This window comes from Staphylococcus sp. HMSC055C03 (assembly GCF_001809385.1).
Classification (GTDB): Bacteria; Bacillota; Bacilli; order Staphylococcales; family Staphylococcaceae; genus Staphylococcus; species Staphylococcus simulans.
In genome coordinates, this window is record NZ_KV797491.1 from 57,672 (window position 1) to 115,342 (window position 57,671).

Below are 57,671 nucleotides of genomic sequence, written 5' to 3' on the forward strand. Positions count from 1 at the left end.
TTGGGCAGTACCTGTTTTACCACCGATACGATACCCTTTGACTCTGAAGTTTTGCGCGTGACTTTTCTTGCTGTTAACAACTAAGTCCAATTCTTTTTTCACTTTGTTCGCGGTATCTTCCGTAATTGGTTTGCCTGCAAATTCTTTCTCACCTTTATATAGTGTATCGTTTTTAACCGGATTGTCTATACTACTTACGAACCAAGGTTTAACCATATTCCCTTTATTAAAGAATGCAGTTTGTGCTTGCAGCATTTGGATAGGAGTGACTGTTGTAGATTGTCCGAATGCTGTTGTTTTTTGTTGTAATTCATTATCCCAGGCAATACCGCCCGCTGCTTCACCATCGAACATACCGCCTGTTGGTTTACCGAAACCGAATTTCTCATACCATGATTTCATCTTGTCAGATCCAACCATATCTTGAAGCTGCATCATCAAGGTGTTGGATGAATAAGTGAAACCAAGACTCATTGGAATTTTACCCCAACCTGTATTGTTCCAGTCAGAGATTTCAGAACCCATGATATCTCGATGACCTGATTTATATTCCTTATCTGGTTTGAACTTACCTTCTTGAATCGCTGCGGCTAAACCATACGTCTTGAAGGTAGAACCCGGTTCATACGTATTTTGATATAGGTCATTCGCCCACTTCTTACCGAAGTCTTTTCCTGTTTCAGGGTTGAATGTCGGACGTTGACTGAAGGCTAAGATTTCACCTGTATGTGCATCCATAACTACCGCAAAGGCATCTTTTGGTGCGAAACGATCATCTAACTTATTCAAGGCTTCCTCTACAAAGACTTGGATGTTTGAGTCAATCGTTAAATGCACATCATCTCCACGTTGCGGAGCTACTTCTTGTTTAGAATTTGGTGCGATATAGCCCCAAATATCATGTACATAAGATAACATCCCACGCTTACCGGATAAATAGCTGTCAAAGATTTTTTCAACACCCATGGCACCTTTTAATTCTCCATTATCTGGATTCTTTTGTGCCATTCCAATTAAGTGAGAAGCAAAGTTTCCATTAGGATAGAAACGTTCTGTTTCAGGATATAACGCAACACCAGGCAATTTCATTTTTTCGATTTTGTCTTTTTGTTGGTACGTTAAGTTGCTGCCCTTACGGCCGAACTCAACTTGGAACGCTTTTTTGTTATCTAACATTTTTTCAATTTCTTTAGGTTCCATATCGATGACAGTTGCGAGCTTCTTAGCCGTTTCTTTCTTATCAACCACATGACGTGGTTTGTCTGAACCTTCATCAGCTTTCTTACTGACAACCGCTGTCAGTTTAAAGCGTTCAACGTCTTCTGCGAGGACTTTGCCATTACGGTCATAAATCTTTCCTCGTTCTGGTTGTTGTTGTGTTTGAACTAAATATTTTTCATTGGCTTTCATCACTAAGTTTTGTCCTGAAGAATGCCCTGTCAACATGACAAAGGCATACCTTAAAACCAATAGAAAAAAGAGCAGTCCGAACAAGCTGACGAGGAGGACTGCCCCTATTTTATTTTTTTTAATTTTAATTTTTCGCTTCGGCATTATTACGCACTACCTTTACATTATCGTTCTTTAAGCTCATGCCTTGTTTTTGAGCTTTATCGTAAATGCGTTCATAAGAAGAGTTCTTTTTGATTTCTGATTTTAATGCGCTGTTCTGACTTGATTGTTGTTCGATTTTATAATCTAAATCAGCAATTTTACCCTTAGTATCATAAGCATCCATTTTTAATGAAAGTATATAAATACTGATCATTGCAATCACTGCGACTAAAGATATGTATAATACCTTCTCAAATTTAGTGAGTTGTACGACAACCTTGCGCTTAACTTTCTTAGTCGGCGATGGATTGACTTCTGGGTTTTGTCTGGCGGGTTCATATTGTTCGGTATAAGGTTCATAGATTCTTTCTACAGCCATAGCAGTTTGTCACTCTCCTATCATTTTAAAATCTCTGCTACACGCAATTTCGCACTGCGAGCGCGGTTATTTTCTGCTAAATCATCATCGGTTGCTGTAATCGGTTTGCGGTTAACACGTTTTAGTTTCGGTGTATATTCCTCTGGAATAATAGGTAAACCACGGGGAACTTCAGGGCCTTTTTCATATTCTTGGAAGATTTGTTTGCATAAACGGTCTTCCAACGAATGGAAAGTAATCACTGAAATGCGTCCGTGTACTTTGACTCTTTCAATTGCTTGCTCTAATGAGTCCTCGAAAGCTTTCAATTCATCATTTACAGCAATTCTGATAGCTTGGAAGACACGCTTCGCAGGATGCCCGCCTTTACGTCTTGCTTTAGCAGGAATACCTTCTTTAATAACGTCAACCAGCTGTAAAGTTGTTTCAATGGGTTCATGTTCTCTTGTTTTTTCAATTCTTCTGGCAATCTGTTTAGAGAATTTCTCTTCACCATAACGATAGAAGATTCTGACTAAACTTTCATAAGGCCAGTCATTCACAACTTCATAAGCTGATAAAGGTTGTGTCTGGTCCATACGCATATCTAATCTAGCATCTTGGTGATAACTGAATCCTCGCTCCGGCACGTCTAACTGTGGGCTTGAAACGCCTAAGTCATAATAAATGCCGTCTACTTTGTCAATGTTCAAATCATCAAGGATTTGATTGATTTCTCTGAAATTACTGTGCACAAAAGTGACACGATCTAAGTGGTCCTTTAAGACCTCTTTCGCATTTTCAATTGCTGTCATATCTTGGTCTATCGCAATCAAATGTCCTTTGTCATTGAGTTGATTTAATAAATAAAGGGCATGGCCTGCTCCACCAAGTGTACAGTCTACATACACACCATCTTCTTTTATATTTAATTCGTCAATGGTTTCTTTTAACATGACACTTACGTGATGAAACACTTTCATTCCTCCATTTAAAAATCAAAGTCTATCAAATCTTCAGCGATATCTTCGAAACTGTCTTCAGATTCTTCATAGAAAGCGTTCCATGTAGATCTGTCCCAAATTTCGATGCGGCTAGAAACACCGATCACTGTACATTCTTTAGTTAAATTAGCGTACTCCCTTAAATTTTTAGGGATATTAATACGCCCTTGTTTATCAAGTTCCACTTCAACAGCACCTGAGAAGAACATACGCATAAACTTACGTGCGTCTCGTTTTGTCATCGGTAATGACTTCATTTTCTCCTCAATATTCTGCCATTCTTCCATAGTGTAACCGAACAAACATTTATCAAGGCCTCTGGTAATAATAAAACGTTCATTCAATTCGTATCTGAATTTAGATGGTACAATCATGCGTCCTTTTGCGTCTAATTGGTGTTCGTACTCACCCATGAACATTTATATCACCTCACCTTATTTATAATTTACCACAACTCACCACTATCCTCCACTATTTATGTGAACATATCGAAAAAAATTCATTTTTAGCATAAAAATAGCCCGTGCTCAAGACTGCGAGCACGGGCTAAACCCTTGATTCCCTAAGGTTTGATAATAATTTGATTTAAAGTGTAACGAAGTGGTGGATAGGTGGAGGGACTGAACACATCCATCCCAAAATCATTCATAATTTGTAACGCATTCCAGATTCTTTCTTGAAGACCTCCCATTGGGTGGAGGGCATCGTTAATTTCTCTAAAATGTTTCATGCTGATCGCATTTTCCCTCTCGATATTATGGAAATAACGTTTTCTAAGATAATCATACTGCGTATGATGAATTTGATTATTTTTAATCACTAAATTCTTATTATCTTCATTATCTTTTACTTCAGCTAATAACTGCTTATAGACTTCTTGCTGATTCTCTTGAAGTGCGTCTAATTGTTCTAGGAAATTATCAGATGCATGCGCTCTGATAAACTTATCTTTCTCATCATCAATACCATTGGTAATCACATCTTCAGTATTAATTTCATAGCGATTCAATAGTTTTTCAACGCGTGGTGTTAAATAAGTTATTTTCATACGTGGCAAGACAATCGGCATGTCTACATCTAAGACATCAAATGCACCTTTTAATTCTGCCCAGTATTTAATTTCACTTGGACCGCCGATAAAGCTGAGCGTATTGAACAACCACTCTTCCATAATCGGTCGTGTCACCACGTTGTTTGAAAAACGTTCAGGTTCTTGTTCTAAGATTTCAAGCAATTCCGCTTCTGTATACCCAGTTTGAGACTTACTTGTATAGAACTTACCATCTTCAAAAGTCAATAATTGACGCATGTCTTCTTCATGTAAGAATAGATGCACATTCGTGTCAGTTTGAATCATCTGACTGAACCCTGCTTCTACTGTACGTGCTTGTTGTTGTCTAAAGGCATTATCTACCGCTTCATGTTGTTTCAACATTTCTTTTAATATCGGTTGTTCAAGCTGACGCAATTTCGGATCTTGCGCATCAATGAATAGTACACCGTAATCTTTGAAGACTGTGTGTAATAACGCTTTGAAAATATCCGTCCACGTTTCATATTTTTGAATTAGAGACAACATTGTCTCATGCAGTACTTTCGTATGTTCTGTTTCTTGAAGCTGCCCCATAAATTGATCTAATGCTTCAATTAGTGCTTCCTTATCAGGCGTATAGCGTGAAACGTTACTTTCAGGCGGTGTCATAGTATGATACTTTACCTTCTGCAACATCGCTTTGTTTGGATTAAAGACATACGTGTGATTCACTTCATCAAAGTCGTGGTCCTCTCCGGCTATCCAAAAGACCGGCACTACTTCTTTTTGATATTCATCTTCTACTTGAAGACTTAAATTAACAATCGATAATATTTTATGAAAAGTATACAGCGGTCCCCCGAACAACCCTGCTTGTTGTCCACCGATGACTACTTTAGCTCCTCGACTTAATTTATCAATACTCTCTCTTTGTTGATCAGATAAATCTAAATCTGACATATATTCACCAATAATAGAAGCTAATGCTTTCTCCCTGCCGTTGCTTGGCTTGTTTAAATCTTCTTTAAAGCTTTCAGGAGACATCGCATCATATTGGTAAAATGAATTAAGCACTGAATCGCTTGATTTTAACTTTGTCAGAAACTGATCATTCTCATTGATATTTGCGGTTAAACAATCCATACACTTTTCTCCTTAACTACTGTGTTTTCTCAATCATAGTATAATGTCTATTTCTATATAACACAATTTAACGGCTTATCGTATTCAATGCGTGTAAGCGCTATTTAATATATAATATACTTAAGAAAACAAAAGGGGGAGAAATAAAATGGGCAACATAAAACACTTAGATATTAACTATAAGACGGATGAATTGTTTGAGAACTTTAGAGAAACAAGTAATCCTAACCTCGCCTTTATTGATGAATTTGCGGGTGAAATGATTGACGCAAGTTCAGAATCACCATTTTACGGCATTTTTGTCGGGGAGAAAATTGCAGCGAGAATGGCGTTATATGAAAATGGCGAAGTTGAAGAACAATACTTCCCTGACTACGATCATTACTTAGTATTATGGAAACTTGAAGTATTACCTAATTATCAATCAAGAGGACTGGGCACAGAATTAGTAAACTTTGCGAAAGAAAAACACTTACCAATTAAAGCTATCGCAAGAAACCAATCTAAAGATTTCTTTATCAGACATGGTTTCAAAGATGTCGAAGCAAAGAACCCAGAAGGTTATGATGTATTGATTTGGGAACCAGGCCACTAAGATACACAAACAACCTTGGCATTTAATAAAAATCACTATTAAAACATAAAAATACGGTCTTGCATGTGGTGATGCAAGGCCGTATTTCTATTATAAAATCGATTTGATTTCATTTAAGTTTTTAATTTCATAGTCTGGCTGAATCTGCGTTGTATTTTCTTTACCTCTATAGTTAAACCAGCATGTCGCAACACCTGCATTAATACCACCTTGGATATCAGATGTTAGCGAATCACCGATAATCAATGTACGCTCACGATCCGCATCTATACGGTCAAATACATAATCAAAGAATTCCGGCATCGGTTTTTGGAAACCTGTCACTTCTGAAATAAAAATATCATTAATCATCGATTCAAGCGGTGTTTGGGTCAGTCTGCGTAATTGCGTATCTTCAACACCATTCGTCACGATATAAAGCTTCGCATGATCTGCCATATATTGAATGGCATCTAAAGTATCAGGAAAATACTTTACCGGTGCTGTCGCAAGACCATCGCGGAACATCACATCCGCTTCATGTCCATTTACCTGCATCCCAAAACGATCAAAATAATTAATAAAACGCTCAGTCAGTACTTCTTCTTTTGTTAACTTATTCTCTTGAAACGCTTCCCAATGCGCTTGATTCACTTCTTTAAATAACGCTAAATTTTGATATGTCGGATCAAGTTGATATTCTTTGGCTAAATGAAAGAATGCTTGGTCTTCTGCATCATGAAAGTCCACAATCGTATCATCAAAATCTAACAGTATCGTTTCATACTTCATTGTTTCACCCCCATCAGTCCTCATGGTAGTTGAATTTATAATATCTTGCAATAGCACTATACGTCTATTACAATATTTAAGCGATTAACCCATCCAACATTTAATTGTGAAACTATATTTTGTTAGATATACTAAAGAATATAAACAAATATCAATCACCTATTTGGGTATGGGAGGATAAAAATATGACCTTCACCGCGACTACCTTTTTAACTTTATGGCTGCTATTCACACTTATCTTTATTATTTTTTTATTCTTTACTTTAAACGCCTTAGGTAAACAAGCTCGATACAAATTCAAATTGACTATTACATTGAGTTCTTTATTGTTAGGTCTCATTTGTTTTGTGGGTATTTTCACGGATCAATCACTCTACAAAAACATCAATACAAAGTTTTCTTTCAAAGATAAACTGTCCTTCTTAGACAAAAGAGATAAACCAAAACCTGCACCTCAACCAAAACAAGACACAAGTCAAAATCAAGATACAGAACACCACTATTCTCGTGATGAGATAAAATCTAAAGGATACGAATATGAACATGACTATTTCCCGGTCGATTTTAAACCTACAACCGCTTCAGGCAAAACGATCAAATCAAAAGCTGAAGCATTAAAAGTAGGCCAAGATATTGAACCTGGATATTACCGTATTACTCCTACCGGCAAATCGTCGTCTGGAATTATCACAATGAAAAACCCTTTTGATAAGGAAGCAGAGAGTCAATTCCTTTCAAAAACTTCTGGCCCCTCTTCATTTACAACGTATCTTGTCGAAGGTCACACGCTCGTATTGAATGAAAAAGAAAAAGCAAATCACACTGAATATATCATCGCACCAGAAAAACATAAGATGCGCACAAGTCTCACACCCGGTACTTATATCGTCGGTACCGATGTTAAACCCGGTAAGTATAAAATCAAATCAGATAACAGCGGGAACTTTATCGTGACAAGCAATAAAAAAGATGGTCCTAAATATAATGACATCTTAAAAAAGAACTTCACCAAGTCTGTTTCACTCGATAAAGGAGACATTATTTATATTAAAGGACGCCCTATAGTGAAGCTCTCACCCCAATAGCTCATTTGCCTATCGTTATTAGCTGGCGTATAATTAAGTTCGCATGTATTTAAATTACCCTTAGACTATAATCAATGGATTAAGGGTAAATACATTATAAGAGATGTATTAATGTTTAAAGGGAGTTGAATTCAATGAATCCACGTTTAAAACGCGCGTATCAGTCATACATTGAGAAGTTTGGTGAACAACCACCAAAACCTTATATGAGTACTTTAAGTGAATACGAACAAGAAGAAGTCATCAACCAACGTATCAGAACAAACACAAAATTCTCTGATGATAAGTACTATAAAAAAATACCAGTGAGATAAATTCGATCTATTAAAAAGATGTACCTTAGTTGGTGCATCTTTTTTTAAAATATACTCATATCAATTAGGAGGTATTAAGATGAAACAATTAGGATTTCGAGAAAGCTTCATTGAAGGAAGCATTCTTGCAGAACTTGATAAAAAACAGAAAAAACAATGGAAAGAATTGAGTATTGAAGATAAGCGCCACTTTATAAAGCTTTACAAGGAAATTTTTAAATTTAATAAAGAAAAGTTTTATCAAGACTTGGAACATATCTTTCAAGAAAGAGGAATTTTAGGTGAGGAAAAGACACCAGAACAAATACAACATGATAAATTGATTGATTTCTTTAGAACACAAGGTATACCTAATCCAACCGAAACAACAATAGAAGCATTTAAGTTCCAACAAATTTTCGCTAATTTCGATAACTTCTATCATGTAATGGGACAATTCACTTTCAATATAGAGAAACAAGCACAATTTAACTACTACATGTCTCAACAAAAGCAAAATTTTATACACATCGCGCAAAGAGACAAGATAATCAAACAAAATGATGAAATCATAGAATTACTTAAAAAAATTGCTGATAAATAAGAAAAAGCCCATAACCACAAGGGTTACAGGCTTTAAGAGACGTCCTGGGAGGGATTCGAACCCCCGACCGATGGCTTAGAAGGCCATTGCTCTATCCAGCTGAGCTACCAGGACATAATTTTTTAACACAAGAATTATTATATCTAATTAAAGTATTTAAATCAATACCATTCATAATAATTTCTGTTATGATTTTTCACTTTAGAAGATGTATTGCACTTATCATGACAAGTATATCACTTTTCTCAAGTAGAGAACAGTTAGGAATGCCTAAGTGTCAAGAATCTGTCAGATATACCACGGGTATGCATAGAACATTGTGAGTTAAGGAATTTAGCCCAATTAGATAAAAGATGATTGTATAGTAGAGATATCAAAGGTTGGTATTCCACTTAACCTTAAACAATACAAATATTGAGGTGACAATCATGGAAGGTTTATTCAACGCAATCCAAGCTACAATTGAAGCAGCTCAAAACGGTCAAAACTTAGAATTAGGTAAAAACATCGTAGACATCATCACAAACGGTGCTAGCATTGTAAGTAAACTCTTTGGTATCTAATATAAAGCCAAACATTCACCATATTGTTTTAGCGAGAAGATCTAATAAGGTCTTCTCTTTTTTGTGTTCGAATTTATGGATTACTTTTCTCACGACCTTAATCTAAGCACCCTCCTACTATTTTATTGTAAAATAGTTATACACTTTAACTGATGGAGGTGGCGATGTGGATCAAGAAGAAGAATTGAAACGTTTAAAAACAGAAAATGAATTACTTGTCATGAAATTAAGACTTAAAGAAAAGTATATTAAAGAATTAGAAGCTGAATTAAGACAACGCAAAAGATTGCCGATTCATTATATAAAATCACAAACACTTGCGGACCACTTTGTCACACTCAAAATTGAAACAACCGGTTTAAGCTCTGATTTTCATGATGCTTTTCAAATCGCACTCGTCGAATTTAAAAATGGTCAAATGATAAACCAATATATGAAATACTTTCGACCTACACGCTTATTAACAAGAAAAGTGATACAAATGACAGGTGTTACGAATGAGTTCTTAGAAGACAAAGATTTTATTGAAAAAGAAGATATAGAAGCCATTCGTACATTTATTGGAGATAAACAAATCGTAGCGCATGCGGCAACTTTCTCTATGAAATTCCTATTACGTTATTTCGACGACTTTAATATAGATATGCCTGAATATACTGTACTAGATACACTCCCTCTTGCGAGAAAGTTAGTGAAAGATACACCTAATCATAAATTCGACACTTTAAAGACATACTTTAACTTAGAAAACTATGAATCTGAAGATGCTTTAACCGATGCGATAGTAACAGGTCAACTTGCTTTGAAGCTAAATAAACTAAAACAATAAAGAGAGACTACATTTATGAATATCAATTTCTTACCTGCTTTGAAATCATTTGTCGCTAAAATGAACCAAGAACTGCTAGTACTCTATTTATCATCGAAGGATCAACGCACACCATTGACCGTTAAAATACTTGCAGTCTGTATCGTTGCTTATGCATTAAGTCCGATTGATTTGATTCCTGATTTCATCCCTGTTTTAGGTTATCTAGATGATATTATTATTGTGCCATTAGGTATTGCCTTGTGCTTAAAATTAATACCTGAACCTATTCTTCAAGATAATCGTCGAAAAGCATCAGAACTCAATAAAAATATCCTTTCACACAATTGGTATGCGGGTGTTTTGATTATCATCTTGTGGATAATTGTTATCAGTGTGATTGGATATTTTATTCTCAAAAACTTTTTCTGGTAATTATCATACCTTTAACAAAAATAAGCATCCATGTCCGTTTTATTAAGACATGGATGCTTATTTCAGCTTTTATCTATTATTTTCTTTTATTGTTTTGAATGATCTTGTCCGTGCAACATCCAACGTACATTATATTTATCTGTAAATGAACCCATTTTACCGCCCCAGAATTGTTCTGCTAGTGGCATATCTACATGGACAGATTCATCATCTTTTACTTTGTCATATAAAGCTTCTACACGTTTTGCATCCGCTTCATCATTAATATCATAATCAATTAATAAAGAAATACCTTCGTTGATTTGAACATCTTTACCGAACGCATCTGATGCGTATAATGTCACACCCGCAATGGTAAATTCAGAATGCATTGTTTTATTGTCCGCTTCTTCTTCACTCACACCAAAGTTTTCAGCTTGTGATGGATCAACAGCTAAACGTTGAATATCAGTTGCGCCAAAAACCTCTTCATAATATTTTAATGCCTCTTTAGTATTGTTAAACGCTAAATATGGATATAATTGAGTCATAATCAATCCCCTTTTTATTTAATGTACTGCATTCTAATCATACCTTTTATTTGTAGTTTCAAACAACAAATAAGCGGGGATATGATGATAAGTTAAAAAAAGAAACTCGAGGTGTTAAAATGATTCAACGTTTAGACGAAGTCATGTTATATGTGAATGACCAAGAAACAGCCAAAGCTTTTTGGACAGAAAAATTAGGTTTCACTGTTTCATCCGATACAGAACAACATGGTATGCGTACTATTGTACTGCGACCATCAAGTGACGCACAAACAGCCATTGTCCTCCACAACAAGCAAAAGATACAATCATTAGATTTAGGCATTAGTACAGAAACACCTTCTTTAATGTTTGCGACAGAAGATATTGAACAACTCTATCAAGATTATCAAGACAAAGACATCACAGTCGGTGATTTAGTCGACATGCCTCAAGGCAGAGTCTTCAACTTTGCGGATGATGAAAATAATTATTTCGCAGTCAAACAAATCTAATAAAAAAGATGCTGGAGAATGAAAATTTTCACCCTTCAGCATCATTATTTTTAGTTATTTTTCAATTTTAACCGTTTACTTTAAATTCAACTGTTTCAATAATGTCATGATTTCTATTTCTGAAATTCAATGTGACATTTTGACTGTCTACTAAAAGTTCAGCATAAGTTTCTTCCATCATACTTCTTGATTGTGAAATACTGCCTGGATTAATCACATGTACCCCTTCTATTTCTTCATAACGAGCAATATGTGTATGTCCATAAAAGGCTAACTGACAATTTTCTTCTTTAGCTTTTTCAGCTAGAAGTTGACGTGTCGTATTCACTCTGTATAAATGTCCATGTGTATAGAAAGCACGCAAACCTTCATCACTGATGACATTTTCATTTGGAAACTCTGGATAGAAATCACAGTTACCTTTAACGCGATGGTATAAACTTAATTCTGTATCATCATATTGGAACTCTGAATCACCTAAATGCAACGCAACATCAACTTGGTCATAGTGGTTCACCACTTCAAATAAAATACCAGACTCTGTGTGGTTGTCACTTACAATAATCCAACGTCTCAAATTTGATCACCCTTTAAATAAGCTTTTAATTTATCAATTGCTTGACGTCTATGGCTGATTTCACCTTTTTCTTGATCCGTTAATTGTGCCATTGTTTTATGCATTCTTGGTACATAGAATATCGGATCATAACCGAAACCATGTTCACCTAATTTTTCCATTGTAATTACACCGCTGACTGTGCCTTCAAATGTCACAGTTTCTTCGCCTGGTGCACTCATGCTGATGACACAAACGAATTCTGCCGTACGGTGGCGGCTGTTACCTTTTAATTTCTCTAATAACTTTTCAATATTCGCATTATCATCTTTATCTTCTCCAGCATAACGCGCTGAATAAATACCAGGTTCCCCATTTAACGCATCCACTGTTAAGCCGCTGTCGTCTGCGATGACACGTTTGCCTAACGCTTGAGCTGCTGCCTCAGATTTTAATTTTGCATTTTCTTCAAATGTTGTCCCTGTTTCTTCGACATCAAAGTCTGAAATTAATTCACTGATACCAATCACATTGTATTCAGGAAAGATGACTTTAAAGTCGTTGATTTTTCCTTTGTTGTTTGTCGCAATTACTAAATCTTCCATGTCCTTCACCTCAATATTAATCCACTTTCACATGTGTTACTTCAACATTATCTATTTTTAACCATTGTCCAATGATGTATTGGATATGTTTTGTATCCCCTGTCGCAAAGAAGCGATGTTTCGGATGCGGGGTATAATGCGCATGTTCATGACTGAACGTCAATAACGCACTGACCTCACGTGCTGTTTCTAAACCAGATGATATCACAGTTTTATTACCACCGAAATAATCATAAATCGGTTGGAAGAGTAACGGATAATGCGTACATCCTAAAATTACCGTATCAGCATCATTATTTCTATATTGTTTTAACGTCTGATGAATCACAATATTTGTTGCGACGGGATCATGATAACGCATTTGTTCCACTAAAGGTACAAAATCCGGACATGCAACTCCTGTGACTTCAACATGCGGATTAATCGCTTGTATATGTTTTGTATAAGCTTCTGATTTAATTGTCCCTTCAGTACCCAACACCATTACTTTATTATTTTGTGTCGTCATAATCGCAGTACGCGAGCCAGGTTCAATTACACCGATTACCGGAATCGGTAATAAGGCTTTCAACGTATCTAATGCGACAGCCGTTGCGGTATTACATGCGATAACCAACATTTTAATATCATATTCCATTAATTTATTCGCAAGCTGTACCGTGAAATCACATACTTGCTTGCCATCTCTTGGTCCATATGGACATCTGGCGCTATCACCAAGATAATAGATCGTTTCATTTGGCAGCTGACGTATTATTTCTTTGGCTACAGTGAGGCCGCCGACTCCTGAGTCAATTACTCCGATGGGTTTATTCATGTCTTTTTCATCCTCACACTAAAGCATTCTTAGACTATATTTTATCATAACCCTGAATTAGATTGCATGAATGGTTATTTGGTTTCACGAGACAAAATGTAGACGAAAACGCTTTAAAGATTAAAAGCTTCAGAATAATGTACCTCTCCACTCATATTCATTAGCACATTTTCCTTCAATTCCAAAATCATTAAATAAGGTTCCATCTCTTTCATTGGTCCAAAAATATGATAAGCCGCAGCCAGTTCAAACCCGAACTTCTGGTAATAAGTTGGGTCACCTAAAACTACAACTGATTGATAACCTAGTTGTCTTGCGGTTTCTAATGCTGTTTCAACCAACTTCGTTCCTACGCCTTGTCTTTGATAATTCGGCGCTACACTTAATGGTGCAAGCGCTAATGACGGCGTTTCAAACCCAATAGTAATCTTAGACATCATAATATGACCGATAATCTCCTCTTGTTCTGATAGAGCGACCAAAGAGAGTTCAGGTACATAAGCGGTACTTTTTCTTAAACGTTGGACTAATAGATGTTCCGTCTGATCACTCATCTCAACAGTATCAAAAGCTGCTTGAATCAATCGTTCTATAGCTTGTTCATCATTTGATTGTTCTGTTCTGATTTTCATCTTCGACTTCCTTTCTTCCACTAAAAAAGAGGCTAGGAGTCGCACTCCTGCCTCTTGATTTATTATCAAATTATTGTACTTGGTGGTCAGAACCAAAGAATGATTTGAACATGTAGAATGAAGTTTCTCTGTTCAACGCTGCGATTGAAGTTGTTAAAGGAATACCTTTAGGACAAGCATTCACACAGTTTTGTGAGTTACCGCATTCTTGAAGTCCGCCGCCGCCCATTAAAGCGTCTAAGCGTTCGTCTTTAGTCATTGAACCTGTTGGATGCAAGTTGAATAAACGTACTTGTGAAATTGCTTGTGCCCCTACGAATTCGTTTTTACTTGTTACGTTAGGACAAACTTCTAAACACACACCGCATGTCATACATTTAGATAATTCATACGCTGTTTGACGTTTTTTCTCAGGCATACGTGGTCCAGGACCTAAGTCATACGTACCGTCAATCGGTACCCATGCTTTCATACGTTTTAAGTTATCGAACATACGAGAACGATCAACTTGTAAGTCACGTACGATTGGGAATGTGCTCATTGGTTCTAAACGGATAGGTTGTTCTAATTGGTCTACAATCGCTGAACATGCTTGACGTGCATGACCATTGATAACCATTGAACAAGCACCGCAAACTTCCTCTAAACAGTTCATGTCCCATGTTACTGGCGCAACTTTTTCCCCTTTTGTATTATACGGATTACGTCTGATTTCCATCAAACAAGCAATCACGTTTAAATTCTCACGATAAGGAATTTCAAATTTTTCTTCATATGGCTGTGAGTCCGCAGTATCTTGTCGCTTAATGATTAAAGTTACAGTTTTAGAGCTATTTTGAGATGGTTGTTGAACCGCTTCATCTTTAACTTCTTCTGCCATTATGATTTGCTCCCTTCTTCCTTACTTGAATCTTCTTTACTAGATTTTGATTTAGATGAGTAGTCACGTTTACGTGGTGGAATTAAGCTGATATCCACATCTTCGTATTCGAATCTTGGTGGATTATCGATACCTTCGTAAAATGCTTTTGTTGTTTTTAACCACTCTTCGTCGTTACGATCAGGGAATTCTGGTTTGTAGTGTGCACCACGTGATTCATTACGGTTATATGCACCGATTGTAATCACACGAGCAAGTACTAACATATTCCATAATTGGCGTGTGAAGAATACAGCTTGGTTACTCCAAGTTTGTGTATCTTCCATGTCAATATCTTGATAACGTCTCATCAACTCAAGAATTTTTTCATCTGTTTCTAGTAAACGTTTGTTATCACGAACTACTGTTACGTTTTTCGTCATGATTTCACCAAGTTCACGGTGAAGTTTGAAGGCATTTTCTGTCCCTCTCATGTTTAATAAATCGTCAAAACGTTTTTGTTCTTTATCGATTAAGTCTTGGTAAAGACTGTCGTCTAATTCAGTATATGAATGTTCAACAGTGTCGATATATTTTACAGCGTTCGGTCCAGCTACTGTACCGCCATAAATCGCTGATAATAATGAGTTTGCACCTAAACGGTTACCGCCGTGTTGTGAGAAGTCACATTCACCTGCTGCGAATAAACCGTCAATTGTAGTCATTTGATCATAGTCTACGTATAATCCACCCATTGAATAGTGAACTGCTGGGAAGATTTTCATTGGTACTTTACGTGGGTCATCGCCTGTGAATTTTTCATAAATTTCGATGATACCGCCTAATTTAACGTCTAATTCATGCGGATCTTTGTGTGATAAATCTAGGTATACCATGTTTTCACCATTGATACCTAATTTTTGGTTCACACATACGTCGAAGATTTCACGTGTTGCGATGTCACGAGGTACTAAGTTACCGTAATCCGGATATTTCTCTTCTAAGAAATACCAAGGTTTACCGTCTTTATAAGTCCAAATACGTCCACCTTCACCACGTGCTGATTCACTCATTAAACGTAATTTGTCGTCACCAGGAATCGCTGTTGGGTGGATTTGGATAAATTCACCGTTCGCATAAACTGCACCTTGTTGATACACGATAGATGCTGCTGAACCTGTATTGATCATTGAGTTTGTAGTTTTACCGAAGATAATACCAGGACCGCCTGTTGCCATCACTACTGCATCAGAACGGAATGCATCGATTTTCGCATCTGTTAAGTTTTGTGCGACGATACCACGCGCTGCGTTGTTTTCGTCTTTCACAACACCTAAGAATTCCCAACCTTCGTATTTTGTCACAAGACCGTCTACTTCGAACTTACGAACTTGTTCATCTAATGCATATAATAACTGTTGACCAGTTGTTGCACCGGCATATGCCGTTCTGTGATGCAACGTACCGCCGAAACGACGGAAGTCAAGTAAACCTTCAGGTGTTCTGTTGAACATTACACCCATGCGGTCTAATAAGTGAATAATTTTCGGCGCTGCATCCGCCATTGCTTTAACTGGTGGTTGGTTCGCTAAGAAGTCCCCGCCATAAACTGTATCGTCAAAGTGGATCCAAGGTGAGTCGCCTTCACCTTTTGTATTAACCGCTCCGTTAATACCCCCTTGCGCACACACAGAGTGCGAACGTTTTACGGGTACTATTGAGAATAAATCAACATGTACACCTTGTTCTGCTATTTTAATTGTTGACATCAGACCGGCAAGTCCTCCACCGACAACAATAACTTTTTTCTCTGCCATATAAATGTCACTCCCTGAAAATATAACCTTTATTTACGCTATGCTATTGCTCTTATACGAACGCTAAGATTGCACTTACACCGATGTAAGAAACAATAACGAATACTACTAATGATACCCATGTAAATACGCGTTGTGATTTAGCTGATTGTAAGGCACCCCATGTTACTAGGAATGACCATAAACCGTTCGCAAAGTGGAAAATTACTGCTACTGTTAAAACAAGGTAGAAGATTAACCAGAATGGATTGCTTAAGTAGTCTTGCATCATGTTGAATCCTAGTTCTTTATGCCCTAACCACATTTCCACTTTTGTTTGATAGAAGTGGATTGCGATAAAGATAAACGCTAAAACACCTGTGATACGTTGTAATAAGAACATCCAGTTTCTGAACCATGAATAATGGCCGACGTTCTCTTTAGCCGTGAATGCAATGTGAATACCGTATAACGCATGATAAAGAATTGGTAAGTAAATTAAGAAGATTTCAAGTGCTAACAAGAATGGTAATGATTCCATAAATCCTGCTGCTTGGTTGAAAGCTCCTGCTCCTTTAGTCGCTTGGTGGTTAACTGTCAAATGCACTAATAAGAATGCACCGATCGGAATAACCCCTAGTAACGAGTGTATGCGTCTTAAATAAAATTGATTCTTAGTATAACCCAAAAGGAAGTCCCCCCTGTGAAACAAATGATATTAATTGATTTCATTTTCAGGTTTGTTGAAATGCTCCAAATGCTCACAAAATTAAGTAAAATCAATACAAATGACTCAACCACCAACGAACAGCCCTGCTGGGAGTTGTAAAACACTGCAATCAGCACGGCAGCTCAGCGCCATTTTTCTCTATGTATGGACCCCTATCTTAGCTGTATATGCTGAACCGATGACCGCTGCAATCCCTTACAATCGAGGCAATTGTATTCAATTACACATTAAGTGAGAATCGTTTTCATTTAGAAAGCGTTTACAAACGCACCTAAAAAAATAAAATCTCGTTAACGATATTGTAACATTTTTTCACAGCCTTTTGGGCATGAGAATTATTATCAATGGATTTTTTTCAATCTTAGTTTAAATTCAGCTTCAAATAGACTTAAAATTAAGCTGAAAGCGGCACCTCCTTCAGCTTTCACTTCAGAATATACCGCTTCTAACTTTTTTGTTCTTCCTTATTTAATTCTTGTAGTAAATTCTCAGCTATTTTTTTAGGAAAACCAATTTCTTGAAGCTCCGCAACCGTGGCTGCTTTCATTTTCTTCACAGAACCAAACGTTCTTAACAACTTCGTTTTACGTTTTGGTCCGATACCATCAATATTATCCAACACAGATGTCAAACCATGTTTTTGTCTTGTTTGTCTATGGAATGTAATCGCAAAACGGTGGACTTCATCTTGAATTCGTTGCAGTAAATAGAACGCTTGACTGTTCTTCTTAAGCGGAACTACTTCTGCGTTTACACCATACAACAGTTCTGACGTTCTATGCTTATCATTTTTACGTAAGCCTGCGACAGGAATATCTAATCCCAATTCATTCTCAAGTACATCAATAGCTACAGACATCTGTCCTTTACCGCCATCGACAATAATAAGATCAGGTAACGGTAAACCATCGTTCAATACACGTGTATAACGTCTACGGATCACTTCTTGCATGGATTTATAATCATCAGGGCCATCAACCGTTTTAATTTTATATTTGCGGTATCCTTTTTTATCTGGTTTACCATCAACAAAAGTAACCATCGCAGACACTGCATCAACACCTTGAATGTTAGAGTTATCAAACGCTTCAATACGAATCGGCGTTTGAATTCCCATTTGTTCTCCAAGCTCTTCAATCGCTTTGATTGTTCTAGACTCGTCTCTCGCAATCAATTCGAATTTATTTTCTAATGAAATTTCAGCGTTATGATTCGCCATCTCAACTAAATCTTTCTTTTGGCCTCTGACTGGTTGCACAATTTTTGTATCTACAACCGATTGAATCATGTTAGCATCCAAATTTTTCGGCACATGCACTTCTTTCGGTAAAAGATGTTGATTCAATTGATAGAATTGACCGATAAACGTATAGAACTCCTCTTCTTCTGTTTGTTGAAGTGGAATCATTGTTGTATCACGTTGAATCATATTCCCGTTTCTGACGAAGAAAACTTGAACACACATCCAACCTTTCGACACACTATAACCAAATACATCACGTGCTTTATTATCTGTCGACATGATGTTTTGTTTTTTCGTCAAGTTATGAATATGTTGAATCAAATCACGATACTCTTTGGCTTGTTCAAAGTCTAATTGTTCACTCGCTGCCATCATGCGATCTTCTAAGTTCTTAAGAATTGTTTTATCTTCACCATTTAAGAACTCTGTCACTTCTTGAATCATTTGCGCATATTGTTGTTCATCTACGTCATAGACACAGGGGCCTAAGCATTGACCGATGTGATAATACAAACATAATTTATCCGGCATTTTATCACATTTACGGAATGGATAAATACGGTCTAACAATTTTTTCGTTTCTACTGCTGAATATGCGTTTGGATAAGGACCAAAGTATTTACCTGTCCCTTTTTTAACAGTCCTTGTAACCAACAAACGTGGATATTTTTCTCTCGTAATTTTAATGAAAGGATAGCTCTTATCATCTTTCAATAAGATATTGTAACGAGGTTGATATTGTTTAATTAAATTCAGCTCTAACAATAACGATTCCGTTTCACTATCTGTAACGATAAATTCAAAATTACGGATTTCTCCTACTAAACGTGTCGTCTTCGCATCGTGCGCACCTGTGAAATAAGAACGTAATCGATTACGAAGACGTTTAGCTTTCCCGACATAAATGACTTGATCGTTGCGGTCTTTCATTAAATAACAGCCAGGTTCAAACGGAACCACTGATAGTTTCTGTTTAATCTTTTCTTTATAGTCTTCCAACGATTAACCTCCTTTCTCCTAAAGTTTGATAGATTTACTATGAAATTCAATTTACTATTATAACAAATACCAGCTTATACGAGCGATTGGCTTGCTTAACCAACGCATTAAATTTCCATATGAAAAAGACCAGAACACTATATTCTGGTCTCGCATTATTGTAATGATTGATTCGATATTTAACGTGAAGTTTCAACCATAATCGCCGAAACTCGGCATTATTTTAAAATTATAGGTGTTTGTTTAATACTTCAGCTAAGTTTTCTTTAGGTTGGAAACCTACAACTTTATCAACAGGTTCTCCATCTTTGAAAACGATTAGAGTTGGGATACTCATTACTTCGAATTTAGCTGCAGTGTTAGGATTTTCGTCAACATCTAATTTTAAGATGTCAGCTTTACCGTCGAAATCTTGAGCTAATTCTTCTAATACAGGTGCGATCATTTTACAAGGTCCACACCAAGTTGCCCAGAAATCTACTAATTTAACACCATTTTGAACTTGTTCGTTAAAGTCTGAATCAGTAACTTTAATTAATGCCATAAATATCGTTCCTCCTTAGGAATTTTAATGATGAACAAAGTATATCAGATACGATTTGTAATTGCATCGGCTTTGCTCATAACCACATTCTTTTTTATATTTCTTCATATTATTTTCATAATCGTATTATTTCAACGTCGCAACTGTTACACCGAAGCCACCTTCACTTGGTGTACCCGTGCGGTAAGAGGCAATATTTTTATGTCGTTTCAAATGTTGTTGCACTGCCTTCTGCAATGCTCCTGTTCCCTTCCCGTGAATAATATAAACATTCTCGTAGTTGCTGAGCATGGCTTGATCTAGGTACTGATCTAAAGCTGTTACCGCTTCATCATAACGATAACCTCTTAAGTCTAACTCCATTTTCACTGGAGAACGGTTCGAACGTGATACCATTTTCGTTTGTGGTTCTTGTGTCTTTTGTTTCTTCTCTAAGTCGGCAATCGGTAATTTCATTTTAATGATGCCCATTTGAACCACTGCTTCTTCATCATCCAAGATTTCAAGCACTTCACCTTTTTGACCATAGGTTAAGACTTTGACTTCATCGCCAGCTTTAATCTCATCCCATTTTTTCTTCTTCACATTTTGTTTAAGGTCAGTTGCTTCATATTGCTCATCTAAGTGTTTACGTTTTTCAATCAACTCGTGCTCTTTCACATCAGCGTTTTTCTCATCTCTTAACTGACGTAAATCTGAAATAATTTCTTCTGCTTCTTTTGTCGCAGCTTTAACACGTTGATTGGCTTTCGTTTTCGCTTCATCCATCAATTGTTTTTCGTAATTTTGATATTGATCATATTTCTGACTCAATTGACGGTGTAAATCTTGTGCTTCTCGTAATAATTGTTCTAATTCAATACGTTGATTATCTACACGTTTTGTATTCTTCTCTAGTGAAGCAATCATATTATTGATTTCTTGCTCATCTTGTCCAATCATCGCTTTCGCATCACGAATAATTTTGCCGTTTAAACCGAGTTTACTTGAAATTTCAAAGGCATTTGAACGTCCAGGCACACCCATTAATAATTTATACGTTGGGCTGAGCGTATTCACATCGAATTCCACACTGGCGTTCATGACACCCTCTCGGTTATAACTATAGGCTTTTAATTCAGGATAGTGTGTCGTAGCCATCACTAATGCACCGCGTTTTTGTACATTATCTAAAATACTCATTGCGAGTGCTGCCCCTTCACTTGGGTCTGTACCAGCACCAAGTTCGTCAAAGAGAATCACACTGTTGTGATCTGCATGTTTTAAAATCTCTACAATATTCTTCATATGAGAAGAGAACGTTGATAATGATTGTTCAATCGATTGTTCATCACCGATATCACAATAAACATTATCAAAGACACCAAGCTTACTGCCGTCTAATGTTGGAATTAATAAACCTGATTGTGCCATCACGATGATTAAACCTAACGTTTTCAATGTGACAGTTTTACCACCAGTATTCGGACCCGTAATAATCACAGTTTGAATGCCATCTACAAATTCAATAGTATTCGCAACAACCGTTTTTGGATCTAATAATGGATGGAATGCTTTTGGTAAATACACCTTACGTTCTTCTGTAAATTCAGGTTTCGTCCCTTTAATAGAACTGCCGTATCGTGCTTTCGCAGTTAAGAAGTCGATTTGCCCCATTACAGACTCTGCAATTAAACAAGCATCCGCTTCACCAGCAACTTCTAACGTCAACTCCGTCAAAATACGTTCGACTTCTGCTTTCTCATCATTACGGAGTCGGCTGATCTTGTTATTCATTTCTACCACAGCAGAAGGTTCAATATATAACGTTTGACCTGAAGATGATTGGTCATGAACGATACCATTGAAATCTTGACGATATTCCGCTTTTACTGGAATTACATGTCTATCATTTCTGACTGTAATAATCGAATCTGATAATTTCTTTTGGTTCGATTGACTTTTAACCACACGGTCTAAGTTTTGTTTAATGCGTTGTGACGTACTATGAATGCGACTTCTGATACTTTGAAGTTCATAGCTTGCATCATCAAATAAATCATAAGCATCACATTTTTGTTTAATTTCTTGATACAAATCCGAAAGAATCGGCAATTGAGTCATACGCTCATCTAAAATCGGATAATTGATAGCTTCCTCTTCTTCTAAGAGTTGACTGTAGAATGTTTTATATTGATTTTGAACTTGAATTAAACGCTTAATCTGGTTCAATTCACGTACGTTCAACATACTGCCGATTTTCGCACGATGAATAAGCGGTGACACTTTAGATAAACCACTCAAACTCGGTAAACGATGCTTATTATAAATTTGAGATATTTCGTCTGTTTCATCTATTTGATGAACAACAGTTTGATAATCAGAAGCTGGTGACATTGACGCTGCTTTTTCTCGTCCTAAGTCACTGACAGCTTCTTTTTCTACAAGTGCTTTGATTTTATCAAAATCAAGCACATCTAATGTCTTCTGTCTCACTGACATCCCTCTATTTCTTTAGCTTTTTATTATTTTCTATAAATGATTTGAAATCTTCTCTGCTCATAGTGTTCAACACACGTGATTTATCAATAAAAGCTTTTTGCGCTGTCGCGATACCATATTTCATCAACTCTAAGTTATCGATATGGTGTGCATCCGTATTGATGGTTACCATAATATCTTGATGATGACGTAACGCTTCTGCACTTAAATCTAAACGTAATGGATTCGCATTGATTTCTAAAATGGTGCCTGTTTCTTTCGCTATCTCGAATAATCGATCCATATTAACTTTATAGCCATCACGGCGACCGATAATACGTCCTGTTGGATGTGCAATATGACGCACATAAGGATTACGGCATGCTTGTTCTAAGCGATGCATAATTTGTTCTTGCGTTTGATTAAAGCTTTGATGAATCGATGCGATAACATAATCAAGCTGGGCTAATATCTCATCTGGATAATCTAATGTACCATCTGCTAAAATATCCATTTCAGTTCCAGAGTAAATATCAATTTCATCATATTCCTCATTCATCGCTTTAATTTCTTCATTTTGACGTAATAAACGCTCAATTTCTAAACCATGTGCTACACGTAAACTACGTGAATGATCTGTAATAACCATATATTCATAGCCTTTTTGAATATTAGCTTCAATCATTTCACGCAAACTAAAGGCACCGTCACTCATGGTTGTATGCATGTGCACATCGCCTTTAATATCATCTAAAGTCACAATATTAGATAAGTCTCGGTCAAATTCACTGCCGTCTACACGCATTGGCGGCGCAATCCATTCATGTCCGAAATGTTCATAGATAGCTGCTTCACTGTCTAATTGCAGCAAAGAACCATCTGGCTGTTCAATGCCATATTCACTGACTTTTTCACCGCGTGCTTTCGCAAGTTGACGAATACGGATATTATGATCTTTTGATCCAGTAAAATGTTGCAGTGTATGATAATATGCGCTTGGTTCAACAATTCTGAAGTCGATTTCAATTGTTTCATCTTCAAATTCAACTTCTACCGATACTTTCGTTAATCCTACTGCCACATCTTTGACTTTATGCGGCACCTTTAATAAGGCTTGTTGCACAGTCTCAGGATCATTTGTACTCATTATATAGTCTAAATCTTTACTCATTTCCTTCACTCTGCGGAAACTGCCTGCAACATGATATTGTTCTAACGCATCAATCGTCTCTAAATATTCTTCAATTTCTTGATTCAATTTAATCAATAAGTTGATAGGATAACGTTCTTTACGTGCACTTAGCGCTTTGACACCCGCTAAGATATTTTCTTCAGTCTTTTTACCGAAACCACTTAACGCACTGACTTCTTTATTTTCACAGGCACGTGCAAGCTCTTCTTTATTCGTAATGCCAAGCTCTTTATAAAGTTTATGAATCTTTTTACTGCCAAGACCTGGAATCTTCAATAATGGCACTAAACCCTCAGGCACTTCTTCTTCTAATGCTTTAAGTGTTTCAGATTCACCTACTGCTAAATATTCATTGATAACTTCGCCAACACCTTTACCGATGTTTTTAAGCTTTGTGACATCTTCAATTTCATCCATCGTACGTTCATCTGTTTCTAAACTTTGCGCTGCTTTACGATAAGCAGACACTTTGAATGTATTTTCACCTTTTAACTCCATGTAAGTGGCAATCTTCTCTAATAAACGCACAACATCTTTCTTTGTAATATGTTGACTCACTTTATTCACTCCAATTAAAAAGAGGAACTTGATGGCATTCGTATATCTGTAACAGATTGGCGAATGTGTCAGCCTCCTCTTTGTTTAGTCTTTGTATTCATTGAATTATAATGCCATCACAAATAATGACAGATATGGGGTATGAAAGAGTATCAAATTTGCGATAATCGATTGTGCAAATTGCTGCTGAATCGAAAAGCTCGGATATAAGCTGCACAAGTATAATACGAGCAAGACAATGACCACAGAGCTGATCAAGCTAAGCAGTACACCGAAACTTCGATTCAAGATAGATATAGGTTGTGTTACCATTATTTTATCAAACGCAGATAAAATAAGGTATAAAATAAACTTGCTGATTAGAAATATCATGATAAACGCGACAATATTTTCAAAGCGCAGATGAATATCATCATATTGTATAAAATAATGTGTTTGTGCTGCTTTCGTTTTAGGAAACGGAACATATAATTCTAACTGCTTCGCAATCGGTGCGTACCATAATGCCGCAAAGATAAACGCAGCGACCGTACTTATAAAATGAAGCAGACTCCACCAAAATCCTCTGCGAAACCCCATAGCGGCAATCAAAATAAAGACAAAAAAGATGAAGAAATTTAGCAGCATAGGCAGACCCTACTGTTCGTCATGCTTTAAACGATTCAACTCTTGTGTCAAACGACGGTTTTCTTCTTCTAATAACACCTTTTCATGCATAATGTTAACCGCAGTTAATACTGCTTTACGTGTGGTATCTAACCCCGCACTCTTACGACCTAATTCTTGAATTTTTTCATCTACTAGATGCGCAACATAACGTATATGCTCAGGATTATCTTCGCCGACTATTGTATAATTTTTGTTATTAATCGTAACATTGATTCTATTTTTAAATTCGCCCAATTTGATAACTCCAATCTTGCTTATTTTCACTCATTCACCACGACAACTGATGAGTGTATCTCTTATATTAATCGTAACTGATTTTCACACTGATTTGTTGAAAACCACTCTATTTATTCATCACGAACCATTATACACGAGTGCCATTTATTATGTAAGTAGTGTACGCTTTTTGCCAATGTTATGTAAACAGACTGTAATATATAACCTTTTATTGCGACAGGCACCTATAGTAAAATAAGAATACTACTACAAGTAAGGAGCATCCCTATGGCGAACGTCGTATTAAAATTAACAGAAGAACAAATTCAACAATTACTTAGCAAAATCAACGCAGACACAACGAATCTTCCCAAAGGCTCACGCGCACGCGCAAAATATCAAGGTACAACAATTCATATTTATAATTCCAACAAAGTCATGTTTCAAGGCACTCAAGCAGAAGCAGTTTCACAACAATTACTAGGTAATGCTGTCCAAACGTCTAAAGCACCCTTAAAGAAGAAGAAAACAACAATCATCAATTCCAGTGATTATCCATTTAATACATCCAACTGTATCGGCAGTGATGAAGCAGGCAGCGGCGACTATTTCGGTCCGCTTACTGTTTGTGCGGCTTATGTGTCAAAAGAACATGTTGAAGTATTAAAAACATTAGGTGTCGATGATTCTAAAAAATTATCAGATGATAAAATTGTTGAATTAGCTGAGCAATTAGTGACATTCCTTCCCCACTCACTACAAACATTAGATAACAAAAGATATAATGAACAAAAACAACTCGGCTGGTCACAAGTTAAAATGAAAGCGGTCTTGCATAATCATGCCATTGAAAACGTGGTAGACCGTATCGAAGCACAAAACTTCCCTTTAGACTATATTGTAATTGACCAATTTGCGGTACGCGGTGTTTATCAAAATTACGCACTGACAGCTATGCCTTATCCAGACAAAACTTGTTTCGAAACAAAAGGTGAATCCAAATCTTTAGCCATCGCAGCCGCAAGTATCCTTTCCCGATATGCTTTCGTGAAACATATGGAACATATGGGCAAAAAAATAAACCAAACGATTCCAAAAGGGGCAAGTCAAACAGTAGATTTATTTGCGGCTCGTTTAATTGATCAATACGGTACAGAGACATTAGACTCTATATCAAAAGCTGACTTTAAAAATAGAGACAAAGCCTTAGACCTTTATCGTAAAAAACAATTAAACAACTAATCACCTTAACAGATTGCTTACACTTTATATATAAAGAAAATGAAACAAGCTCCTTCCACACATGATCTGTGTAGAAAGAGCTTGTTTTTTATATTTCATTTTCTTCAAATGAACCGAATTAACGAATCACTGCACCTTCTGCAGTTAACGCATTCACGATTTCATCATGAACCGCTGTCACTTGTTCGTCTGTTAACGTATTTTCTGTATCTAAATAAGAGATACGGATCGCAACTGATTTCTTACCAGCTTCCATATGTTCGCCTTCATAGACATCAAAGACTTGCGCATCTTGTAAGATTTTACCGCCATGTGCTTTGATTGTGCTAATAAGTTCAGCAGCTGACACTGTTGTATCTACTTCTAATGCGATATCTCTCGTTACACCAGGATATTTAGGGATTTGTTCATAATTGATGTAACCCACAGAAACATTCATCAATTTATCGTAGTTTAATTCAAAGACATACGTACGTTGTTTCAAGTCATTTTCTTCAGCTAATTGCGGATGTAATTCACCGATAAAGCCGATGACTTCGCCATTTAATAAAACATTTGCCGTACGTCCTGGATGTAAACCATCCATTTGCGTTGCCTCGTAATCAAATGTAACATCTAATTTTTCCGCAACTGCATCTAAGACACCTTTCGCAAGATAGAAATCTGTTAATTCTTTTTTACCTTGCCATTGGTTGCTGCTATATTCACCAGTTAAAATACCACTTAAGTATTCAACCTCATCTGGTAATTCACCTTTGCCATTCGCAAAGAAGACGCGACCGATTTCATATAAGAATACATTTGTGTTTTTACGTGCCACGTTATAAGCCACCGCATCAATTAAATGTGGTAATAAACTTTGACGTAATACTGCGTGTGCTTCACTCATCGGCATTAACAATTCAATGTTTGGTTTGTCACTCACTGAGAATGCTTTACCACGTGCACGGTCTACTAATGAATACGTAATTGCTTCACTTAAACCTGCACCTTCTAATGTACGTTTTAAAATACGTGTTTTTGATTGACGGTCTGTCAATTGACCGCTTGTAACTTGTTCGAAGACTGGTAATGTTGATGGAATTTCATCATAACCATAAATACGCGCCACTTCTTCGATTAAGTCTTCTTTGATTTTGACATCTCTACGACGTGAAGGAACATAGACTGTTAAGTTACCTTCATTATTTTCAGTTTTGAAACCAAGTTGACTTAATGATTTCACAATCGCTTCAACTGTCATTTCTGAACCGATTGTATTATTAATTTTATCAACTGTAATTTCAATCGGTGTAATAAATTCGCCTAAGTCACCTGATGCGACCCGATCTGATAATACTTCACCTTGTGCGTAATGTTCTAATAAGTAACATGCACGGTCAACAGCTTGGTCTACAAATTCAGTCGCAATTCCTTTTTCGAATCGGCTTGAAGATTCACTACGTAAGTTAAGACGACGTGATGTATGACGAATGCTGACAGGATCGAAGATTGCACCTTCAACCACGACATTTTGTGTTTGTTCAGTAACTTCAGAGAAGTCTCCACCCATCACACCACCAAGCGCAATCGGTTCTTTGCCGTTTGTGATAACGATATCTGACGCTAATAATTCACGTTCTGTATCATCTAACGTTGTCATTTTTTCGCCTTCTTGAGCTTGGCGCACGACAATTTTGTCAGACCCGATATGATCTTGGTCAAACATATGAAGTGGTTGGCCGTATTCTAATAACACATAGTTTGAAATATCTACAACATTATTAATCGGACGAATACCGGCTTTCATTAATCGTGCTTGCATCCACATTGGAGATGGGCCGATTTTAACGTTTTTAACGACACGTGCACTGTAATATGGTGTTTTATCTGGATTTTCAACTGTTACTGAAATTTCTTCAGATGCTGAAGTTTCAGTCGTGTCAGGTTGTGTTTCTGGTAATGTTAACGGAGCACCATAAAGTGCTGATGTTTCATAGGCAGCACCTACCATACTTAATGCATCCGCACGGTTCGGTGTTAAGTCGAATTCCATTACTTGATCATTTAAGTATAATGCTTCTAATGCATCAGTACCTGGTTTAACTTCATTCGGGAAGTTATAAATTCCTTCTTCAAATGCTTTAGGTACCACGTTGCTTTGAACGCCGATTTCTTGAAGTGAACAAATCATACCTTCAGAAACTTCACCACGTAATTTCGCACGTTTAATTTTAACGCCGCCTGGTAAACGACCGCCAACAGTTGCGACAATCACATATTGTCCAGCATCAACGTTAGGTGCACCACAAACGATTTGTACGGGTTCTTCTTTACCGATATCCACTTTACAAATATTCAATTTATCTGCGTTCGGATGTTGTGTTTTACTTTCCACATAACCTACGACTAATTTTTTAATTTCAGCTGTGTAATCAATGATGTCATCGACTTCAATCCCTGTACGTGTGATACGTTCAGCTAATGATTGAATCGGTTCATTAACCGCAACTAAAGATTCTAACCATTCTTTTGATACAAACATTATGCTTCACCTCTATCTTCAACAGCTTTGAATTGATCTAAGAAACGGACATCATTTGTATAGAAGTAACGAATATCTTCAATACCGTATTTCAACATTGCGATACGGTCAGGACCCATACCGAATGCGAATCCAGTGTATTTAGAAGAATCGAAACCAGCCATTTCTAAAACATTCGGATGTACCATACCGGCACCTAAGATTTCAATCCAGCCTGAACCTTTACATACGTTACAGCCTTTACCGCCACATTTGAAGCAAGACACATCGACTTCTACTGAAGGTTCAGTGAATGGGAAGTAACTTGGACGCAAACGGATTTCACGTTCTTCACCGAATAATTTTTTCGCCACAAGTTCAAGCGTACCTTTCAAGTCACTCATTTTAATATTTTCTGCCACAACTAAGCCTTCAATTTGTGTGAATTGGTGACTGTGTGTCGCATCATCTGAGTCACGACGATATACTTTACCAGGACAAATAATTTTAACTGGCCCTTGGCCGTTACGTTTCTCAAGTGTACGTGCTTGTACAGGTGAGGTATGTGTACGCATTAACGTTTCTTCTGTGATATAGAATGTATCTTGCATATCACGTGCTGGGTGTGATTTCGGTAAGTTTAATGCTTCGAAGTTATAGTAATCTTGTTCTACTTCATAACCATTCACAATTTCATAACCTAAACCTAAGAATAAATCTTCAATTTCTTGAATCGTACGTGTTAATGGGTGTGCTGCGCCTTGTTTGATTTGGCGACTTGGTAAAGTCACATCAATTGTTTCTTCTTCTAATTGTTTATTTAAACGTTCTTGTTCAAGCACTTTTTTACGTTCAGCAATTGCTTGTTCAATCGCTTGGCGTACTTCATTGACTGCTTGTCCGAATTTTGGTTTTTCTTCATTTGATAAATCTTTCATTTGTTTCATTAAACCTGAAACAGAACCTTTTTTACCTAAGTATTTAACTTTAACATCTTGTAACGCTTTCTCATCTGACGCTTGTGACACATCGGCCAAAGCTTCTGATTTCAGCTGATTCATTTCTTCAGTTTGAATCATATCTGCCCCTCCTAAATAATATTGCCAATAAAAAAAGACTTCTATCCCTGAGATATGGGACGAAGTCTTCCGTGGTACCACCCAAATTTATGCATACGCATACACTTGATTTATCATAGATAACGGTGATGAACCGACTTAAATTTCTTTAAGTTGCCAAAAAGGTGAAAAAAATTATCGCATTCTGGAATAACTTTCAGTCACGGTTATTCTCCCTAAACAGTCTGCTTCTGATAATTTACGTCTTTTTATAGGCAAAGTATTAATTTATCTGTTTGAGTCATCTGCTCAAACTCTGAATCACATTTAATTATAAGTAATCCCTTCCGACCGGTCAACCTTTTAATTTATAGATTAAGATACTGCCTGCAATCGCTACATTCAGACTTTCAGCAGCCCCGTACATCGGAATTGTTAAACGTTTCGTCGTGTGACTTAATAATGCTGGATCGACACCTTGACCTTCGTTACCAAGCAATAACGCGAAAGATGATTGTGCATCCTCTTCATTAAAATTCACCGCATCTTCTAATGCAGTGCCGTATACCGGCCCATCAAATTGATTAATAAATTCCTCAATCGGCTGAGTGACAATCGGTAAATGGAAGACACTGCCTTGGCTTGAGCGTAATACTTTATCTTGATACGCGTCGGCTGTTCCTGGTGACATAACAATCAAATCCAACGCAGCTGCATCAGCTGTACGAATCAACGTACCAAGATTACCTGGATCTTGAATGCGATCAAGCAGTAATACTTGTTTAGCCTCTGCGATACGTGAAGCAACCTCTGGTTTTTCAATGACCGCAAAGATACCTTGAGGTGTCACAGTTCCTGACAAACTTTCTGCTACTTTGAAGTTTATATGGAACGCTTCTTCAGCAGCTTCAATTAATTGTGCATCAAAGCGTTCAGGTTCAACGACAAAAAGTTGTTTTACTGATAATTGGCTTTGAACCGCTTCTTCAATCAAATGTGTCCCTTCTACCAACAACAGTCCTGTTTTATCTCGTTCTTTTTTCTTCTTTAATTTATTCGCTTGTTTCACCTTCGTATTTTGCGGTGACGTAATTTGTTCCATAGTCGGTTACCTCATTTACGATTTTTCCTTATTTTATCATGTTGCTTCTCATAAACAAAAATGAGACCTACCGTTATATACGATGGGTCTCATTATTCATCAATTATTTTGAAACGACTTCTTCACCGTTGTAAGAACCACAGTTTTTACAAACGCGGTGAGATAATTTGTATTCACCACAGTTAGGGCATTCAGTCATACCTGGTACTGATAATTTAAAGTGAGTACGACGTTTATTTTTTCTAGTTTTAGATGTTCTTCTTTTTGGTACTGCCATGATTTAATCCTCCTTAAATTTCAAACACAAAAATCTTTGTTACTGTGCGATTAAGATGTTAATAACAATACTATCTATTGTACATCAACTTCTATTGCTTTTCATCATAAAATTGTTGCAATTTTTGAAGCCTTGGATCGACTTTCTTAGAAGAGATTTCTTCTGCTTGTTCACTTTCTTCTAATTCGTCTTCGTCAATAACTTCCCAACCTTGACCGCTCTGCAGCATGTCTTCTAAACTGCTGTCTTCAGCCACTGCTCGGATAGGCTTTTCTATGATGACAAGCTCTTCTGCGATATCACGTAAATCAATCATTCCGTTTGTAGCAAGATGATAATGTTCATCATCTTCTTCACTATCACTAAACTCATGACCTTCTAAATCAAATATTTCTGTTGTTTCCACATCAATCGGCACTTCAACCGGTTTTAATGTACGCGCATCTTCCATCGTGTACGCACCAGTTAAGTGGATATCAGCGACAACTTCATTTGATTTGACATCAAGTTTGCCCTTCACTCGGATATCAGATAAATCTATAAGTCCTAATTTATCAATTAAATGATTATAATTTACTGTTTGATCAAATTCAAAAGGCTGACCTTGATATTTTCTTAATTGCGTTATTGACCATTTCATATGGCTTCACCTCTAACAAGCACAAAATTTATTTTAACTTTCTAGCGTTAAGTTGTCAAGATTTTTTCTTAACATCTTGACTTTTTGATACAATAATCATAATGAATTCTGAAAGGACGGATTGCAAATGAAATGCGCTGCACTGATTACAGAGTATAACCCCTTCCATAACGGGCATGTCTACCATGCAGAACAAGCACGTCAAATCGCTGATGCAGATATCACTGTAGCTATTATGAGCGGTCAATTTGTGATGCGCGGAGAACCCGCAATCTACAACAAATTTTTACGCACACGATTGGCACTCTCTGCTTGCGACCTTGTCGTCGAGCTTCCTGCTTATGCAGCGTTATCTGCTGGAGAATACTTCGCAGAAATGGGTGTCAAAGTTGCTGACTATCTTAATTGTGATGCACTCGTGTTCGGAAGTGAATCCGGCAGCATCAAAGATTTCGAACATGTTGCCATGCAACTCAACCATATCGAAGAACATCCAGAATTTCAAACAAAGCTGCACGAAGGGAAAAGTTACCCTAGAATCATCCATGAATTATTAGATGAACCTGCTTTACTGCAGACACCTAATAATATCTTAGGTCTCTCTTATGTACAAGCTATTCAACACTATGCAGCACACATCACACCTTTGACATTACAACGACACCAAACGAACCATCATAACCAAACCATAGACAACCAAACTTTCGCAAGCGGCAGCGCAATCAGAAAGGCGCTCAAAAACAATGATGCAAGCTTTGAAACAGTAGTTCCATCATCAGTTAAACACTTGTATACATCACCGCAATTAACGTTAGATGAAGTGTTCCCTTATCTGAAATTTACATTATTACGCGCCTCTCTTGAAGAACTACGTGAGATGCATACGGTTAGTGAAGGGTTTGAGTATCGTTTAAAAGAAAAAATCCAATCTGCACACAACTTCAATCAATTGATGCAGCTGCTTAAAACTAAGCGCTATACGTATACCCGTATTCAGCGTATGTTAATGAACTGCTTGTTAAACTTTAAACAAGCAAATAAACAAAATGAAATTGACGCTGTACGCATCTTAGGTATGAATGAAAAAGGACAAGCGTACTTAAAACAATTGAAGAAAGATTTTCCAGATCGTCACTTTATTACAAACGTTAATAAAGCGACCGCAAGTCATTTTGAACCAGAAATCAAAGCAACTGAAATTTATAATGCACTGTCTGGTCAAACCGCTGATGATTTCAATACACCTGTAATTAGGGTACAGTCACAATAAGGGGGTAAATCAACATGCAAGTTTATTCAGAATCGGAAGTAAAAGAACGTTATCATATGAAAGATGCGATTACAGCGATTGAAGAAAGTTTCAATAAGCTGAACCAAATCAAAACTGCACCACGTACGGTGATTCCTACAGGTGATGGTGCAAAATCTATGTTATACATGCCTTGTGTTGACTTAGCCAAACAACTCGGCACAATCAAAATTACATCTATCACTCCAGAGAATCCAAAACAGCAACTACCTACTACACAAGCACAAATCGTGATTACTAATCTTAAAAATGGTGAAACGAAAGCGATGTTAGATGGCAGTTACCTGACTAGATTGAGAACTGGTGCACTGAGCGGTATTGCGACTAAATATATGAGCCGTGAAGATGCGACAACATTAGGTATGATTGGGACAGGTGGTATGGCTTACGAACAATTCTTAGGTAATATCGAGGTCCGCCCTATTGACACAGTCTTGCTTTACAACCGTACAACAGAAAAAGCACAAGACTTTAAAACACGTATTTTAAAAGATTATCCAGATTTAAATGTTCTAGTATTAGAAGATGTATCAAAACTGGTCAAACAAGCAGATATTATCAACTGCCAAACACCTTCCACACAGCCTGTCTTTAACGCTGAAGATGTACAACCTGGCACACATATCAACGGTATTGGCTCTTACCAACCGGATATGAAAGAACTAGATGCAAATATTTTCACGCAAGCAGAAAGTGTCGTTGTAGATGATCTTGAAGGGGCTAAAGAAGAGTCAGGAGAATTGATTGAAGCGAATGAAAATAAAACTTTCACTTTCGAAGAAATCAATGATGAACTCAAAACACTTTCACAACAAGGGACTCTATATCGTAAAAATAATGACGCCATCACTGTCTTTAAATGTGTTGGTGCAGCTTACTTTGATTTAGCTGTTGCCATCGGTGCTTATGAAAAGTTAAATCAATAACTACAAAACATTTAATATCAAATAAAAAACACGTTTCAACACCTTTTGTATGATACAAATAGACGTTGAAACGTGTTTTATTAGTTTCCGAATTTTTCTTTTAATGCTTTTTCTACAGGAGGCGGTACAAACTCAGAAATATCCGCTTTATATTGCGCTACTTCTTTAACTACACTAGAACTGATGAATGAATAGTTCGTGCTTGTCATCATATATAATGTTTCGACATCACTATTCAACTTCTTGTTCATAGATGTTAAACGTAATTCGTATTCAAAGTCGCTGACTGCACGTAATCCTCGAATGATTGTTTTTGCGCCGATTTTATCACAAAAATCTACAAGTAAACCATTGAATTGGTGCACTTGTACGTTCGGGATATTTGCGACAGATTCTTCAATTAAAGCGATGCGTTCTTCCACAGTAAAAGTCCCTGACTTATTACGGTTTTTCAATACACAGATGTGGATTTCATCAAAACGGTGTGCCACACGTTCAATAATATCCAAATGCCCATATGTAATTGGATCGAAACTACCTGGTATTACTGCTTTTGTTTCAGCCATCATGTTCTCCTTTTTCTAATAACATAGTATCCGTTAAGCCATAATGATAACGTTTAATCACTTCAAAAGAGTGCGTATCAATGTTTTCTTTATGGTTAAACTCACAAACGATGATACCACTTTTCTTCAATAAATTAAACTCTTCGATTTGTGCTAATGCTTTATCAATTAATCCTTTATCATAAGGCGGGTCTAAGAAGATTAAATCAAATTGAATGTCTCGTTTAGCTAATGCTTTCAAGGCACGGTCAGCATTATTTTTATAGACTTCTGCTTGTTTCATCAAATCTAAGCTGTTTAAGTTTGCTTTGATTACTTTGACTGCTTTAAAATTTTGATCTACAAAAATCATTTCGTCCATACCACGAGACAATGCTTCTATACCTAAAGCACCGCTTCCCGCAAACAAATCCAAACCGATACCTGATACATCATGCAAGGTATTAAAGATACTTTCTTTTACTTTATCTGTTGTCGGACGTGTATTACGCCCTTGCAGACTTTCTAGAGGTTTACTTTTATGTTGGCCTGATATCACTCTCATCTAATACTTCACTTCCCCTCTTGTTCTATAATATAATTTGGGTAATAAGGAGGCTATTCCCAAAATGAAACAATCTTTTATTGTACTCGGTGAAGGACTCACCGATTTATTTGAGTTCAAAACACTTATTCAATATAATCATGAACGCATTAATCGCATTGTGTTCTTTAACAGTCCAAGTTCAGACAAAGGTTTAAGTTCTGCAGCGATTATCATGAATCCAACTGAAGGCAATTACTTCCAAGCCATGTATATCATGTTGAATGCTTTTCCTTACCCTCATCCAGAGGATAATAAAAAATCAGCAATGATTCGCGGCTTCGCTGAAGATTATCAATTACCGTTAAACGAATTAGATGTTAAATCTTCAGACGAGTTTCATGATTTAGAACTCTATTTCAACTATTTAGTCGGTGTCTTACGCTTATATCATTGGATACCGCCATTACAATAACGTTTAATGTCATAACATAAGGGTTATATTGGTTGATACAGTAGTGTAACTATTAATTGATTTCGTATTTTTCTTTTTCATACGTTTTCTTTAAATATTTATAAGGAGAACCTTCAATGTGACGCACATACTTTAATTTCATGAGTCGGTTGACAATATGATCGGCATCATTTTCATTGATATACATGATGACATATTTGCGATTACGATTACTATTGACAATATGACCGTATTTTCTAATATGACGTTCATGCTTCATATGTTTAAGGTATATAATTAAACTGGTTCTTGGTATGATTTCTGTCATTTTGATCACTCCATTACTTTAATCTATAGTATCACGACTGAACTAAATTTGAAATAACCAAACCTCTGTATCACTAAGCATTCACGCTTCTTAGATATCACTTTTGGTTAGCTTCATAAACTACGAGGAGGAAATTTCATGGTAAAAATAAGTAGACTTATCAGAAACAGTGTAGCAGGTGCTGCCGGTATATTCAGCGGACTTATCTTTTTGTCAAAATTAAAAGGACAACCAGAACCTCAACCTATCCCAGCATTCTTTACACGTAAGCCCCATTATATCTTCGCCCATCGCGGCGGCATGGCTTTACGTCCGGAACAAACAAAACTCGCATTTGATACAGCGGCATCTTACGAAGTGGATGGCTTCGAAACAGATGTACGTGTCACAAGTGATGAACAATTGATTGTCTTTCATGATGCCACAGTCGACCGTACTACCAACGGTTCAGGCAAAGTACGTGAACATCGCTTAGATGAACTGCAAAAGCTGGATGCAGGTTATCATTTTAAAGACATCAATAAAGAGACGCCTTATCGTGACCACCCAGATGCGAAAATCCTGACATTTGATCAATTGTTAGAATTATATCCTGATATGCTCATTAATGTGGATTTAAAAGATAGTCCAGACTCTTATGAAGGTACGATTGCACCAGAACTATTATACAAATCTATCGTACGTCATAACGCACAAGATCGCGTATTAGTGACGAGTTTCTATCAGGAACAAATTGCTAGATTTTCTGAATTAGCCTTAGGAACAGTTGCGGTAGGCGCAAGCCAAGAAGAAGTCACTGTAGGTATCGTTAAATTCTTCAGCGGCTTAGGCAATATGTTTGAAGCGCAAGCCAACACTTTCCAAATGCCGACAAGTTATCATGGTGTGCCACTTACTTCAAAACGATTAATCAATTGGTTGAATTCTCGTAATATCGTTCCAGGTTATTACGATGTCAACAGTATTGATTTAATGAGTGACCTATTTAACAAAGGCACACATACTATTGTCACTGACAGACCTGACCTTGCATTCCAATATCGTCAAAACCAAGCTCAACATTAATATGACTGATCACTCAAATTATAATAATTAATAAACAAAGCAACACCCGCTACCATCGGCTTTATAGCTTATGTAGCGGGTGTTGCTTTGTGTTTTATATTAAGCGTGGATTTGGCATTGGCATGTTCCGCCTGTACTGCATCCATGCATATCTGTTCTAAAGAATGGATTCCCTACTTCAATTTTCACATTATCTGAAATAGAAGTTGCGATAATTGTGATGACTTCATCCACTAAATTTTGAAGTTCAGTTTCTTTTTGTTTATACGCCATCACAGATGGGACCATGTCATATGCTCGTTTACTTTTACGCGTTGCACGGGTCACTGTTTGATAATCTGGATGATATTTACCAAAACGCATCACTTCATCATAACGTTCTTTATATTTCATAAACGTTTGATAATGCGTTTGCGCTGCTTCATCTTCGTTCATTTCTTGACGTGCTGCTATATATTCTTGGTAAATCTCTGAGTTTAAAATCATTTCACTGACTTCATCTACACCATCTAAAACCTCAATGATTTCAGAATTAATCATATTGTCACCTTCCATCAGTCTCCAATAAATATTAATGTATAGTAGCCGTCCATGACATCTCCGCCCATTTCAGTGTATTGTGTATTCAATAAACGAGAACGGTGAATGTCTGAATTCAACCAGCTATGCAAGAGTGTCGGTACGTCATTAAAGTCATAACCAACGTTTTGTCCTACGGCTTCAAATTTTATATTACGATCATCTAGTTGTTGTTTCAAAGCACCTTCAGTAAATTCAACATTTTTTTTATTTGTACTTTCGTATAAGTTTACTGAAGCGATGTGACTCAAATCATTATTTACTTTGAACGGTTTAAGCCCCTTCAAGCTTCTGATTTGATTGGTAACTTCATAAAGCGTCATTAACTGGTTGACGTTTTGTTCGTATGGGACATCTTTATGTTGATTTTCAACGGTTTTTTCATTTGATGTTTGTGTCATTTGATATGGATTAAACATGACAAGTGCATTAGCATCAAGGAATCTTACACCAACCACTTTATTGGTTTGTTGGTCGATATACACTTGCGCATACACATCACCATATTTTATCAGCATTTGTGTTTTCATATCTTCATCAGAAAGTTCTATATCATAAGACTTACCGTTAGCTTTGATACGGGGTTCTGGATTAATACTCGTGTTTTCAAAAATACTCGAAGCATCTTCAGAGATATTGATAGGTTCAATATCCGCCTTCGTTCCTGTCGCATAGACTGATTTAATGATATTATTCTTAGCCGTCACAATATAATATTGATTCTGTGCTCTGAAGACATAGTTTTTATAGTCATTTGCGTATGCATAGACACGATCAGCTTGACCGAATTTCTTTGTCAAACCGCTGATGTCATTGTTGACCCATGTTCCAATTCCTGACTTAGGTTTTGGATTTTCAGTCTCCGGCCCTTTTTTCTGTGTTTGTTCAATTTTTGTCGACGATTTCTTGTTTGGATTTTCTAACACATCAAATTTCAGCCGTGGCGAATAAAATAAATAGATAAGAAAAGTTATGAGAAGCAAGACGCCTATAACTTTAATAATTAAATTCCTCATTCTCCGCCCACCTCAATGTTAAGTAATTATCATTGTACACGTTTCACACGCACACTCGCAAGGATAGTCTTTATGTAAAAACATCGACTGACAACAGATAACGTCATCAGTCGATGTTTTACATTTTAAAAGCCGAAAGTTGCTTTAAATAATGAAGTTGTTTCTCCACCTGGGTACATAACATATAACAAGATGTACACGATAATACCTGTGAACGCTGTAAAAATCCAAATAATCGCTGCCCAAGGTCCAACCTTGCGGTGAAGATTAAATTTGTCTTTAAACGCTGTGATGATTTGGAATAATCCCATTAATCCACCCACCGTTGATAACGCGATGTGGAAAATCAAGAAGAAATGGTAATATCCTTTTAACCATGCAGGTCCACCGAAAGCAGTGTTCCCGATAAAGAATGTTCTACTTGCATAAATGATAAAGAATGTTAATGCGAAGAATGCTGCAGTCAACATTACTTTCTTATGCGCTTCAATTTTACGTTTTTTAATCAAGTACCATCCAACAATAACTAACGCCGCACAAATTTGAATACAGCTTGTACTTATCGTCGGCAATATAGGTAGACTCATAAATCTCATCCTATCTTCAATTTATTTAAATCATATTGATTAAAGAAATTACGACTGCTAATGCAAAGAATAGCACTAAATAGTTTAGTGAGTAAACAAACATTAACGTAGCCCATTTCTTTTGATTGAAGTTCTTCTTGAAGCTTGTTAAGCCAAGATATATCCAACCTAAGTTCAGAAGTGTTGCCAATACAACGAATACCGTACCTAAATTTGTAAATAATAATGGTAAAGGTAATAATGCGACTAACCATAAAAGCATACCTACACGTGTACGGTTAAAACCTCTAACAGATGGTAACATAGGAACTTTAGCTAAAGCATATTCGTCTTGACGTTTAATAGCTAAGGCATAGAAATGAATCGGTTGCCAACAAAATACCACTAAGAATAACGCAATTGCTGTTAAGCTTAGTTGGCCTTCAATTGCTGTCCAGCCGATTAAAGGCGGTACTGCACCTGGGAAGCTCCCGATAACAGTATTCCAAGTTGTGTGGCGTTTAGACCAAATTGAATAAAATGATACGTAGCCGATAATGCCCATTAAACCAATGACACCTGATGGTATATTTAGGATAAATAATAAGATTTCTCCTAGAACCATCATTCCGAAACTTAAAATCAATAAATTTTTATTTGAAATTCTGTTATTGACTGTCGGTCTTGACTGTTTGCTTGGCATAATGCTGTCAATATCTTGGTCATAATAGTTATTGAGTGCACATGCGCCCCCCATGATGAGCGTTGAACCGATCATCATCAACAGAATTTGCGGTATAGATGATAGGAAGGAGTGATTCGTTAATACAATCGCTAGCCATGCTCCTGTGAAGGCAGGAATTAAGTTCCCTTGAACGAGCCCCATTTTAATAATTGCTTTCAGTTCTTTAAGGGTTACACGACCAGAAGCTTGCGACAAAGTATGTCCTTTATCCATAATGCCCCTCCTTAAAATATTCATATAATACAATGATATAGCAAAAAGTAATAGTTGACTAGGCTAAATAAGACAAATTTGTGACACTTTAGCGACAACACTAATTTTCAAAAAATCGTCATTTTTGTGACACATTTTCAATCCACATGCTATTAAAATTTATAGCCATTATTGATATAATGTTTATAAATATTTACAATTTATCAAATGACAAATAGGCTTGAGGCATGGAATTCGGATTCGTCTTACATACTTGTTCGTACAAATCCCTCCTTTCCTCTGCCTTTATCTATGTCAATTAATCAGTGGGGTGTTTTAAATTGTTTAAAAAACGTAACCTTAGATGGTTAGCTGTTCTCGCAACAGTTATTATGGCATGGGTTCAATTAGGTGGCGCACTTGTAACAAAAACAGGTTCAGCCGATGGTTGCGGATCATCATGGCCATTATGTCATGGTGCTTTATTACCGCAAAACTTACCTATTAGTACAATTATCGAGCTCAGTCACAGAGCAACATCTGCTTTATCATTAATCGTTGTATTATGGTTGGTCATTACAGCTTGGAAGAATATCGGGTATATCAAAGAAGTTAAACCACTGGCAATTATCAGTGTCGGTTTCTTGCTTATCCAAGCATTAGTCGGAGCTGCAGCAGTGCTTTGGCAACAAAATGATTACGTGCTTGCATTGCACTTTGGTATCTCATTAATCAGCTTCTCATCTGTTTTCGTATTGACATTAATCATCTTCGATGTAGATAAAAAATACGAAGCGAACAAAGTACACATAGATCCTAAACTTAGAATCTATACTTGGACAATGGCGATTTGTTTATATGTCGGCATTTACACAGGTGCTTTAGTACGTCATACAGATTCATCATTATCTTATGGTTCATGGCCATTACCATTCGCAGACTTGATTCCACATACAGAACAAGACTGGGTACAATTCATGCATAGATTATTAGCACTTATCGCTACAATCAGTGTGTTCCTTGCATTTAACTATGCAATCAGACACTATCACGAAAACCGTACCATCCGATACGGTTACACAGCAGCATTACTTTTAATCGTACTGCAAATTATCACAGGTGCTTTATCAATCTTCACAAGCGTGAATTTATTCATCGCTTTACTACACGCATTAATTATCACATTTGAATTCGGTTTAATCGCCTACTTCATCTTATTGATGCTGCGTACAAAACGTGTTGAAAAAGTTAAAAATAACGCTTATTAATACAAATAACCGTTGAACAGACATCACTGTTCAGCGGTTATTTTTTGTTGCTTTATCCAAACTTCTTAATCACTTTTACTATAAATAGGCTTCTCAAGAATAGAAATACCGGAAACTGAAGAGAGTATCAGCTTCCGTCATATTTTAACGATTATTCATCTTTTTCTAATTCCACTAATAAGTCGCCTGTTTGAATACCTTCACCATTTGTGACAGTAACTTGTTTTACTGTACCGTTGAATGGTGCTTGTACTGTTGTTTCCATTTTCATTGCTTCAGTAATCAAGAGTGCTTGTCCGCTTTCTACGTGATCACCCACTGCAACTTTAACTTCTGACACTGTACCAGGCATTTGTGCACCGATATGGTTAGGGTTAGCTTTGTCTGCTTTTGGTTTTACTGTCGCATTCGTTTTCACATTTTCATCTTGAATTTTAATTTGACGTGTTTGACCGTTCATGATGAAGAAGATTGTTCTGACACCTTTATCATCTGGTTCAGTAATTGCTTCTAATGTGATAATCAACGTTTTACCTTTATCGATTTCCACTTCAACTGTTTCACCCGTACGCATACCGAAGAAGAATGTCGGCGTATCTAATAATGACACATTACCGAATTGTTCTTTCGTAGCGATGTATTGTTCATAAACTTTAGGATAAATCGCATAACTGATTAAATCTTGTTCAGTGACAGGTTTTTCTTGTTTTGCTTGAAGTTCTTCACGTAACGCTTCAAAGTCGATATCTTCAAGGTATTCACCTGGACGTTCTGTTAATGGCTTTTGACCTTTCAACACAACTTTTTGAAGTTCTTTATTGAAGCCGTCTGTTGGTTGACCGATTTCACCTTTGAAGAATGAGACCACTGATTCAGGGAAGTCGAGTTTGTAACCGTCTTTTAAGACATCTTCTTCTGTTAAATCATTTTGTACCATGTATAGCGCCATATCGCCGACTACTTTTGAAGATGGTGTTACTTTAACAATATCTCCAAATAAGAAGTTTACGCGACGATACATATCTTTAACTTCATGGAATCTATTGCCTAAGCCTAAACTTTTCGCTTGTTGGTTTAAGTTTGAGTATTGACCGCCAGGCATTTCATATTGGTAAATTTCTGTGTTCGGTGATTTGAAATCACTTTCGAAGTCACTATAGTAATGACGTACTGTATCCCAATATTGACCTAAACGTTCAAGACCATTGATATCTGTACGTGCATCACGACCAAAGCCATTTAAAGCATAGTACAATGAGTTCGCACTTGGTTGACTTGTTAAACCACTCATAGATGATACTGCTGTATCAATCACGTCCACACCTGCATCTGCAGCTTGTTTATACGTTAAAATACCGTTACCGCTTGTATCATGTGTATGCAAGTGGATTGGTAAATCAACTGCAGCTTTTAATTCTCCGATTAATTCAAAAGCAGCTTTAGGTTTTAATAAACCAGCCATGTCTTTAATCGCAAGAATATGGAATCCTTCTTTTTCCAATTCCTTCGCAAGGTTCACATAGTAATCTAATGTGTAAATATTAGAGCGTTGCGGATCTAAAATATCCCCTGTATAACAAATTGTACCTTCAGAGATTTTACCCGCTTCTTGAACCGCTTCATTCGCCACTTTCATTTGGTCTAACCAGTTCAACGAGTCGAAAATACGGAAGACATCTACGCCAGCTTCAGCACTTTCTTTTACGAATTTCTTAATCACATTATCAGGATAGTTTTTATAACCTACTGCGTTTGATGCACGTAATAACATTTGGAATAAAATGTTAGGAATGGCTTTACGCATTTGTTCTAGACGTTCCCATGGATTTTCTTTCAAGAAGTTATAAGCAACGTCAAATGTCGCACCGCCCCACATTTCAAGTGAGAATGCATCTTGTAAGATTTCCGCTGTTTGTGATGCGATAGCTAACATATCTTTCGTACGCACACGTGTCGCAAGTAAGGATTGATGCGCATCACGGAATGTTGTATCTGTAATCAACACATCTTCTTGTTTTAATAACCAGTCCGCAACAGCTTTAGGACCTTGTTCATCTAAGAGTTGTTTTGTACCTCTTAATTGTTTGATTTCTGATCTTGGTACACGGTCTACATGTGGACGTTCAAAATCCGGTTTTTGACGTTTTTCAACACTTGGGAAGCCGTTGATTGTCACATTACCAATGTATTCTAATGTTTTAGTACCACGGTCTTGTGTTGGATTAATTTCAAACAACTCAGGTGTTTCTTCGATGAATTTAGTTGTATAGTCGCCTTCTTGGAATTGTTTATTGCGAATCACGTTAATTAAGAATGGAATATTCGTTTTCACACCACGAATACGCATCTCACGTAAAGATCGATCCATTTTTTCAATCGTTTGTTTAAACGTTAACGCATGTGTAGACAATTTCACTAATAATGAGTCATAGTATGGTGAAATTTCAGCACCTTGGAATCCATCACCAGCATCTAAACGTACACCGAAACCACCACTAGAACGATAAGCGATAATGTGGCCAGTATCCGGCATAAAGTCATTTGTCGGATCTTCAGTTGTGATACGACATTGAATCGCATACCCTAATGTATGAATATCATCTTGATGCGGAATACCGATTTCATCGTCAAATAACGATTCGCCATCTGCTACAAGAATTTGTGTTTTCACAATATCGATACCTGTAATCATTTCAGTGATTGTATGTTCTACTTGTACACGTGGGTTAACTTCAATAAAGAAGAATTCATCGCCAGATACTAAGAATTCAACTGTACCTGCGTTGACATAGCCCACATTGTTCATTAATTGTAATGCTGCGTCACAAATACGTTGACGTAAACCTTCATCCATACCTACTGACGGTGCAACTTCAACAACTTTTTGGTGACGACGTTGTACAGAACAATCTCTTTCATAAAGGTGAACAATATTACCGTGTTCATCACCCATGATTTGAACTTCTATATGTTTTGGTTCATTAATGTATTTTTCAATATAAACTTCACTGTTACCAAAAGATTTTTGCGCTTCAGATTTCGCACGTGTAAAGGCTTCTTCAAGTTCAGACTCCTCATTCACAATACGCATACCTTTACCGCCGCCACCGCTAGTGGCTTTAATCATCAATGGGTAACCTGCTTCTTTCGCAAAATCTGCAGCTTTATGATAATCCTCAATCGGACCATCTGTACCCGGAATAACTGGTAAACCAGCTTCAATTGCTGTGGCACGGGCTTTCACTTTATCACCAAACATATCTAAATGTTTAAGTTTAGGGCCGATAAAGATAATACCTTCTTCTTCACAGCGTTTTGCGAAGGTTTCATTTTCACTTAAGAATCCGTAACCTGGATGAATCGCATCAACATTCGCATTCTTCGCAACTTCAATAATACGTTCAATATTTAAATAACTGTCAGCAGGACCTAAATCCTCTCCGACTAAATAAGATTCATCAGCTTTGTTTCTATGTAACGAACCTTTGTCTTCATTTGAATAAATTGCGACTGTTGTAATGTCTAATTCAGTGGCTGCACGGAAAATACGAATTGCGATTTCACCGCGGTTTGCTACCATTAACTTATTAATCTTCTTCAAGTGATCAACCCCCAAAAATCAATTATTAGAATTTTCTAAACCTTTGTTGTAGATAATAGTATACCAAAACACGAACATTAATGTTAGTAGATGTATCTGTTCTGATATGTAAACTTCAAGCCAAACTATACTGTTTCAGCAACTTATAAACACGCCACCAAAGCATGTTAGACAGTGCTAGTATAGATAAGACATATAGAAGCATATCCGTATTATATCATATTTTCTTATAACACATCATAAACTTTATTTATACTTATTTCTGAAAGCAATCATTTTAGCTTAACCATTATTCTTAACATTTCTTACTCGTCAATAAAAAACGTTTGTCTTTTTAAGAATCTTTCAATCGACATAAAAAAGACTGAACGTGCTTACGCTCAGTCTTGTCATTTAATATCTTCTTGGAATATCAATATGTTTTTGTTTTGCTTTTTGTTTATCCATCTTGATTTGTTTCGCAGTAATTAATAATAAGCCTAAGGCGATACTTAAACTGATCATAGAGGAACCACCGAAACTAATAAATGGTAACGGTACCCCTGTTAATGGAATTAACGCTGAAATACCACCTAAGTTAACGAAAGTTTGACTGCCGATATAACTTGCGATACCAACACAAACAAGTTTATAGAAATAAGAACTTGTTTCAGAAGCTAATTGGAAAGCTCTATAGACAATAAAGAACAATAATCCAATCACAAATAGGCCTCCGATTAAACCAAGTTCTTCACATATGACCGCGAAGATAAAGTCTGTATGCGGTTCTGGCAGATAGCCGAGTTTTAACACACTGTTGCCGATACCTTTACCGAATAATCCCCCATTCCCAATCGCCATTAAGGAGTTTGAAATATGGTAACCTGTACCAGATTCAAAATGGAATGGATCTGTCATAATTCTAAAACGGGCAACTAAGTATGCAGGTAACCAACCTGCAATGGCGAATAGTACTAATGCAATACTGCCGCCTACCAATATGATACCGCCCCATTTTAATAGCGGTTTAATCCAAATACCTGCATAAAGCATAATGGACATAAAAATAATGATAATCAGCATCGTTTGCCCAACATCACGTTGGAATAGCACCATGATAATACATACAATGATAAATAATAACGGATTCAGTATTAATTTCGGATTCGCAAGTACGCGCTCACGCTTTTTATTAATCATGAATGGCAGATAAAGTATAATGGCGATTTTCAACAACTCTGAAGCTTGTAAGTTCATAAACCCTAAGTTAATCCAACTTTTAGAACCATTGATATTTTTACCGATTAATAACGTAAAGAATAGCAAAAGGAAAATACCTGCCATCATAATTTGTTGCACACGTGTTTGCTGTAAAAATTTAACGTTCATGAAGAACGCCATAAAAAATACAATAATAAAACTCATCACAACGTACATTAACTGTCTTGTATAAAAGTACGTACCAGACACAGGTGTACCCCCTGTTAATGTCCCTTTAGTAGCAGGAACCATACTGGCACTGTAAACCATAATCAACCCAATCAAACACAGCATTATATATGTAATCACTAACGGATAATCGATATATTTTGCATACTTTCCGACATACCGAAAGAAAGATTTTATGTTATTCATTTAAAAATCATCCAATTCTCATATTTGAAGTGTTTTCAAATATATTTAGAGTTTGTATAAGACTTTAATGTCTTAATTCTGTTTTCACTTTGACGATATCTTTATAAAACCACATTTTTAAGTCGTGTTGCAAGCATTTCTGTATGTTGAAAAGAAATAAAAAAGTGACTGTACATTCTATCAACTTCTGACAGAACTGCAGCCACTTTGTGCGGTTTAATCTGATGCTGTGAAATTAAACGTTTGTGAATGCTTCATGAAGTTTAGACAATTCTTTTTCAAGACGCAACATGATTTCTTTACCTTGTTCGATATCGATCAAGCCTAAGTTTGCTGCAAAGTCTACTTCTTTTTGTAAGCCAAACATTTGTGTATCTAAAACTTCTTCATACAAAGGACATTGCGGCAATGTTAAATTGTCCATTTGTACTTTAATTAATTGCAGAATGCGATCTGCATCTTTATTTAATTGGTCATATGCCGCGTTATTGATTGTGTTCGATTTCGTCATGACATACTCCCCCTATCATTTGTTTGTCATATTAAAAATTTTAGCCTACTCAAAACTAAATTGCAAGTAAATTTCGAATCAGTAACTCTATTCTATGTTATCATAGACTCAGATATTATAAAGGGGAGCGCATAACATGATACAAATTAAGGGTAAAGTTAAATTTCCAATTACTTTAGACAGTACAACTTGGATTTTTGACGATCGTAAAGTAAAAATCGAAGATTTAGAAGCAGGCGTCTTTGAAGGAACAAAACCTGTCGAATTCCAAAATAACCGTGAATGGAATCGCGCAATTTTGGAAGGACAAACAAATCCTCCAACCCTGAATTCTGAAATCAAGTATAAAAAGCGTGCCATGATTGAGGACACATTTGTGATTAACATGACACCTTTCTTCAAGAATGCTGAACCAAATGACGATGCCACAGCAATTCGTCTATCTAACGATGAAGATTCAATCGAAGTACCGTTAAGCTTATTACCTTACCTGTTCTTTAAATTCGCAGATAAAGGGAAACGTTTATATGATGACAACGGTGTAGACAGCTTCGTGTACATACCTGAAGAAGGGTATTCACATGAATTCAAACATGTGACGTATATCGAGGTGGTATAATTTGATAAAAGTACAGTGTATCATCTGTGATACAGAAGTACTCATGGATGAAAATACATTGGAAGCCAAACAGCTGCGCAATCATCCTATGCGCACATTTATGTGTGAAGATTGCAGAAGTCGTTTAGATGTTCCTAAACAACGTAATAACTTTTATAAAGCACAAGAAAAATTCAATATATTAACAGAAGACCATGACGATTGATTCATGGTCTTTTTTTCTTCCTAAATACTAAAAAAGAAGCCCGAATCTTTATGATTCAGACTTCTTCATTATCTTAAAGCTGTAACGATTACTCGTCTTCAGCCATTAATTGTTTAATACGTTTTGCTTCTTTTTCACGTTGAGATTTATTTAAAATTTTCTTTCTCATACGGATACTTTCAGGTGTTACCTCTAACAATTCATCGTCATCGATAAATTCTAACGCTTCTTCAAGTGTTAAGATACGTGGACGTTTCATTGTTTCAGTTTGGTCTTTCGTAGCTGAACGTACGTTGGTTTGGTTTTTAGTTTTAGTGATATTTACTGTTAAGTCATTATCACGGTTATTTTCACCAACAATCATACCTTCGTATACTTCAGTACCTGGTTCCATGAAGTTAGTACCACGGTCTTCTAAACCAATAATTGCATATTGGCTTGCTTTACCTTGGTCCATAGAAACTAATACACCATTACGACGTCCGCCAATACGACCTTTAATACGTGGACGGAATTCTTCGAATGTGTGGTTGATGATACCATAACCACTTGTCATTGACATGAACTCAGTTGTGTAACCGATCATACCACGTGCAGGCACCATGAATACTAAACGTGTTAAACCATTATCTGTAGTCACCATGTCTAACATTTCACCTTTACGTTGTCCAAGTGACTCGATAACTGAACCTACATTTTCTTGAGGTACTTCACATTGTACGCGTTCAAATGGTTCACATAAAACGCCATCGATTTCTTTAAGGATTACTTGTGGTTTAGATACTTGTAATTCAAAACCTTCACGACGCATATTTTCAATTAAGATAGATAAGTGTAATTCACCACGGCCTGCGATAACCCAAGCATCTGGTTGGTCAGTTGGTGTTACTTTTAATGATACGTCTGTTTCAAGTTGTTGATCTAAACGGTCTTGAATTTGACGTGCAGTCACATACGTACCTTCACGCCCTGCGAATGGTGAGTTATTTACACGGAAAGTCATTTCAAGTGTTGGTTCATCAATACGTAAAACAGGTAATGCTTCTTGATGGTCATGTGGTGTTACTGTTTCACCTACGTTGATATCTTCCATACCTGAAACCGCAATTAAATCCCCAGCATGTGCTTCTTCAATTTCTTCACGTTTTAAACCGAAGAAACCGAATAATTTGCTGACACGGAAGTTTTTAACACTGCCGTCTAATTTTAATAATGAAACTTGATCTCCGACTTTGATTGTACCGCGGAATACACGACCAATACCGATACGACCTACATAGTCGTTGTAATCAAGTAACGCGATTTGGAATTGTAAAGGTTCATCGCGGTTATCTACTGGTGCTGGTACATAGTCTAAGATTGTTTCATACAATGATTGCATGTTTTCATCTTGTTTATCTGGTTCTAAGCTTGCTGTACCGTTTACAGCTGATGCATATACAACTGGGAATTCTAATTGGTCATCATTTGCATCTAATTCGATAAATAAGTCTAAGACTTCATCTACAACCGCTTCTGGGCGTGCTGCAGGTTTATCGATTTTATTTACAACCACTACAGGTTTTAAATTTTGTTCTAACGCTTTTTTCAACACGAAACGTGTTTGAGGCATTGTACCTTCGTAGGCATCAACAACTAATACAACACCGTCTACCATTTTCATGATACGTTCCACTTCACCGCCGAAGTCAGCGTGACCTGGTGTGTCTAAAATATTAATTCTAGTGCCTTTATAATTAACTGCAGTATTTTTCGCTAAGATTGTAATACCACGTTCTCTTTCAATATCATTAGAATCCATTGCACGTTCATCAACATGCTCATTCTCACGGAAAATACCAGATTGTTTTAATAATTCGTCAACTAATGTTGTTTTACCATGGTCAACGTGAGCAATAATAGCAATGTTACGTACGTCTTCTCTTAAATTTGTCATACTAAATTTCCTTTCTTGAGTAAATTCCCACTTCAATTTGCAACTTTTTTATTATATCATATTATTGAGCAAAGAATAATAAGGTGGGGTTTGAATGCAGAAAAAAAAATCAAAAGCTATATTTTGGCTTTATTCTGTTCTTGCAGTCATTTTCTTAGTACTGTTCAGTTTTAGCTTAGGTGCTCAAAATTATTGGTTTATGGCGATTACAGCCATTATCCTAATTGCGATTTTCGGTGCCGGCTTTACAACTAAGAAAAAATATCGCGAAAACGATTGGTTCTGACCAATCATTACATGAATTTTTAACATAAAGGGTTCCACTCCTTGCAGTACCCTGCAGGAGAAAGAATACACATATATTTCAGTCAAAAGAAAAAAGGTTGGGTACCTAGATGCTTTTTGAACAATTGCTTGTTTAAACAGCTTCGATGGTCCCGACCTTTTATTTTTTATCGATATCTTTTGTGTAATGTCTCAAAAGTTTCTTTTTCCGGCAACATGTGTTTCGTTAAAATTTCCTCATGTATGGATTGATTGCCGACCAATACAGAGTGCGGCTGATTTAGTGAAAGTGGATTACCTAATAAATCCGTACCTTTACCGCCTACTTCATTTAAAATAATTAAAGCACCGGCATAATCCCAAGGTTGTAATCTCGGTGTTAAATATGCACCTAATTTTCCTTGCGCAACATGAATCATTTCTAAGGCTGCAGAACCATAAGCGCGACAACTTCTCGCTTCATCTACTACCTTTCTGAATATAACACCAATCACCGGCTTTGTTAACCAATTTGGATTAATTCCAATCAAACTTTTATTTAAATCCGAATTCTCAAGCGGCTTCATTGGATGTTCGTTTACAAACGCACCCTCTCCTGCTTTTGCATGATAGAGCAAATCATTCATGACATCATAAACAAATCCTGCATAAGGCTCTCCATCATTATAAATACCGATAGAAATCGCAAAATTTTCTTTTTGATGCACAAAGTTCAATGTGCCGTCAATCGGATCTATAACCCAGACAATACCTTTTTGTTCAACTTCAGACATCGGTCTGCCATGTCCTTCTTCACCAATAAATTGATGGTCTGGATAATTCTCCATAATGTTATTGTAAATAAAATCTTCCGTTGCTTTATCAACATTTGTCACCAAATCATTTGGATTGGATTTTGTTTCAATATTGATATCTTGCTGCATCATTTTACGGATATTATTACCCGCTTCAATTACAAGTCCTTTTGCAAAATCATATACTGCCATTTACGAACACCCCTTCTATCATATTATAACTAAATCATTTCAGAATTTCATTTACTCTAAATCAAGCCAAAATTATGCTACAATGTTTTCAATCATAACAACAGGAGGCTTTGTCATGTCTAACTATACTTTTTCTTCTAAAGACTTTAAAGTCTTTGAAGTGCCTGGATTAGAAGCACGAATGGCTGAAATCGAACAACACATCAGACCAAAACTACATCAGTTGGGTGAACACTTCGCTGACTTCTTATCTACCCATACAGCAGATGAATTCTTTATGCATATCGCAAAACATGCACGTCGTACAGTAAATCCGCCGAAAGATACTTGGGTCGCTTTCTCTACGAATAAACGTGGTTATAAAATGCTGCCGCATTTCCAAATCGGTTTATACGAATCACAAGTCTTTGTCATGTTCGGCGTTATGCATGAAGCTAAAAATAAAACGCATTACATTGAGGTCTTTGAAAATCACTTCAAAGATATTGAAAACTTGCCTGCAGACTACCGTATTTGTGTAGATCATGTCAAAATGGATAAACCATTGATCCAAGACCTATCGACTGAAGACTTAGAACAAGCATTGTCACGTGCAAAACAGCTTAAAAAAGGCGAATTCTTTGTTGCACGTACACTCTCACCTGATGCACCTGAGTTAAAGTCAGATCAAGCATTCCTCGATTATTTAGAAGATACGTTTGAGCAACTGTTAAAGTTTTATCCATAATAGCATAATACCGAGCATTTAACTATTCATTCAAAATTATCGTGCTGATTTAGACAAAGTTTGCCTTATACTACTTTGTTTAAATCAGCTTTTCTTTTTCACCTACATCTCGTTGCTTACAATTTTAAACGTAAAAAACAGTTTTATTAGGTTGACCTAATTTTATTTTTACTTTATTATTAAACCATTGTTAGAACATAGAGAAGTGGGGGTGACCTTTTTGACTAAAAGACAGGTCAATTATAATAACGACAGCTTAGACGAAATCAACAATACTGTCAGTTTCAATTCAAACAGCAGTATCAAGCAGAAATTCCTTTCATTCTTAGGACCGGGCTTACTGGTTGCAGTAGGTTATATGGATCCTGGTAACTGGATTACCTCCATGCAAGGCGGAGCCAAATACGGTTATATTCTGCTTTTTGTAATATTAATTTCAAGTTTGTCTGCCATGTTGCTTCAAAGTATGACAGTCAGACTCGGTATCGCATCAGGCCATGACTTAGCACAAGTCACAAAACGTTTTTTAAATAAACCTTTAGCATTTATATTCTGGATCATAGCTGAACTCGCAATTATTGCGACAGATATCGCAGAAGTTATCGGCAGTGCCATTGCGCTTGATCTATTATTCGGAATTCCATTGCTTGTCGGTGCGATCATCACAGTACTTGATGTCTTTATCTTATTATTTATTATGAAATTCGGTTTCAGAAAAATTGAAGCCATCGTCGGTACGTTAATCTTTACTGTACTCGCAATCTTCATCTTTGAAGTTTATATTGCTTCACCTGACGTTGTCAGTGTATTAAATGGTTTTATACCTAGCAGTCATATCGTTACACAACAAGGTGCCTTATATATTGCCTTAGGTATTGTTGGTGCAACGATTATGCCGCATAATCTTTATTTACACTCATCTATCGTCCAATCAAGAACATATAATCGTAAAGATGAAGCTTCTAAAGCACAAGCCATTAAATATGCGACAATTGATTCAAACATTCAATTGACTATCGCATTTGTGATTAACTGTTTATTACTTGTTCTAGGTGCTGGTTTATTCTTCGGTACAGGCAATGCAGATAATCTTGGCGGTTTCTATGACTTATATCAAGCCTTAGAACAACAACCGTTGCTTGGCGCATCTCTTGGCGGTTTAATGAGTACTTTATTCGCAGTCGCTTTACTTGCGTCAGGTCAAAACTCAACGATTACAGGTACCCTAGCCGGTCAAATCGTTATGGAAGGTTTCATCAACTTGAAATTACCAAACTGGGTAACACGATTAATCACACGTTCTATCGCAATTATTCCAGTTATCATTTGTTTAATTATCTTCCATGGTAATGAAAGTATGATGGAACAACTCTTAGTCTTTTCACAAGTATTCTTAAGTATTGCGTTGCCATTTACTTTAATCCCGCTTCAACTTGCGACTAACAACAAAGACTTGATGGGAAGATTTAAAAACAAATTATGGATTAACATAATTTCATGGTCATTAATTGTTATCCTAAGCGGATTAAACATCCATTTAATCATCCAAACATTCCAAGAACTGTAAACAAAAGCTATACAATAAAAATAAAGCAGCTGCAATCCAGTAAGTTTCCCCTTTACGGATTGCAGCTGCTTTTTAATTTTATTATTTGAAATCGTCTAAATCATGTCTGCGTGGACGTTCATGATCGTCTCTTCTACGTTGTTTAGCCAATTCACTTTCATTCGCATTTTCTTCATAATGCGCTTCGTGATTAGCTTCTGAATCAAATTTGTCATGTTCTGCTTTGTCTCTTACCTGTTTGCCTTCAGGATTGACTTTTTCATGATTGTTTGTGTTTTCATTATCACGTGTAATGTCTTCGAAATAGCCATGATTTCTGTCGTACTCTTTGTTGGCTTCACGTTTAGCTTGGCTTCTTCTAACAAATAACATAATCGCTACAATAAAGAATAAAATAGATGCGATAAAGTTTGAGAAGTATAAACCAACTAGTGCCGCGACAATTAAGATAATACCTGCAGCAATGCGGTTTTTCTTAATTAATATAAGACCCACTGCTGCGATAATTGCGACAACAATCAAACCAATCGTTGTGAAGACCATTGTTTGATGCAAGAATTCAGGTGACATACTGGAATCCCCTTGTTTTAACAGAATGTCAGCCAACATGCCATCCTTCATGAATGTACCGATTAAGAACAGCAACATGTAGAGTACTGTCAGACCTACACCGATCCATCCAATGATTCTTTCTACTTTTCTATTCATTGTAATACCCTCCTGATTAAGCGAAATTGAAGCGTCGCATTATATTCTTCGCTGACTTCATCCGCTTTTTTAAGGCCGCTTAACGGGTCTTATAAACGTAACTACCCTTAAAGCACTCAATTTATGCATAAATCAATTTAAATTTCATTTATTTCAACTATGCAATAGAAAATTTTTTGGTTTTTTACCAAGATAAAAACCGAAAGCAACGATAGTCATTGCTTTCGGTTTATCAAAATTATGATTTTTTATCTGAATCTTGTGCTTGTGTATCTTCAGTTGACTGTACGTCATCTTCTTTTGTTTCTTGCGTTGTCGGTGATTTACCTTGGTTGAATGAACGACGTTCTTCAAAGTTCATGCGTCGTTGATTCACAGCACTCGGACGATTTTTACGTGCTTCTTTCGCACGACGTTTTCTTTCTTTTTTCTCACGTTTACGTGCTGCTTTCTCTTCAGCTGTTTCACCTTTACGCGGTTCAACATCACGATATTTTACTTCTTCAGGCTCATCAGAAGGTTCTTGCATACGCGCTTGTTCACGCTCATATGCATCTTGTTCTTGTTGTTCTCTGACTTCTTCTTCTGATTTTTGTTTATATTTCGCCTGACGTGATAAGAATTCAGGTTCACTTTCATCTTCACGTTTTGTGATTGGTTCTTCAGACTGTACAGGTTCTTCTGTATCTTCTGTTTGATGTGTCTCTTGTACTCTGTCTTTTTTCGGTACATATGGTTTCACATCATCTTCTTCGTCATCATACTCATCACGTTTTTCATAAGAAGGTTCATAACGTGGTGTTCTCTCGTCTTCTGGATAGCCATGTGGACGTCTTACAGGTTCACGGTCATATCTATCATAATCATCATAACCGCCCTCATATGGTACATAACCACCGCCATAACGTGGTACAGTTTCTATTCTATCTTTACGCGCAAACATCATAATTGCGACAATGAAGAATAGTACTGGTATAACGATTGTTGCGAGTAGTAACACTAAAGGCAATGTAATGATAGATGCAACTAAGAAGAGAATTCCAGATAACACTCGGATATTCATAGAAATGAGTGCTAAGAATGAAATTAATAAACAGACAATTAAATAAACAATGACGGCCCAAATACCGTTTTGAAGCCAAATCACAAATTGTGTTGTATTTAAACTGTTATTTGCGAGCACTTGTTGTGCTAAATCATTATTGTTGATTGACTGTTCAAGATTTTGAATTGATGTATTGTTGCTGAATGACACAAGCGCAATAAACATAGTAATTACTGTTAATAACAATAATCCAATCCAGTTCAGCCAACCTAAGACTTTTTCTGCCACTCTGCTGACTGGACGTTTTATTTGTGTATATTGTGGTTCTTCAGACATCATTAACACTCCCTACTCTACTTACTAATCAAAATATTATTGTAATGACATTTTGAAATTCAAAAAATGCTCATTATAATCATTTAAAATATCTTTACCCAAATCTTTATAGACTTCAAGCCTACTTTGTGTTTCTTTTGAAGGATAAAACCTTTGATCATTTTTAATTTCTTTCGGTAAACGCTTTTTAGCCGCTTCATTCGGCGTCGCATAACCGACCCATTCAGTATTTTGCTTACTGTTTTTTGGGTCTAACAAGAAATTAATAAACTGATACGCACCTGCTTGGTTTTGTGCTGTTTTTGGGATTACCATCGTATCGAACCACAAGTTAGAGCCTTCTTTTGGGACGACATAGTCAAATTCAGGATTCTCTTGTACAATCGGTGCTGCAGTACCGCTCCATACGACTGCGATATTCGCTTCGTGTTGTTCTAACATCATCGTTACTTCATCACCGACAATCCCTTTGACTTGAGGGGCTAAATGCGCTAAATCCGCTTCCGCTTCATCTAAACGTTTCGGATTCGTTTCATTTAAGCTGTAGCCGAGTTTATTCAAACTTAAGCCCATCACTTCCCTCGCACCATCCACTAATATGATATCATTTTTAAACTTCGGATTATATAAACTTCTCCAACTTGAAAAATCATCATGTGGATAGGCGTCTTTATTATAAAGTATACCCACTGTACCGAAGAAGTAAGGTATAGAATAACGATTATGTTTATCATAATCCATATTCATGTAATTTTTATCTAAATATTTCATGTTTGGCAGCTTACTATGATCTAGAGGAACTAATAAATCATCCTTTTTCATCTTTTGAACCGTATATTCACTTGGAAATGCGACATCATAATGCGTACCGCCATTACGAATTTTTGCTTCCATCGCTTCGTTTGAATCAAACGTTTCATAAATTACTTGAATGCCAGTTTCTTTCTCAAACTTATCGATTAACTCCGGGTCGATATATTCTCCCCAGTTATACACATAAAGTTTCTTGCCTGATGCTTGATGTGCTTCACTGCCATACCATTTACTGATCCCTAAACAAATGACTCCTATCACCAGTGCACCGATAATCAATTGTAAAAATCGCTTCATCGCAGTACACCTCGTTTCAAGGACAAGCGGCGTTTTGTATAACGCTGAATCATATAGTATCCGATAATACCAATGATGATAACGCCAAAGATTAACGTTGAAATCGCATTGATTTCCATACTAATACCTTTACGTGCCATCGCATAAATTTCTACTGATAACACACTAAAACCGTTACCTGTCACAAAGAAGCTGACAGTAAAGTCGTCTAATGAGTAAGTCAATGCCATAAAGAAACCAGCCATAATCGCAGGCATCAAATTCGGAATCATGACACGATTTAAAATCTGCCATTCTGTTGCGCCTAAATCTCTCGCAGCCACAAACATATTTTGATTCATATCATAAAGTTGCGGCAACACAATAATGACTACAATCGGAATACAAAACGCAATATGCGAAATTAATACCGTCCAAAAACCGAGCCCCATTCCTGTAAAATGACCAATAGCAGTAAACATAATTAAGAATGACGCTCCGATTACTACATCAGAAGAGACCAATAACACATTATTTAATGTCATAAATGTCAATTTCAAACGTTTCTGACGTAAATGATACAGCGCAATAGCACCAAACGTACCAATTACAGTAGACACAGCTGCAACTAATAATGCCACCGCAATCGTATTGAATAAGATAGCCATTAAACGATCATCTTGAAATAAACTTTGATAATGTTCTAACGTGAAGCCTTCAAAATGAATCATATTGCCGCCTGAATTAAAGGAATATACCATTAAGAAGATAATCGGTACATATAAGCCGATGACTAATAACCAAAGATAGACTTTGCCATACCATGTCATGATCTGCGTCCTCCTTCGTTGCCTGATTTCGTGATGACTAACACGAACGCCATAAATAAGATTAAAACAATCGCAATGGTTGAACCCATGCCGTAGTTTTGAATCAC

The 57,671-nt window shown here is 36.6% G+C and carries 61 protein-coding genes and 1 tRNA gene (2 of these 62 cut by a window edge); 19 read left to right on the forward strand and 43 right to left on the reverse strand.

All coding sequences use genetic code 11. The annotated features are described in order from the left end of the window. The 5 genes from HMPREF2603_RS05615 to bshC all read right to left on the reverse strand — a co-directional run. A protein-coding gene (locus HMPREF2603_RS05615) for a penicillin-binding protein (RefSeq protein ID WP_060803927.1) crosses the window boundary here: on the reverse strand, positions 1-1,554 show its 5' portion. The gene continues 600 nt to the left of window position 1, outside the view; 1,554 of the gene's 2,154 nt are visible here — the first part of the coding sequence; the start codon lies at positions 1,552-1,554; the stop codon falls past the left edge of the window. Beyond that, positions 1,535-1,933, reverse strand: coding sequence for a cell division protein FtsL (gene ftsL, locus HMPREF2603_RS05620; RefSeq protein WP_002480590.1), 399 nt, complete (start codon positions 1,931-1,933; stop codon positions 1,535-1,537). The genes HMPREF2603_RS05615 and ftsL overlap by 20 nt, the downstream gene beginning before the upstream one ends. A gap of 20 nt (positions 1,934-1,953) precedes the next feature. Next, complete coding sequence (gene rsmH, locus HMPREF2603_RS05625; protein ID WP_023015776.1) at positions 1,954-2,889, reverse strand: 16S rRNA (cytosine(1402)-N(4))-methyltransferase RsmH; 936 nt, start codon at positions 2,887-2,889, stop codon at positions 1,954-1,956. A 14-nt stretch (positions 2,890-2,903) separates the two neighbouring features. Beyond that, positions 2,904-3,335 carry a division/cell wall cluster transcriptional repressor MraZ gene (mraZ, locus tag HMPREF2603_RS05630; RefSeq protein WP_002480588.1) on the reverse strand — a complete coding sequence of 144 codons (432 nt, stop codon included), beginning with the start codon at positions 3,333-3,335 and terminating at the stop codon, positions 2,904-2,906. Between the two features lie 143 nt (positions 3,336-3,478). Next, positions 3,479-5,092, reverse strand: coding sequence for a bacillithiol biosynthesis cysteine-adding enzyme BshC (gene bshC, locus HMPREF2603_RS05635; RefSeq protein ID WP_060803926.1), 1,614 nt, complete (start codon positions 5,090-5,092; stop codon positions 3,479-3,481). Positions 5,093-5,240: 148 nt separating this feature from the next. Between bshC and HMPREF2603_RS05640 the strand changes: the two genes are divergently transcribed. Continuing rightward, on the forward strand, positions 5,241-5,687 hold the full coding sequence (locus HMPREF2603_RS05640; protein ID WP_002480586.1) for an N-acetyltransferase: 447 nt from the start codon (positions 5,241-5,243) through the stop codon (positions 5,685-5,687). Positions 5,688-5,777: 90 nt separating this feature from the next. Here HMPREF2603_RS05640 and HMPREF2603_RS05645 read toward each other — a convergent pair whose 3' ends face one another. Then, positions 5,778-6,458 carry a YjjG family noncanonical pyrimidine nucleotidase gene (locus HMPREF2603_RS05645; RefSeq protein WP_002480585.1) on the reverse strand — a complete coding sequence of 227 codons (681 nt, stop codon included), beginning with the start codon at positions 6,456-6,458 and terminating at the stop codon, positions 5,778-5,780. Positions 6,459-6,643: 185 nt separating this feature from the next. Between HMPREF2603_RS05645 and HMPREF2603_RS05650 the strand changes: the two genes are divergently transcribed. The 3 genes from HMPREF2603_RS05650 (at position 6,644) to HMPREF2603_RS13610 (ending at position 8,440) form a co-directional block, all read left to right on the forward strand. After that, positions 6,644-7,543 (forward strand): hypothetical protein, encoded by a 900-nt coding sequence (locus tag HMPREF2603_RS05650; protein ID WP_060803925.1) that lies wholly within the window; start codon positions 6,644-6,646, stop codon positions 7,541-7,543. 134 nt (positions 7,544-7,677) lie between these two features. Beyond that, positions 7,678-7,857 carry a hypothetical protein gene (locus HMPREF2603_RS05655; RefSeq protein ID WP_002480583.1) on the forward strand — a complete coding sequence of 60 codons (180 nt, stop codon included), beginning with the start codon at positions 7,678-7,680 and terminating at the stop codon, positions 7,855-7,857. Positions 7,858-7,936: 79 nt separating this feature from the next. Further along, positions 7,937-8,440, forward strand: a complete 504-nt coding sequence (locus HMPREF2603_RS13610; RefSeq protein WP_231724097.1) for a hypothetical protein — start codon at positions 7,937-7,939, stop codon at positions 8,438-8,440. Between the two features lie 40 nt (positions 8,441-8,480). Here HMPREF2603_RS13610 and HMPREF2603_RS05665 read toward each other — a convergent pair. Then, positions 8,481-8,554 (reverse strand) — tRNA-Arg (locus HMPREF2603_RS05665). A gap of 314 nt (positions 8,555-8,868) precedes the next feature. On the opposite strand from HMPREF2603_RS05665, the gene HMPREF2603_RS05670 reads away from it, so the two are divergent. From HMPREF2603_RS05670 to HMPREF2603_RS05680, 3 genes are all read left to right on the forward strand, one after another. Beyond that, entirely contained in the window at positions 8,869-9,003 is a 135-nt protein-coding gene (locus HMPREF2603_RS05670) for a beta-class phenol-soluble modulin (RefSeq protein ID WP_002480580.1), read from the forward strand. A gap of 166 nt (positions 9,004-9,169) precedes the next feature. Further along, positions 9,170-9,832: a 3'-5' exonuclease gene (locus HMPREF2603_RS05675; protein WP_060803924.1), complete on the forward strand. Its 663-nt coding sequence runs from the start codon at positions 9,170-9,172 to the stop codon at positions 9,830-9,832. Positions 9,833-9,847: 15 nt separating this feature from the next. Continuing rightward, complete coding sequence (locus HMPREF2603_RS05680; protein ID WP_023015782.1) at positions 9,848-10,246, forward strand: YkvA family protein; 399 nt, start codon at positions 9,848-9,850, stop codon at positions 10,244-10,246. Positions 10,247-10,332: 86 nt separating this feature from the next. Here the strand turns inward: HMPREF2603_RS05680 and HMPREF2603_RS05685 are convergent, their stop codons facing one another. Then, positions 10,333-10,776, reverse strand: a complete 444-nt coding sequence (locus HMPREF2603_RS05685) for a VOC family protein (protein ID WP_023015783.1) — start codon at positions 10,774-10,776, stop codon at positions 10,333-10,335. Positions 10,777-10,895: 119 nt separating this feature from the next. On the opposite strand from HMPREF2603_RS05685, the gene HMPREF2603_RS05690 reads away from it, so the two are divergent. Next, positions 10,896-11,270 (forward strand): VOC family protein, encoded by a 375-nt coding sequence (locus HMPREF2603_RS05690; RefSeq protein ID WP_057510376.1) that lies wholly within the window; start codon positions 10,896-10,898, stop codon positions 11,268-11,270. A 67-nt stretch (positions 11,271-11,337) separates the two neighbouring features. On the opposite strand, the gene HMPREF2603_RS05695 is transcribed toward HMPREF2603_RS05690, so the two are convergent. From HMPREF2603_RS05695 to zapA, 13 genes are all read right to left on the reverse strand, one after another. Then, positions 11,338-11,847: a YfcE family phosphodiesterase gene (locus HMPREF2603_RS05695; RefSeq protein ID WP_002480575.1), complete on the reverse strand. Its 510-nt coding sequence runs from the start codon at positions 11,845-11,847 to the stop codon at positions 11,338-11,340. Then, positions 11,844-12,431: an XTP/dITP diphosphatase gene (locus tag HMPREF2603_RS05700; RefSeq protein WP_023015785.1), complete on the reverse strand. Its 588-nt coding sequence runs from the start codon at positions 12,429-12,431 to the stop codon at positions 11,844-11,846. The genes HMPREF2603_RS05695 and HMPREF2603_RS05700 overlap by 4 nt, the downstream gene beginning before the upstream one ends. 16 nt (positions 12,432-12,447) lie before the next feature. Continuing rightward, positions 12,448-13,248, reverse strand: coding sequence for a glutamate racemase (racE, locus tag HMPREF2603_RS05705; protein WP_002480573.1), 801 nt, complete (start codon positions 13,246-13,248; stop codon positions 12,448-12,450). Between the two features lie 113 nt (positions 13,249-13,361). Beyond that, complete coding sequence (locus HMPREF2603_RS05710; RefSeq protein WP_060803923.1) at positions 13,362-13,880, reverse strand: GNAT family N-acetyltransferase; 519 nt, start codon at positions 13,878-13,880, stop codon at positions 13,362-13,364. Positions 13,881-13,950: 70 nt separating this feature from the next. Next, positions 13,951-14,760, reverse strand: coding sequence for a succinate dehydrogenase iron-sulfur subunit (gene sdhB, locus HMPREF2603_RS05715; protein ID WP_060803922.1), 810 nt, complete (start codon positions 14,758-14,760; stop codon positions 13,951-13,953). Then, positions 14,760-16,556 carry a succinate dehydrogenase flavoprotein subunit gene (gene sdhA, locus HMPREF2603_RS05720; RefSeq protein WP_070501995.1) on the reverse strand — a complete coding sequence of 599 codons (1,797 nt, stop codon included), beginning with the start codon at positions 16,554-16,556 and terminating at the stop codon, positions 14,760-14,762. Before sdhA ends, sdhB begins: the two co-directional genes overlap by 1 nt. Positions 16,557-16,608: 52 nt before the next feature. Next, positions 16,609-17,223, reverse strand: a complete 615-nt coding sequence (locus tag HMPREF2603_RS05725) for a succinate dehydrogenase cytochrome b558 subunit (RefSeq protein WP_002480569.1) — start codon at positions 17,221-17,223, stop codon at positions 16,609-16,611. 487 nt (positions 17,224-17,710) lie between these two features. Then, positions 17,711-19,507 carry an excinuclease ABC subunit UvrC gene (gene uvrC / locus HMPREF2603_RS05730; RefSeq protein WP_002480568.1) on the reverse strand — a complete coding sequence of 599 codons (1,797 nt, stop codon included), beginning with the start codon at positions 19,505-19,507 and terminating at the stop codon, positions 17,711-17,713. 229 nt (positions 19,508-19,736) lie between these two features. After that, the gene (trxA, locus tag HMPREF2603_RS05735; protein ID WP_002480567.1) at positions 19,737-20,051 is read right to left on the reverse strand and encodes a thioredoxin; all 315 of its coding nucleotides are present in this window, start codon (positions 20,049-20,051) and stop codon (positions 19,737-19,739) included. Positions 20,052-20,177: 126 nt separating this feature from the next. Beyond that, positions 20,178-22,526, reverse strand: coding sequence for an endonuclease MutS2 (locus HMPREF2603_RS05740; RefSeq protein ID WP_060803921.1), 2,349 nt, complete (start codon positions 22,524-22,526; stop codon positions 20,178-20,180). A gap of 10 nt (positions 22,527-22,536) precedes the next feature. After that, complete coding sequence (gene polX, locus HMPREF2603_RS05745; RefSeq protein WP_060803954.1) at positions 22,537-24,249, reverse strand: DNA polymerase/3'-5' exonuclease PolX; 1,713 nt, start codon at positions 24,247-24,249, stop codon at positions 22,537-22,539. A gap of 117 nt (positions 24,250-24,366) precedes the next feature. Continuing rightward, positions 24,367-24,888, reverse strand: coding sequence for a CvpA family protein (locus HMPREF2603_RS05750; RefSeq protein ID WP_060803920.1), 522 nt, complete (start codon positions 24,886-24,888; stop codon positions 24,367-24,369). A 9-nt stretch (positions 24,889-24,897) separates the two neighbouring features. Next, positions 24,898-25,164 (reverse strand): cell division protein ZapA, encoded by a 267-nt coding sequence (gene zapA / locus HMPREF2603_RS05755; protein ID WP_002480563.1) that lies wholly within the window; start codon positions 25,162-25,164, stop codon positions 24,898-24,900. A 270-nt stretch (positions 25,165-25,434) separates the two neighbouring features. On the opposite strand from zapA, the gene rnhC reads away from it, so the two are divergent. Next, positions 25,435-26,388, forward strand: coding sequence for a ribonuclease HIII (rnhC, locus tag HMPREF2603_RS05760; protein ID WP_060803919.1), 954 nt, complete (start codon positions 25,435-25,437; stop codon positions 26,386-26,388). A gap of 118 nt (positions 26,389-26,506) precedes the next feature. Here rnhC and pheT read toward each other — a convergent pair whose 3' ends face one another. From pheT to HMPREF2603_RS05785, 5 genes are all read right to left on the reverse strand, one after another. Then, positions 26,507-28,912: a phenylalanine--tRNA ligase subunit beta gene (gene pheT, locus HMPREF2603_RS05765; protein WP_060803918.1), complete on the reverse strand. Its 2,406-nt coding sequence runs from the start codon at positions 28,910-28,912 to the stop codon at positions 26,507-26,509. Further along, the gene (gene pheS / locus HMPREF2603_RS05770) at positions 28,912-29,970 is read right to left on the reverse strand and encodes a phenylalanine--tRNA ligase subunit alpha (protein WP_002480560.1); all 1,059 of its coding nucleotides are present in this window, start codon (positions 29,968-29,970) and stop codon (positions 28,912-28,914) included. The genes pheT and pheS overlap by 1 nt, the downstream gene beginning before the upstream one ends. A gap of 334 nt (positions 29,971-30,304) precedes the next feature. After that, entirely contained in the window at positions 30,305-31,051 is a 747-nt protein-coding gene (locus HMPREF2603_RS05775) for a TrmH family RNA methyltransferase (RefSeq protein ID WP_060803917.1), read from the reverse strand. 103 nt (positions 31,052-31,154) lie between these two features. Further along, entirely contained in the window at positions 31,155-31,328 is a 174-nt protein-coding gene (gene rpmF, locus HMPREF2603_RS05780) for a 50S ribosomal protein L32 (protein WP_002480558.1), read from the reverse strand. A gap of 91 nt (positions 31,329-31,419) precedes the next feature. Continuing rightward, entirely contained in the window at positions 31,420-31,968 is a 549-nt protein-coding gene (locus HMPREF2603_RS05785; protein ID WP_002480557.1) for a YceD family protein, read from the reverse strand. A gap of 127 nt (positions 31,969-32,095) precedes the next feature. Between HMPREF2603_RS05785 and HMPREF2603_RS05790 the strand changes: the two genes are divergently transcribed. Together HMPREF2603_RS05790 and HMPREF2603_RS05795 are read left to right on the forward strand one after the other, a co-directional pair. Further along, complete coding sequence (locus tag HMPREF2603_RS05790) at positions 32,096-33,238, forward strand: nucleotidyltransferase (protein ID WP_060803916.1); 1,143 nt, start codon at positions 32,096-32,098, stop codon at positions 33,236-33,238. 14 nt (positions 33,239-33,252) lie between these two features. Then, positions 33,253-34,203 (forward strand): ornithine cyclodeaminase family protein, encoded by a 951-nt coding sequence (locus HMPREF2603_RS05795; RefSeq protein WP_060803915.1) that lies wholly within the window; start codon positions 33,253-33,255, stop codon positions 34,201-34,203. Between the two features lie 80 nt (positions 34,204-34,283). Here the strand turns inward: HMPREF2603_RS05795 and coaD are convergent, their stop codons facing one another. Both coaD and rsmD read right to left on the reverse strand, forming a co-directional pair. Further along, on the reverse strand, positions 34,284-34,769 hold the full coding sequence (gene coaD / locus HMPREF2603_RS05800) for a pantetheine-phosphate adenylyltransferase (RefSeq protein ID WP_002480554.1): 486 nt from the start codon (positions 34,767-34,769) through the stop codon (positions 34,284-34,286). Next, positions 34,762-35,313 (reverse strand): 16S rRNA (guanine(966)-N(2))-methyltransferase RsmD, encoded by a 552-nt coding sequence (gene rsmD / locus HMPREF2603_RS05805; RefSeq protein ID WP_002480553.1) that lies wholly within the window; start codon positions 35,311-35,313, stop codon positions 34,762-34,764. The genes coaD and rsmD overlap by 8 nt, the downstream gene beginning before the upstream one ends. Before the next feature lie 64 nt (positions 35,314-35,377). On the opposite strand from rsmD, the gene HMPREF2603_RS05810 reads away from it, so the two are divergent. After that, positions 35,378-35,767, forward strand: a complete 390-nt coding sequence (locus tag HMPREF2603_RS05810; protein ID WP_002480552.1) for a DUF7147 family protein — start codon at positions 35,378-35,380, stop codon at positions 35,765-35,767. Between the two features lie 52 nt (positions 35,768-35,819). On the opposite strand, the gene HMPREF2603_RS05815 is transcribed toward HMPREF2603_RS05810, so the two are convergent. Continuing rightward, positions 35,820-36,074, reverse strand: a complete 255-nt coding sequence (locus HMPREF2603_RS05815; RefSeq protein ID WP_002480551.1) for a DUF2129 domain-containing protein — start codon at positions 36,072-36,074, stop codon at positions 35,820-35,822. A 138-nt stretch (positions 36,075-36,212) separates the two neighbouring features. On the opposite strand from HMPREF2603_RS05815, the gene HMPREF2603_RS05820 reads away from it, so the two are divergent. Continuing rightward, a complete protein-coding gene (locus HMPREF2603_RS05820; RefSeq protein WP_060803914.1) occupies positions 36,213-37,139 on the forward strand; it encodes a glycerophosphodiester phosphodiesterase family protein in 927 nt (308 codons plus the stop codon). A gap of 99 nt (positions 37,140-37,238) precedes the next feature. Here HMPREF2603_RS05820 and HMPREF2603_RS05825 read toward each other — a convergent pair whose 3' ends face one another. The 4 genes from HMPREF2603_RS05825 to cyoE form a co-directional block, all read right to left on the reverse strand. Further along, positions 37,239-37,679, reverse strand: a complete 441-nt coding sequence (locus tag HMPREF2603_RS05825) for a YlbF/YmcA family competence regulator (RefSeq protein WP_060803953.1) — start codon at positions 37,677-37,679, stop codon at positions 37,239-37,241. A gap of 14 nt (positions 37,680-37,693) precedes the next feature. Next, positions 37,694-38,734 carry a CAP domain-containing protein gene (locus HMPREF2603_RS05830; RefSeq protein ID WP_060803913.1) on the reverse strand — a complete coding sequence of 347 codons (1,041 nt, stop codon included), beginning with the start codon at positions 38,732-38,734 and terminating at the stop codon, positions 37,694-37,696. 125 nt (positions 38,735-38,859) lie between these two features. Next, positions 38,860-39,321, reverse strand: a complete 462-nt coding sequence (locus HMPREF2603_RS05835) for a DUF420 domain-containing protein (RefSeq protein ID WP_002480547.1) — start codon at positions 39,319-39,321, stop codon at positions 38,860-38,862. 25 nt (positions 39,322-39,346) lie between these two features. Continuing rightward, positions 39,347-40,258, reverse strand: a complete 912-nt coding sequence (cyoE, locus tag HMPREF2603_RS05840) for a heme o synthase (RefSeq protein ID WP_060803912.1) — start codon at positions 40,256-40,258, stop codon at positions 39,347-39,349. 320 nt (positions 40,259-40,578) lie between these two features. On the opposite strand from cyoE, the gene HMPREF2603_RS05845 reads away from it, so the two are divergent. Beyond that, positions 40,579-41,505 carry a COX15/CtaA family protein gene (locus HMPREF2603_RS05845; RefSeq protein ID WP_057510365.1) on the forward strand — a complete coding sequence of 309 codons (927 nt, stop codon included), beginning with the start codon at positions 40,579-40,581 and terminating at the stop codon, positions 41,503-41,505. Positions 41,506-41,656: 151 nt separating this feature from the next. Here the strand turns inward: HMPREF2603_RS05845 and HMPREF2603_RS05850 are convergent, their stop codons facing one another. The 3 genes from HMPREF2603_RS05850 to HMPREF2603_RS05860 form a co-directional block, all read right to left on the reverse strand. Further along, on the reverse strand, positions 41,657-45,106 hold the full coding sequence (locus tag HMPREF2603_RS05850; RefSeq protein ID WP_002480544.1) for a pyruvate carboxylase: 3,450 nt from the start codon (positions 45,104-45,106) through the stop codon (positions 41,657-41,659). Between the two features lie 393 nt (positions 45,107-45,499). Beyond that, a complete protein-coding gene (ftsW, locus tag HMPREF2603_RS05855; RefSeq protein ID WP_002480543.1) occupies positions 45,500-46,720 on the reverse strand; it encodes a cell division peptidoglycan polymerase FtsW in 1,221 nt (406 codons plus the stop codon). Positions 46,721-46,955: 235 nt separating this feature from the next. Then, positions 46,956-47,231 carry an Fpa/YlaN family protein gene (locus HMPREF2603_RS05860; protein ID WP_002480542.1) on the reverse strand — a complete coding sequence of 92 codons (276 nt, stop codon included), beginning with the start codon at positions 47,229-47,231 and terminating at the stop codon, positions 46,956-46,958. Positions 47,232-47,367: 136 nt separating this feature from the next. On the opposite strand from HMPREF2603_RS05860, the gene HMPREF2603_RS05865 reads away from it, so the two are divergent. Both HMPREF2603_RS05865 and HMPREF2603_RS05870 read left to right on the forward strand, forming a co-directional pair. After that, positions 47,368-47,850, forward strand: a complete 483-nt coding sequence (locus HMPREF2603_RS05865) for a hypothetical protein (protein WP_002480541.1) — start codon at positions 47,368-47,370, stop codon at positions 47,848-47,850. 1 nt (position 47,851) lies between these two features. Then, the gene (locus HMPREF2603_RS05870) at positions 47,852-48,055 is read left to right on the forward strand and encodes a DUF2197 domain-containing protein (RefSeq protein ID WP_023015935.1); all 204 of its coding nucleotides are present in this window, start codon (positions 47,852-47,854) and stop codon (positions 48,053-48,055) included. An 88-nt stretch (positions 48,056-48,143) separates the two neighbouring features. On the opposite strand, the gene typA is transcribed toward HMPREF2603_RS05870, so the two are convergent. Continuing rightward, complete coding sequence (gene typA, locus HMPREF2603_RS05875; RefSeq protein WP_060803911.1) at positions 48,144-49,991, reverse strand: translational GTPase TypA; 1,848 nt, start codon at positions 49,989-49,991, stop codon at positions 48,144-48,146. 94 nt (positions 49,992-50,085) lie between these two features. On the opposite strand from typA, the gene HMPREF2603_RS05880 reads away from it, so the two are divergent. Continuing rightward, a complete protein-coding gene (locus HMPREF2603_RS05880) occupies positions 50,086-50,277 on the forward strand; it encodes a DUF5325 family protein (protein ID WP_002480538.1) in 192 nt (63 codons plus the stop codon). Between the two features lie 166 nt (positions 50,278-50,443). Here HMPREF2603_RS05880 and HMPREF2603_RS05885 read toward each other — a convergent pair whose 3' ends face one another. Beyond that, positions 50,444-51,262 carry an inositol monophosphatase family protein gene (locus HMPREF2603_RS05885; RefSeq protein WP_002480537.1) on the reverse strand — a complete coding sequence of 273 codons (819 nt, stop codon included), beginning with the start codon at positions 51,260-51,262 and terminating at the stop codon, positions 50,444-50,446. A 115-nt stretch (positions 51,263-51,377) separates the two neighbouring features. Here HMPREF2603_RS05885 and HMPREF2603_RS05890 point away from each other — a divergent pair, with 115 nt between their 5' ends. Together HMPREF2603_RS05890 and HMPREF2603_RS05895 are read left to right on the forward strand one after the other, a co-directional pair. Continuing rightward, positions 51,378-51,989, forward strand: a complete 612-nt coding sequence (locus HMPREF2603_RS05890) for a YktB family protein (RefSeq protein ID WP_002480536.1) — start codon at positions 51,378-51,380, stop codon at positions 51,987-51,989. A gap of 220 nt (positions 51,990-52,209) precedes the next feature. Next, complete coding sequence (locus HMPREF2603_RS05895; protein ID WP_002480535.1) at positions 52,210-53,556, forward strand: Nramp family divalent metal transporter; 1,347 nt, start codon at positions 52,210-52,212, stop codon at positions 53,554-53,556. 81 nt (positions 53,557-53,637) lie between these two features. Here the strand turns inward: HMPREF2603_RS05895 and HMPREF2603_RS05900 are convergent, their stop codons facing one another. The 5 genes from HMPREF2603_RS05900 to HMPREF2603_RS05920 form a co-directional block, all read right to left on the reverse strand. Continuing rightward, positions 53,638-54,264, reverse strand: a complete 627-nt coding sequence (locus HMPREF2603_RS05900; RefSeq protein WP_060803910.1) for a DUF4064 domain-containing protein — start codon at positions 54,262-54,264, stop codon at positions 53,638-53,640. A gap of 238 nt (positions 54,265-54,502) precedes the next feature. After that, entirely contained in the window at positions 54,503-55,648 is a 1,146-nt protein-coding gene (gene auxB / locus HMPREF2603_RS05905) for a lipoteichoic acid stability factor AuxB (protein WP_373879043.1), read from the reverse strand. Between the two features lie 33 nt (positions 55,649-55,681). After that, a complete protein-coding gene (locus HMPREF2603_RS05910) occupies positions 55,682-56,755 on the reverse strand; it encodes an ABC transporter substrate-binding protein (RefSeq protein WP_060803908.1) in 1,074 nt (357 codons plus the stop codon). Next, positions 56,752-57,564: an ABC transporter permease gene (locus HMPREF2603_RS05915; RefSeq protein WP_060803907.1), complete on the reverse strand. Its 813-nt coding sequence runs from the start codon at positions 57,562-57,564 to the stop codon at positions 56,752-56,754. The genes HMPREF2603_RS05910 and HMPREF2603_RS05915 overlap by 4 nt, the downstream gene beginning before the upstream one ends. Then, positions 57,561-57,671 carry the 3' end of an ABC transporter permease gene (locus HMPREF2603_RS05920; protein WP_002480530.1) on the reverse strand. Its footprint extends 696 nt past the window's final position, so only the last 111 of its 807 coding nucleotides appear in the window; the start codon falls outside the window, past its right edge; the stop codon is at positions 57,561-57,563. The genes HMPREF2603_RS05915 and HMPREF2603_RS05920 overlap by 4 nt, the downstream gene beginning before the upstream one ends.

Excerpts from the sequence above, each read along its gene's own strand:
- HMPREF2603_RS05795 (WP_060803915.1), top strand. The coding sequence starts at position 33,253 with ATGCAAGTTTATTCAGAATCGGAAGTAAAAGAACGTTATCATATGAAA.
- HMPREF2603_RS05710 (WP_060803923.1), bottom strand. The coding sequence starts at position 13,880 with ATGAAAATCAGAACAGAACAATCAAATGATGAACAAGCTATAGAACGA.
- pheT (WP_060803918.1), bottom strand. The coding sequence starts at position 28,912 with ATGTTTGTATCAAAAGAATGGTTAGAATCTTTAGTTGCGGTTAATGAA.
- mraZ (WP_002480588.1), bottom strand. The coding sequence starts at position 3,335 with ATGTTCATGGGTGAGTACGAACACCAATTAGACGCAAAAGGACGCATG.
- rnhC (WP_060803919.1), top strand. The coding sequence starts at position 25,435 with ATGGCGAACGTCGTATTAAAATTAACAGAAGAACAAATTCAACAATTA.
- HMPREF2603_RS05645 (WP_002480585.1), bottom strand. The coding sequence starts at position 6,458 with ATGAAGTATGAAACGATACTGTTAGATTTTGATGATACGATTGTGGAC.
- HMPREF2603_RS05700 (WP_023015785.1), bottom strand. The coding sequence starts at position 12,431 with ATGGAAGATTTAGTAATTGCGACAAACAACAAAGGAAAAATCAACGAC.
- HMPREF2603_RS05830 (WP_060803913.1), bottom strand. The coding sequence starts at position 38,734 with ATGAGGAATTTAATTATTAAAGTTATAGGCGTCTTGCTTCTCATAACT.
- HMPREF2603_RS05825 (WP_060803953.1), bottom strand. The coding sequence starts at position 37,679 with ATGATTAATTCTGAAATCATTGAGGTTTTAGATGGTGTAGATGAAGTC.
- trxA (WP_002480567.1), bottom strand. The coding sequence starts at position 20,051 with ATGGCATTAATTAAAGTTACTGATTCAGACTTTAACGAACAAGTTCAA.
- HMPREF2603_RS05860 (WP_002480542.1), bottom strand. The coding sequence starts at position 47,231 with ATGACGAAATCGAACACAATCAATAACGCGGCATATGACCAATTAAAT.
- HMPREF2603_RS05655 (WP_002480583.1), top strand. The coding sequence starts at position 7,678 with ATGAATCCACGTTTAAAACGCGCGTATCAGTCATACATTGAGAAGTTT.
- HMPREF2603_RS05910 (WP_060803908.1), bottom strand. The coding sequence starts at position 56,755 with ATGAAGCGATTTTTACAATTGATTATCGGTGCACTGGTGATAGGAGTC.
- sdhB (WP_060803922.1), bottom strand. The coding sequence starts at position 14,760 with ATGGCAGAAGAAGTTAAAGATGAAGCGGTTCAACAACCATCTCAAAAT.
- HMPREF2603_RS05880 (WP_002480538.1), top strand. The coding sequence starts at position 50,086 with ATGCAGAAAAAAAAATCAAAAGCTATATTTTGGCTTTATTCTGTTCTT.
- bshC (WP_060803926.1), bottom strand. The coding sequence starts at position 5,092 with ATGGATTGTTTAACCGCAAATATCAATGAGAATGATCAGTTTCTGACA.
- HMPREF2603_RS05890 (WP_002480536.1), top strand. The coding sequence starts at position 51,378 with ATGTCTAACTATACTTTTTCTTCTAAAGACTTTAAAGTCTTTGAAGTG.
- HMPREF2603_RS05835 (WP_002480547.1), bottom strand. The coding sequence starts at position 39,321 with ATGAGTCTACCTATATTGCCGACGATAAGTACAAGCTGTATTCAAATT.
- coaD (WP_002480554.1), bottom strand. The coding sequence starts at position 34,769 with ATGGCTGAAACAAAAGCAGTAATACCAGGTAGTTTCGATCCAATTACA.
- HMPREF2603_RS05885 (WP_002480537.1), bottom strand. The coding sequence starts at position 51,262 with ATGGCAGTATATGATTTTGCAAAAGGACTTGTAATTGAAGCGGGTAAT.
- HMPREF2603_RS05820 (WP_060803914.1), top strand. The coding sequence starts at position 36,213 with ATGGTAAAAATAAGTAGACTTATCAGAAACAGTGTAGCAGGTGCTGCC.
- HMPREF2603_RS13610 (WP_231724097.1), top strand. The coding sequence starts at position 7,937 with ATGAAACAATTAGGATTTCGAGAAAGCTTCATTGAAGGAAGCATTCTT.
- HMPREF2603_RS05640 (WP_002480586.1), top strand. The coding sequence starts at position 5,241 with ATGGGCAACATAAAACACTTAGATATTAACTATAAGACGGATGAATTG.
- ftsW (WP_002480543.1), bottom strand. The coding sequence starts at position 46,720 with ATGAATAACATAAAATCTTTCTTTCGGTATGTCGGAAAGTATGCAAAA.
- cyoE (WP_060803912.1), bottom strand. The coding sequence starts at position 40,258 with ATGGATAAAGGACATACTTTGTCGCAAGCTTCTGGTCGTGTAACCCTT.
- HMPREF2603_RS05680 (WP_023015782.1), top strand. The coding sequence starts at position 9,848 with ATGAATATCAATTTCTTACCTGCTTTGAAATCATTTGTCGCTAAAATG.
- HMPREF2603_RS05690 (WP_057510376.1), top strand. The coding sequence starts at position 10,896 with ATGATTCAACGTTTAGACGAAGTCATGTTATATGTGAATGACCAAGAA.
- racE (WP_002480573.1), bottom strand. The coding sequence starts at position 13,248 with ATGAATAAACCCATCGGAGTAATTGACTCAGGAGTCGGCGGCCTCACT.
- HMPREF2603_RS05785 (WP_002480557.1), bottom strand. The coding sequence starts at position 31,968 with ATGAAATGGTCAATAACGCAATTAAGAAAATATCAAGGTCAGCCTTTT.
- HMPREF2603_RS05915 (WP_060803907.1), bottom strand. The coding sequence starts at position 57,564 with ATGACATGGTATGGCAAAGTCTATCTTTGGTTATTAGTCATCGGCTTA.
- ftsL (WP_002480590.1), bottom strand. The coding sequence starts at position 1,933 with ATGGCTGTAGAAAGAATCTATGAACCTTATACCGAACAATATGAACCC.
- HMPREF2603_RS05810 (WP_002480552.1), top strand. The coding sequence starts at position 35,378 with ATGAAACAATCTTTTATTGTACTCGGTGAAGGACTCACCGATTTATTT.
- HMPREF2603_RS05790 (WP_060803916.1), top strand. The coding sequence starts at position 32,096 with ATGAAATGCGCTGCACTGATTACAGAGTATAACCCCTTCCATAACGGG.
- HMPREF2603_RS05750 (WP_060803920.1), bottom strand. The coding sequence starts at position 24,888 with ATGCTGCTAAATTTCTTCATCTTTTTTGTCTTTATTTTGATTGCCGCT.
- pheS (WP_002480560.1), bottom strand. The coding sequence starts at position 29,970 with ATGATTCAAACTGAAGAAATGAATCAGCTGAAATCAGAAGCTTTGGCC.
- HMPREF2603_RS05865 (WP_002480541.1), top strand. The coding sequence starts at position 47,368 with ATGATACAAATTAAGGGTAAAGTTAAATTTCCAATTACTTTAGACAGT.
- HMPREF2603_RS05685 (WP_023015783.1), bottom strand. The coding sequence starts at position 10,776 with ATGACTCAATTATATCCATATTTAGCGTTTAACAATACTAAAGAGGCA.
- HMPREF2603_RS05815 (WP_002480551.1), bottom strand. The coding sequence starts at position 36,074 with ATGACAGAAATCATACCAAGAACCAGTTTAATTATATACCTTAAACAT.
- HMPREF2603_RS05670 (WP_002480580.1), top strand. The coding sequence starts at position 8,869 with ATGGAAGGTTTATTCAACGCAATCCAAGCTACAATTGAAGCAGCTCAA.
- typA (WP_060803911.1), bottom strand. The coding sequence starts at position 49,991 with ATGACAAATTTAAGAGAAGACGTACGTAACATTGCTATTATTGCTCAC.
- HMPREF2603_RS05650 (WP_060803925.1), top strand. The coding sequence starts at position 6,644 with ATGACCTTCACCGCGACTACCTTTTTAACTTTATGGCTGCTATTCACA.
- auxB (WP_373879043.1), bottom strand. The coding sequence starts at position 55,648 with ATGATGTCTGAAGAACCACAATATACACAAATAAAACGTCCAGTCAGC.
- rsmD (WP_002480553.1), bottom strand. The coding sequence starts at position 35,313 with ATGAGAGTGATATCAGGCCAACATAAAAGTAAACCTCTAGAAAGTCTG.
- rpmF (WP_002480558.1), bottom strand. The coding sequence starts at position 31,328 with ATGGCAGTACCAAAAAGAAGAACATCTAAAACTAGAAAAAATAAACGT.
- HMPREF2603_RS05775 (WP_060803917.1), bottom strand. The coding sequence starts at position 31,051 with ATGGAACAAATTACGTCACCGCAAAATACGAAGGTGAAACAAGCGAAT.
- sdhA (WP_070501995.1), bottom strand. The coding sequence starts at position 16,556 with ATGGCAGAGAAAAAAGTTATTGTTGTCGGTGGAGGACTTGCCGGTCTG.
- HMPREF2603_RS05900 (WP_060803910.1), bottom strand. The coding sequence starts at position 54,264 with ATGAATAGAAAAGTAGAAAGAATCATTGGATGGATCGGTGTAGGTCTG.